Origin of the sequence: Pseudomonas sp. Xaverov 259, assembly GCF_019352915.1 — a bacterium.
Taxonomy (GTDB): domain Bacteria; phylum Pseudomonadota; class Gammaproteobacteria; order Pseudomonadales; family Pseudomonadaceae; genus Aquipseudomonas.
In genome coordinates this window covers 294-41,977 of the sequence record NZ_JAAAFV010000051.1, presented here as the reverse complement: position 1 = coordinate 41,977, position 41,684 = coordinate 294, and the positions used below count along the sequence as shown (strand labels likewise).

At 59.9% G+C, this 41,684-nt stretch carries 39 protein-coding genes; 22 read left to right on the top strand and 17 right to left on the bottom strand.

The features are described from left to right. Nucleotides 1-189: 189 nt before the first annotated feature. Both cysQ and nudE read right to left on the bottom strand, forming a co-directional pair. Entirely contained in the window at nt 190-1,026 is an 837-nt protein-coding gene (gene cysQ / locus K0H48_RS21780) for a 3'(2'),5'-bisphosphate nucleotidase CysQ (protein ID WP_219269102.1), read from the bottom strand. Further along, nucleotides 1,023-1,589 carry an ADP compounds hydrolase NudE gene (nudE, locus tag K0H48_RS21775; RefSeq protein WP_017135384.1) on the bottom strand — a complete coding sequence of 189 codons (567 nt, stop codon included), beginning with the start codon at nt 1,587-1,589 and terminating at the stop codon, nt 1,023-1,025. The genes cysQ and nudE overlap by 4 nt, the downstream gene beginning before the upstream one ends. A gap of 87 nt (nt 1,590-1,676) precedes the next feature. Here nudE and yrfG point away from each other — a divergent pair, with 87 nt between their 5' ends. Beyond that, the gene (gene yrfG, locus K0H48_RS21770) at nt 1,677-2,339 is read left to right on the top strand and encodes a GMP/IMP nucleotidase (protein WP_219269101.1); all 663 of its coding nucleotides are present in this window, start codon (nt 1,677-1,679) and stop codon (nt 2,337-2,339) included. 30 nt (nt 2,340-2,369) lie between these two features. On the opposite strand, the gene lysM is transcribed toward yrfG, so the two are convergent. Then, nucleotides 2,370-2,813, bottom strand: coding sequence for a peptidoglycan-binding protein LysM (lysM, locus tag K0H48_RS21765; RefSeq protein WP_058422617.1), 444 nt, complete (start codon nt 2,811-2,813; stop codon nt 2,370-2,372). Between the two features lie 234 nt (nt 2,814-3,047). Between lysM and fdhD the strand changes: the two genes are divergently transcribed. The 3 genes from fdhD (at nt 3,048) to K0H48_RS21750 (ending at nt 6,969) form a co-directional block, all read left to right on the top strand. Further along, complete coding sequence (gene fdhD / locus K0H48_RS21760; RefSeq protein ID WP_219269100.1) at nt 3,048-3,887, top strand: formate dehydrogenase accessory sulfurtransferase FdhD; 840 nt, start codon at nt 3,048-3,050, stop codon at nt 3,885-3,887. Further along, the gene (locus K0H48_RS21755) at nt 3,884-6,232 is read left to right on the top strand and encodes an FdhF/YdeP family oxidoreductase (RefSeq protein WP_219269099.1); all 2,349 of its coding nucleotides are present in this window, start codon (nt 3,884-3,886) and stop codon (nt 6,230-6,232) included. The genes fdhD and K0H48_RS21755 overlap by 4 nt, the downstream gene beginning before the upstream one ends. 257 nt (nt 6,233-6,489) lie before the next feature. Then, the gene (locus tag K0H48_RS21750; protein ID WP_138817298.1) at nt 6,490-6,969 is read left to right on the top strand and encodes a glycine zipper domain-containing protein; all 480 of its coding nucleotides are present in this window, start codon (nt 6,490-6,492) and stop codon (nt 6,967-6,969) included. 144 nt (nt 6,970-7,113) lie between these two features. On the opposite strand, the gene K0H48_RS21745 is transcribed toward K0H48_RS21750, so the two are convergent. Together K0H48_RS21745 and K0H48_RS21740 are read right to left on the bottom strand one after the other, a co-directional pair. Continuing rightward, nucleotides 7,114-7,545, bottom strand: coding sequence for a thioesterase family protein (locus tag K0H48_RS21745; protein WP_219269098.1), 432 nt, complete (start codon nt 7,543-7,545; stop codon nt 7,114-7,116). Between the two features lie 23 nt (nt 7,546-7,568). Then, entirely contained in the window at nt 7,569-9,506 is a 1,938-nt protein-coding gene (locus tag K0H48_RS21740) for an ATP-dependent DNA helicase RecQ (protein ID WP_219269097.1), read from the bottom strand. Nucleotides 9,507-9,669: 163 nt separating this feature from the next. Here K0H48_RS21740 and K0H48_RS21735 point away from each other — a divergent pair, with 163 nt between their 5' ends. From K0H48_RS21735 to K0H48_RS21720, 4 genes are all read left to right on the top strand, one after another. Further along, nucleotides 9,670-10,707 (top strand): S8 family peptidase, encoded by a 1,038-nt coding sequence (locus tag K0H48_RS21735; RefSeq protein ID WP_219269096.1) that lies wholly within the window; start codon nt 9,670-9,672, stop codon nt 10,705-10,707. A 583-nt stretch (nt 10,708-11,290) separates the two neighbouring features. After that, complete coding sequence (locus K0H48_RS21730; protein WP_219269095.1) at nt 11,291-11,611, top strand: hypothetical protein; 321 nt, start codon at nt 11,291-11,293, stop codon at nt 11,609-11,611. 578 nt (nt 11,612-12,189) lie between these two features. After that, complete coding sequence (locus K0H48_RS21725) at nt 12,190-12,546, top strand: DUF1493 family protein (RefSeq protein ID WP_065930839.1); 357 nt, start codon at nt 12,190-12,192, stop codon at nt 12,544-12,546. Between the two features lie 160 nt (nt 12,547-12,706). Further along, a complete protein-coding gene (locus K0H48_RS21720) occupies nt 12,707-13,570 on the top strand; it encodes a DMT family transporter (protein ID WP_257627085.1) in 864 nt (287 codons plus the stop codon). A gap of 56 nt (nt 13,571-13,626) precedes the next feature. On the opposite strand, the gene K0H48_RS21715 is transcribed toward K0H48_RS21720, so the two are convergent. Both K0H48_RS21715 and hslO read right to left on the bottom strand, forming a co-directional pair. Then, nucleotides 13,627-15,168, bottom strand: a complete 1,542-nt coding sequence (locus K0H48_RS21715; protein ID WP_065930841.1) for a phosphoenolpyruvate carboxykinase — start codon at nt 15,166-15,168, stop codon at nt 13,627-13,629. A 179-nt stretch (nt 15,169-15,347) separates the two neighbouring features. Further along, complete coding sequence (gene hslO / locus K0H48_RS21710) at nt 15,348-16,250, bottom strand: Hsp33 family molecular chaperone HslO (RefSeq protein ID WP_017135371.1); 903 nt, start codon at nt 16,248-16,250, stop codon at nt 15,348-15,350. A gap of 104 nt (nt 16,251-16,354) precedes the next feature. On the opposite strand from hslO, the gene K0H48_RS21705 reads away from it, so the two are divergent. Then, a complete protein-coding gene (locus tag K0H48_RS21705) occupies nt 16,355-17,158 on the top strand; it encodes a phosphatase PAP2 family protein (protein ID WP_219269094.1) in 804 nt (267 codons plus the stop codon). Nucleotides 17,159-17,295: 137 nt separating this feature from the next. On the opposite strand, the gene K0H48_RS21700 is transcribed toward K0H48_RS21705, so the two are convergent. Further along, complete coding sequence (locus K0H48_RS21700) at nt 17,296-17,703, bottom strand: RNA-binding S4 domain-containing protein (RefSeq protein WP_017135369.1); 408 nt, start codon at nt 17,701-17,703, stop codon at nt 17,296-17,298. A 115-nt stretch (nt 17,704-17,818) separates the two neighbouring features. Here K0H48_RS21700 and K0H48_RS21695 point away from each other — a divergent pair, with 115 nt between their 5' ends. Genes K0H48_RS21695 through rimK form a run of 3 tightly spaced genes read left to right on the top strand, consistent with a single transcriptional unit; the run spans nt 17,819 to nt 19,996 of the window. Next, on the top strand, nt 17,819-18,598 hold the full coding sequence (locus tag K0H48_RS21695) for an EAL domain-containing protein (RefSeq protein WP_219269093.1): 780 nt from the start codon (nt 17,819-17,821) through the stop codon (nt 18,596-18,598). 31 nt (nt 18,599-18,629) lie between these two features. Next, nucleotides 18,630-19,094, top strand: coding sequence for an ATP-dependent zinc protease (locus K0H48_RS21690; protein ID WP_177413543.1), 465 nt, complete (start codon nt 18,630-18,632; stop codon nt 19,092-19,094). Further along, on the top strand, nt 19,091-19,996 hold the full coding sequence (gene rimK, locus K0H48_RS21685) for a 30S ribosomal protein S6--L-glutamate ligase (RefSeq protein WP_003171022.1): 906 nt from the start codon (nt 19,091-19,093) through the stop codon (nt 19,994-19,996). Before K0H48_RS21690 ends, rimK begins: the two co-directional genes overlap by 4 nt. 299 nt (nt 19,997-20,295) lie before the next feature. Here the strand turns inward: rimK and K0H48_RS21680 are convergent, their stop codons facing one another. Both K0H48_RS21680 and K0H48_RS21675 read right to left on the bottom strand, forming a co-directional pair. Next, the gene (locus K0H48_RS21680; RefSeq protein ID WP_219269092.1) at nt 20,296-21,450 is read right to left on the bottom strand and encodes a PQQ-dependent sugar dehydrogenase; all 1,155 of its coding nucleotides are present in this window, start codon (nt 21,448-21,450) and stop codon (nt 20,296-20,298) included. Nucleotides 21,451-21,462: 12 nt separating this feature from the next. Continuing rightward, the gene (locus K0H48_RS21675; protein WP_219269091.1) at nt 21,463-21,780 is read right to left on the bottom strand and encodes a hypothetical protein; all 318 of its coding nucleotides are present in this window, start codon (nt 21,778-21,780) and stop codon (nt 21,463-21,465) included. A gap of 184 nt (nt 21,781-21,964) precedes the next feature. Between K0H48_RS21675 and K0H48_RS21670 the strand changes: the two genes are divergently transcribed. Together K0H48_RS21670 and ligD are read left to right on the top strand one after the other, a co-directional pair. After that, complete coding sequence (locus K0H48_RS21670) at nt 21,965-22,819, top strand: Ku protein (protein ID WP_219269089.1); 855 nt, start codon at nt 21,965-21,967, stop codon at nt 22,817-22,819. Nucleotides 22,820-22,843: 24 nt separating this feature from the next. Continuing rightward, nucleotides 22,844-25,336, top strand: a complete 2,493-nt coding sequence (gene ligD, locus K0H48_RS21665; protein WP_219269088.1) for a DNA ligase D — start codon at nt 22,844-22,846, stop codon at nt 25,334-25,336. A 125-nt stretch (nt 25,337-25,461) separates the two neighbouring features. Here the strand turns inward: ligD and lpxO are convergent, their stop codons facing one another. Then, entirely contained in the window at nt 25,462-26,361 is a 900-nt protein-coding gene (lpxO, locus tag K0H48_RS21660) for a lipid A hydroxylase LpxO (RefSeq protein ID WP_219269087.1), read from the bottom strand. Between the two features lie 363 nt (nt 26,362-26,724). On the opposite strand from lpxO, the gene K0H48_RS21655 reads away from it, so the two are divergent. Continuing rightward, complete coding sequence (locus tag K0H48_RS21655) at nt 26,725-27,111, top strand: TIGR03067 domain-containing protein (RefSeq protein ID WP_219269086.1); 387 nt, start codon at nt 26,725-26,727, stop codon at nt 27,109-27,111. 140 nt (nt 27,112-27,251) lie between these two features. Here K0H48_RS21655 and K0H48_RS21650 read toward each other — a convergent pair whose 3' ends face one another. After that, a complete protein-coding gene (locus K0H48_RS21650; RefSeq protein WP_219269085.1) occupies nt 27,252-28,064 on the bottom strand; it encodes a bifunctional 2-polyprenyl-6-hydroxyphenol methylase/3-demethylubiquinol 3-O-methyltransferase UbiG in 813 nt (270 codons plus the stop codon). Between the two features lie 153 nt (nt 28,065-28,217). Between K0H48_RS21650 and K0H48_RS21645 the strand changes: the two genes are divergently transcribed. From K0H48_RS21645 to K0H48_RS21635, 3 genes are all read left to right on the top strand, one after another. Further along, nucleotides 28,218-29,456, top strand: a complete 1,239-nt coding sequence (locus tag K0H48_RS21645) for an MFS transporter (RefSeq protein ID WP_219269285.1) — start codon at nt 28,218-28,220, stop codon at nt 29,454-29,456. A gap of 142 nt (nt 29,457-29,598) precedes the next feature. Beyond that, nucleotides 29,599-31,185, top strand: a complete 1,587-nt coding sequence (locus tag K0H48_RS21640) for an ABC-F family ATPase (RefSeq protein WP_074854431.1) — start codon at nt 29,599-29,601, stop codon at nt 31,183-31,185. Nucleotides 31,186-31,472: 287 nt separating this feature from the next. Then, a complete protein-coding gene (locus K0H48_RS21635) occupies nt 31,473-32,648 on the top strand; it encodes an MFS transporter (protein ID WP_219269084.1) in 1,176 nt (391 codons plus the stop codon). Here K0H48_RS21635 and K0H48_RS21630 read toward each other — a convergent pair. The 3 genes from K0H48_RS21630 to K0H48_RS21620 form a co-directional block, all read right to left on the bottom strand. After that, nucleotides 32,642-33,679 carry a dienelactone hydrolase gene (locus tag K0H48_RS21630; RefSeq protein ID WP_219269083.1) on the bottom strand — a complete coding sequence of 346 codons (1,038 nt, stop codon included), beginning with the start codon at nt 33,677-33,679 and terminating at the stop codon, nt 32,642-32,644. The genes K0H48_RS21635 and K0H48_RS21630 overlap by 7 nt on opposite strands. 241 nt (nt 33,680-33,920) lie before the next feature. Beyond that, nucleotides 33,921-34,532 (bottom strand): FMN-dependent NADH-azoreductase, encoded by a 612-nt coding sequence (locus tag K0H48_RS21625; RefSeq protein WP_219269082.1) that lies wholly within the window; start codon nt 34,530-34,532, stop codon nt 33,921-33,923. A 130-nt stretch (nt 34,533-34,662) separates the two neighbouring features. Beyond that, a complete protein-coding gene (locus tag K0H48_RS21620) occupies nt 34,663-35,589 on the bottom strand; it encodes an AraC family transcriptional regulator (RefSeq protein ID WP_219269081.1) in 927 nt (308 codons plus the stop codon). 157 nt (nt 35,590-35,746) lie between these two features. On the opposite strand from K0H48_RS21620, the gene K0H48_RS21615 reads away from it, so the two are divergent. From K0H48_RS21615 to K0H48_RS21605, 3 genes are all read left to right on the top strand, one after another. Next, complete coding sequence (locus tag K0H48_RS21615; protein ID WP_219269080.1) at nt 35,747-37,126, top strand: NAD-dependent succinate-semialdehyde dehydrogenase; 1,380 nt, start codon at nt 35,747-35,749, stop codon at nt 37,124-37,126. A gap of 112 nt (nt 37,127-37,238) precedes the next feature. Beyond that, nucleotides 37,239-38,147: a LysR substrate-binding domain-containing protein gene (locus K0H48_RS21610; protein ID WP_219269284.1), complete on the top strand. Its 909-nt coding sequence runs from the start codon at nt 37,239-37,241 to the stop codon at nt 38,145-38,147. Then, nucleotides 38,144-38,500, top strand: a complete 357-nt coding sequence (locus tag K0H48_RS21605; RefSeq protein WP_219269079.1) for an MmcQ/YjbR family DNA-binding protein — start codon at nt 38,144-38,146, stop codon at nt 38,498-38,500. The genes K0H48_RS21610 and K0H48_RS21605 overlap by 4 nt, the downstream gene beginning before the upstream one ends. On the opposite strand, the gene K0H48_RS21600 is transcribed toward K0H48_RS21605, so the two are convergent. Beyond that, entirely contained in the window at nt 38,489-38,872 is a 384-nt protein-coding gene (locus K0H48_RS21600) for a DUF1294 domain-containing protein (RefSeq protein ID WP_219269078.1), read from the bottom strand. The two genes, K0H48_RS21605 and K0H48_RS21600, sit on opposite strands and share 12 nt — an antisense overlap. Further along, complete coding sequence (locus K0H48_RS21595) at nt 38,869-39,699, bottom strand: undecaprenyl-diphosphate phosphatase (RefSeq protein ID WP_219269077.1); 831 nt, start codon at nt 39,697-39,699, stop codon at nt 38,869-38,871. The genes K0H48_RS21600 and K0H48_RS21595 overlap by 4 nt, the downstream gene beginning before the upstream one ends. A gap of 225 nt (nt 39,700-39,924) precedes the next feature. Between K0H48_RS21595 and K0H48_RS21590 the strand changes: the two genes are divergently transcribed. Continuing rightward, entirely contained in the window at nt 39,925-41,559 is a 1,635-nt protein-coding gene (locus K0H48_RS21590; RefSeq protein ID WP_219269076.1) for a methyl-accepting chemotaxis protein, read from the top strand. The last annotated feature ends 125 nt before the right edge of the window (nt 41,560-41,684 follow it).

Here is a 41,684-nt window from a genome sequence, read left to right as displayed (position 1 = left end):
TACTGGGGCCGCTTCGCAGCCCAACGCAGGACAAGCCTGCTCGCCACAACAGCCCACCTGCCACAGACTTCGCGTTAACCGGTTGTGTAGATACTTATGCTGCGATGAGGCCGTTTCAGTCGAATCAACTATCGACTGATACACCGCTATCGCAGGCAAGCCAGCTCCCACATTTGACCTGTTGTGGCCTTAAGAGCGGGCCAGGGTCAGCAGACGCTCACGCCACGCTGCCTTAGCCGGCAGCGCCAGAAAGAACGGGTTCAGCAAAGAAGCCCGCGCCGGATAGCTGAACGGCGCACCACTCAACTCCAGCACCTCCCCGCCCGCGCCTTCCAGCACGCCCTGGGCTGCGGCCGTGTCCCACTGCGACGTCGGCGCCAGGCGCGGGTAGCAATCGGCGCTGCCTTCGGCCAGCAGGCAGAATTTCAGCGAGCTGCCGATATTGGCCAGCTTCAGCTCACCCAAGCCTTCGCTCAAGCCACTGAGCAGGCGCTCTTGCTCCGGGCTGCTATGGCGGCGGCTGGCAACCACGGTAAAGGCCTCACCGGCCGCCGGGGTCTGGCGCACCTGGATCTGCTTGGGCGCCTCGCTCACGTCCGAGCGCCATGCGCCAAGGCCCGCGCCACCGAAGTAGCAACGGCCACTGGTGGGCATCGACACCACGCCAAACACCACGCGGCCTTGCTCGATCAACGCAATGTTGACGGTAAATTCTTCGCTGCCGGAAATAAATTCCTTGGTGCCATCCAGCGGGTCCACCAACCACCAGCGCTGCCAGCTGGCGCGCACGTTCTGGTCGATATCGGCGTCTTCTTCGGACAACACCGGGATGCTCGGGTCCAGGGCGGTAAGGCCCGCCAGGATCAGATGGTGAGCCGCCAAATCGGCCGCCGTCACCGGCGAATCATCCGCCTTGGAGGTGACCGCCACATCCGCACGCCAATACGGCAGGATGACTTCACCCGCCTGGCGCGCCAGCTCGATCACAGGGGCAATAAACGGATGCCCTAAAAACAGTTCGCTCATGCGACAAAAGCTCCACGCTGGGTCAACAGGTCTCGTACCAAATACAGGGCCGCCAATGCACGGCCTTCACTGAACTGCTCGTTTTGCGCCAGCATCGACAGCTCGCGCAGGTTGACGCGTTCCACGCGCATCGGCTCTGGTTCATCGCCTTCCAGGCGTTCTTCATACAGCTCGGTGGCCAGTACCACCTGGATTTTCTGGCTCATGTAACCAGGCGACAAGGACAGTTCGGTAATGTGCTCCAACTGACGCGCGCCATAACCGGCCTCCTCCTTGAGTTCGCGGTTGGCCGCCGCCAGTACGTCCTCGCCAGGTTCGATGAGGCCCTTGGGCAAGGACAATTCATATTCGTCGGTGCCGCCGCAGTACTCTTCCACCAGCAACGCGTGGTCGGCATCGATCATCGCCACGATCATCACCGCGCCGTAACCGGCACCGCGGCCTACCAGGCGCTCGTAGGTCCGTTCAACGCCATTGGAAAAGCGCAATTGCACTTCCTCCACGCGGAACAAACGGCTACTGGCGACTATTTCGCGGGCGAGGACGGTGGGTTTCTGGCGCATAAGCGGCTCCTTGGCGTGATCGGGTTACTATACCGTGGCTTTTCCGATTGTCTGTGTCGGATATCTTTACTTACATGAGAACGCCCCATGCCCTCTTTGCCCTGGCACGCCATCGACACCGTCCTGCTGGACATGGACGGCACCTTGCTCGACCTGCACTTCGACAACCACTTCTGGATGGAGCACCTGCCCCAGCGCTATGCCGAGCTGCACGGCGTAAGCCGGGCCATGGCCGACATGGAGCTGCAGCCGCTGTTCGAGCGTAACGCCGGACAGTTGCAATGGTATTGCCTGGATTTCTGGAGTGCCGAGTTGAACATCCCGGTGCGCGAACTCAAACTGGAAACCGCGCACCTGATCGCCCTGCGCCCGGACGCGGACACTTTTCTGGCGGCGATCAAACAGGCCGGCAAGCGTGTGATTTTGATCACCAACGCCCATCGTGATTCGCTGTCATTGAAGTTGGAACGCATTGAACTGGCGCCGTATTTCGAGCGGTTGATCAGTTCCCACGACTACGGTTTCGCCAAAGAACACCGGCAATTCTGGGATGCCTTGCAAGCCGACATCCAGTTCGACCCGGCCCGCAGCCTGTTTATCGATGACACCTTGCCGATCCTGCGCAGTGCGCGCGACTTTGGCGTGGGGCATTTGCTGGCGGTCAAAGAGCCGGACAGCAAGAAGGGGCCAAAGGACACAGGGGAGTTTGCGGCGGTTGGGGATTACCGGGAATTGATTGTTGGGCTGTAGGAGCGAGCACGCTCGCTCCACAGGTCCCGCTTACTTGGCTGGAATACGCAGGGTCTGGCCTGGGTAGATTTTGTCCGGATGGGACAACAGCGGCTTGTTCGCCTCGAAAATCTTGTTGTACAGATTGGCATCGCCATAAACGGTTTTGGAAATGGCGCTCAAGGTGTCGCCCTTCTTCACCACGACAAAGGTGGCTGCAGCGACGACAGGACCGGAAACGGTAATCTGGTCATCAACACTGGCAACGCCTGCAATATTGCCCAGCGCCAGCAGTATTTTCTCTTTCTCTTCCTGGCTGGCAACTTCACCTGTCACGGTCACCTTGTCACCGTCGACGGTGGTTTGCACATTGGGGTTACCCAACCCGACCTTGGCCACGTGATCTTTTAACTGCTCGCTCGCGTTGGCATTACCCGGCGTCAACAGATCAATCAACTTCTCGCCTGCTTCCTTAACAAAGCTAAAAATACTCATGGTGCGCTCTCCTTGGGGTTTAAGTTCCAGATGCCCAAGACTAGACCAGTCCTGCAGACTTGGGTTCCAGGCCGGCCAAAGACCCAAACACGCTAGCCTGCGTTCTGCCTGGAATAAGGCCGCAACAGACGCCGTGATCGACGCCATCTATCAATAGATCAGTACAGCCGATTAGACGCGACCCTTTGTCGCGCCTAGTCTAAAGATTGATCATTCCCTCGGTGGTACTGCCCCATGAACGCCAAGCGCCCAGTCTGCGCGGCGCCTGCCCTCGAAACGCCCGCGCCAGCCGCCAGCCAGAGCTACCAGTTTTGCAATCTGGAACACACGGAAGTAGCCAGCACTGCGTTGGCCGAAGAAGTGGCGTTGGCGATTGCCTATAACGACATCAGCCAGGCGGTGATGCTGGTGACGCCCACCGACCTGGAAGACTTTATCGTTGGTTTCAGCATCGGCAGCGGCATTATCGCCGACGTTAGCGACATTTATGATCTGAAACTCAGCGGCACAGGCTCTGCCCAGTACGCTCACGTGCAGATCTCCAGCCGCGCCTTCTGGAACCTCAAACAGCAGCGCCGCCAGTTGGCCGGCACCAGCGGCTGCGGCCTGTGCGGGGTAGAAGCCGTAGAACAAGCGCTGCCGGACCTGCAAGTTTTGCCCGGGGCGCCTTTGCCGCCCGCCGAATGGCTCGACGGCCTGCGTCAACGTATCAGCGCGTTTCAGCCTTTGGGCCAGCACAGCGGCGCGGTACATGCGGCGATCTTTATGAACAACCAGGGCGAGTTGTTGATGGGTCGCGAAGACATCGGCCGGCATAACGCCCTGGATAAATTGATCGGCGCGCTGATCCGGCAAAAAATTCCGACCGACGGCGGCCTGGCGATTGTCACCAGCCGCTGCAGCCTCGAACTGATTCAAAAAGTGTTGCGCGCAGGCATTCAGACCCTGGTCAGCCTGTCGTCGCCCACTGGCCTGGCCCTGCAATGGGCGCGCCGGCACAACCTCAATCTCATCCACCTGCCGCAGAAAAGTGCGCCGCGGGTTTACAGCCCTGCGATGGAGAACCAGCCATGAGCATGCATCACCAAGCCGACCAAACCCCGACCCCGCGCTATAAGCCTTACAAAGGCCCGGCCGGCGGCTGGGGTGCACTGATCAGCGTGGCGCAGGCCTGGCTGACCAGCGACAACGCCATGAAAAACCTGCGCATGATGCTCAAGACCAACCAGAACGGCGGTTTCGACTGCCCTGGCTGCGCCTGGGGCGACTCGCCGGAAAGCGGCATGGTCAAGTTCTGCGAGAACGGCGCCAAAGCGGTCAACTGGGAAGCCACCAAACGCCGCGTGGACGCCGCCTTCTTCGCCAAGCACAGCGTGACCGCGCTGCTGGAGCAGAGTGACTACTGGCTGGAATACCAAGGCCGCCTGACCGAGCCGATGCGCTATGACGCCGAGACCGATCGCTATAAAGCCATCAGCTGGGAAGCCGCCTTTGACCTGATCGGCAAGCACCTCAACGCCCTGCCAAGCCCGGACATGGCCGAGTTCTACACCTCGGGCCGGGCCAGCAACGAAGCGGCGTACCTGTACCAGCTGTTTGTGCGCGCCTATGGCACCAACAATTTCCCGGACTGCTCGAACATGTGCCACGAAGCCAGCGGCGTCGCCCTGGCGCAAAGTGTTGGCGTGGGCAAAGGCACCGTGACCTTTGATGACTTCGAACATGCCGATGCGATTTTCGTCTGGGGCCAGAACCCCGGCACCAACCACCCGCGCATGCTCGAACCGCTGCGCGAAGCGGTAAAACGTGGCGCACAGGTGGTGTGCATCAACCCGCTCAAAGAGCGTGGCCTGGAACGCTTCCAGCACCCGCAACACCCGCTGGAAATGCTCACCAATGGCGACAAGCCGACCAACACCGCGTACTTCCGGCCGGCGCTGGGTGGCGACATGGCCATCCTACGCGGCATGGCCAAGTTCCTGCTGCTGTGGGAGCGCCAGGCCCAGGCCGAAGGCAAGGAGGCGGTGTTCGACCACGACTTCCTCAATGAACACAGCGTCAATGTGCTGGAGTACCTGGGCCAGATCGACGACACCTCGTGGGATGAAATCGTCGCGCAGTCCGGCCTCAGCTTGGTCGAGATTGAGCAGGCGGCGCGCATGTATGCCAAAGGCAAAAACGTGATCATGTGCTGGGCGATGGGCATCACTCAGCATCGCCATTCGGTGCCGACCATCCAGGAAATCGCCAACCTGATGCTGCTGCGCGGCAACATCGGCCGCCCAGGCGCCGGCCTGTGCCCGGTGCGCGGCCACAGTAACGTGCAGGGCGACCGCACCATGGGCATCAACGAACGCCCGCCGGTGGCGTTTCTGGATTCGCTGGAGCGTCGCTTCCAGTTCCAGGTGCCGCGTACCAACGGCCACAACGTGGTCGAAGCGATTCACGCCATGCTCGAAGGCCGCTCCAAGGTGTTTATCGGCCTGGGCGGCAACTTCGCCCAAGCCACGCCAGACAGCCCGCGCACCTTTGAAGCCCTGCGCAGCTGCGACCTGACCGTGCAGATCAGCACCAAACTCAACCGCAGCCACCTGATGCACGGCAAAGACGCGCTGATCCTGCCGTGCCTGGGCCGTACCGACATCGACATCCAGGCCGACGGCCCGCAAGCCGTGACAGTAGAAGACTCGTTCAGCATGGTGCACGGCTCCAATGGCCAACTGCAGCCGCTGTCGAAGCTGATGAAGTCCGAGCCGGCGATTCTGGCCGGGATTGCCGCCGCCACGCTGGGCAGCAAGCCGGTGGACTGGAACTGGCTGGTGGCCGACTACGGGCGCATCCGCGACCTGATCGCCGACACCATCCCAGGCTTCAAAGACTTCAATGAACGCATCAAGCACCCAGGCGGTTTCTACCTGGGCAACTCCGCCGGCGCACGCCGCTGGAACACGCCGTCGGGCCGCGCCAATTTCCGCCCGAACGTGCTGCCCAAGGACCTGATCCACGAACGCACCCACGCCACAGGCCGGGTGCCGGACCTGATCATGCAGTCGATGCGCTCCCACGATCAGTACAACACCACCATTTATGGCCTGGACGACCGCTACCGTGGGGTCAAAGGTCAGCGTGATGTGCTGTTCGTCAACGAAGCCGACATCATCCGCCTGGGCTTCAAGCCGGGGCAGAAGGCTGACATCGTGTCGCTGTGGGAAGATGGCCGCGAGCGCCGCGTGAAAGGCTTTACCTTGCTGGCGTTTGATATTCCGGCGGGCCAGGCGGCCGCGTACTACCCGGAAGTGAACCCGCTGGTGCCGCTGGAAAGCACCGGGGATGGCAGCCATACGCCGACGTCGAAGTTCGTGGCGATTTGCCTGGAAGCGGCGAGCGACAGCGGCTTGATCATGGCCCGCTCAGCCTAAGCCGATCGTTCCCACGCTCTGCGTGGGAACGCCGCCCTGGACGCTCTGCGCCCCCTTTCAACAGGCACAAAAAAAGGCCGCTTTTGCATAAAAGCGGCCCTTCCGAAGTAGCTAAAGACTCACAAAATAGACTTAAGTTCCCTATACAAAACAGCAACTTAGAGAATTGTATACAACTTGTACCGCCGGTCGGTTTTCGATTGTCAGCGCCTCGATACAACCTCAGGATCGCGCCGTCATCCTCTTGAGGTCTCTCTATGAAGTTCTCCTCGATTCTCTTGTTGTCCCTTGGCCTGGTCAGTGGCGCAGCCATGGCCGGTGGCACCACCGAAGCCGGTGTGGGCGGCGCATTGGGCGGGGTTCTAGGTTCGGTTGTCGGCCAGCAGTTGGGTGGCAACACCGGTTCCACCATCGGCGCCGCCTTGGGTGGCGCGGGCGGTAGTGCGGTGGGTGCCGACAAACGCAGCCGTGGCGAAGCCGCTATTGGCGGCGCACTGGGCGCAGCCGGCGGCAACGTCGTGGGCCGCAGCGTTGGCGGCAGCACCGGCGCACTGGTCGGCTCAGCAGCCGGCGGTGGTGCGGGTGGCGCGCTGGGTAACTACATGGGCAACAAGAGCGATGACGACGACCGCCGCTACCGCGGGCGTGATAACCGCCGCTATGACCGTGATGACCACCGTGGACGCGGGCATGCCTATGGGCATCGCAAGAACAAGCACCACTACCGTCATCGGTAAGGCCTAAAGAACACTTCTGGCCCCATGTGGGAGCGGGCTTGCTCGCGAATGCGGTATATCAGTCACCGGATTTATTGACTGAACCACCGCTTTCGCGAGCAAGCCCGCTCCCACACTAGGGTCAGGGTGCTTGCCAGGGCCAGGTCAAACCACCAACCGCTCCAACGCCTCGCGCAATTTCCCCGCAATCGCCACCGGCTGGTTCGACGCCCGATCCACAAACACATGCACAAAGCGCCCCGCCGCACAGGCTTCAACCTCGCCGGCCTTGAACACCGCCAACTCATATTGCACCGAGCTGTTACCGAGCTTGCCCACCCGCAGGCCGATATCCAGCCGATCCGGAAACGCGATCGAGGCGAAATAATCGCACGCCGAACTCACTACAAACCCCACCACTTCACCGTCATGAATATCCAGCCCACCTTCTTCAATCAGGTAGGTATTCACCGCCGTGTCGAAAAAGCTGTAGTAGGTGACGTTGTTCACATGGCCATACACATCGTTGTCGTGCCAACGCGTGATGATCGGCTGGAAGTGGCGGTAATCGGCACGTTGCGGCATTGAGTCGGGCATGGGCGGTTCTCTGGAAAGTGGGTTTACAGGTCATTCAGATGGGCTTGCGCCCACTCACGCACCTCGGCGTACGGGTAATCCTCCAGCGCAGCAAACCCAGGTATGGCCCGCGCCTTCAGCTTGGTAAACAGCGGCACGCTGATACCGCCGAGAAACCGCGTCAACCGTTCCGCTTCTGGCAGGTTCATGGTGTGCTCATGATGCCTGTGGATAAAATCACCGCACAGCCACATGAAATTTTTATCCACAAGTGGCGGCAAACTCGGCGGCGGCGGCAAATGTGCGACGTGGCCGTGGCATACCGAACAGTGCCCGCAGCGTTGAGGGGCATTTTCATCGCCAAAGTACTTGGCCAGACGCTGCCCCAGGCAATGCTCGGTGGCAAAAAGATCGAGCATGGCGTGGATCCGCGCCACTTCCGTCACTTCATGTTGCTTGAAGCCTGTGTATAACTCCTCACTGAGTGCTTGAGGATCAAAGTCGGTATCGAGCAGGCTGTAGACCTCGGTCATCTGCTTGCTTTCCAGCTCAATCAGGCCCTGTTCCTGGAAGTAATCCAGCGCCTTCACCACCCGGCTGCGCTCGGCATTGTGCTGTTGGTACAGCGCATCGAAATCCACCGTCGCCCAGGTTTTGGCGCGTTTACACACCTGGATGATCGCCGCGACAAACTGCTGCCGCTCGCCGGAAAACCGCGCCAGCAACGCCTCGGGCTCGATCAGGTACTTGAAGCGGTATTCGGCGTAAAACGCGTAGCGCGGTGCGATCACACCTCTGAGCTCCAACTGCACCAGCAGCGTCTTGAGCGGCAGCTCGCGGATATTGCTGTGGTCCGACAGTGACCTCAACAGGAACTCCCACTGGCCCTCGCTTCGCGCTGCTTGCAACTCCTCGAGTACATGGCGAATGCCCTGCTGCTCCGGCGTGTCGCCATATACAAAGTTTTCCAGCACATTGAGGCTGTCACGGTTGGCCAGCACCAGGCAATCGGACGGCTGCCCGTCACGCCCGGCGCGGCCGATTTCCTGGCTGTAATTCTCGATGGACTTGGGCAGGTCGAAGTGCACCACGTTGCGGATGTCACTCTTGTCTATACCCATACCGAACGCGATGGTGGCAACGATGCAATTGGAGCGCCCGCCCATGAAGCGCTGTTGGATACCCTCGCGTTTATCGTGGGGCAACCCGGCGTGGTACGCCTCGGCCTGGATGCCATTGCGGTTCAGGTGTTCGGCAATCTGCTCGGCGGTTTTTTGCAGGGTGACGTAGACGATGCTTGGCTGATTGGCCCTTTCGCTCATCCACTCGACCAAGCGCCGACGCTTGTCGTGGCCACTCACCGGCTCTACCAGCAAGTTGAGATTGGGCCGGTAGAAGCCCGTGGTGATCACGTCAGCCGGCGCAATGGCGAACTTGGCCTGCATGTCGGCAATCACCTTGGGCGTGGCTGTAGCGGTCAGCAGCAGCGCTTGTGGGATATTGAACTGACGCTGGTAGTCCGGCAGCTTCAAATAGTCCGGACGAAAGTTGTGACCCCACTCGGAAATACAGTGCGCCTCATCCACCACCAGCAGCGAAATCTGCACGCTTTGCAGGAAGTTACGAAAGCGCTCGTTCTTCAAGCGCTCCACGGAAATCATCAGGATTTTCAGCTCACCCGAACGCGCACGGGCCATCACCTCATTGGCGTCTTCGCGGCTCTGCGCCGAATCGATACTGCCGGCGCAAATGCCATGGCGCTGCAGGAAACCCAGCTGGTCCTGCATCAGCGCCAACAGCGGCGACACCACCAGCGTCAGGTGCGGCAACAGCACTGCCGACAGCTGATAACACAAAGACTTGCCGGAACCGGTGGGGAAAATAGCCGCAGCCGAACGACCGGCCAGCACTGCGCTGATCGCGGCCTCCTGGCCCAAACGAAACTGTGGATAACCAAAGACCTGTTGGAGGGTGTTGTGCATAAGCTGTCACTCCGTTGACCGCTGAACGAGTCAAAAACATAGACCAGCGATCGGTAAACGGTCGGGGATAAACGCTACAAACTGATACAGAGAAAACCAGCAACCGCGTGCAAAAACGCAGACAGTAGCACGCTTGATTACAAGCCCCGACAAGGAGTCGTGAATGTCTCGCGTGCCACCGTTTTTTCTGCTTCTCGCATTGCCCTTACTGCTGATGGGCTGTGCAGCGCCGCCAAAACCCACCTCCGAGCAATTGGCCATACGTGCCTTTGAAACGCCCGAATACTTCGCCGCAAATGCACTGCCTATCGTCAAGGCCTCCACCCTCTATGCGCGTGGCGGCACTGGCCAAGGCGTGAAAGTGGCGCTGATCGACTCGGGCCTTAACAGCGAGTTACCTGCGTTCCAGGGGCGCTTGGCCGACATCGGTTACGATTTCGTGCGCCAACAGCCAGGCACCGTCGACATCAAAGGCCACGGCACACAAATGGCCGGTATTCTCGCCGCCAACAAGAACGCTCAAGGCATGCACGGGATCGCCTTTAACGCCCAGTTGATCCCCATGCGCTTCGGCGACGATAAGGAGCCGTTCTACTTCGACAGCGAAATTGCCCAGGCCTGGCGTTTGGCACATGCCCAGGGCGCGCGCTTTTTCAACAATTCATGGGCCAACCCCATTGAAGCCAACACCAATGAAGTGCCTGTCTATGAACGCCTGATGGGCGACTCACTGGAGGCGGCCAAGCAACTGGTGACTGAAGGTGCGGTCTTTGTGTTTTCCACCGGCAACGAGGTCAAACGCGAGTCTCTTGCCGAACCCGGCCTGCCCGCATTGGTGCCAGAGCTGGAAAAAGGCTGGATCGCCGTCATGGCCCTCAAGAACGACGGCAGCGCGATCAACCTCAAGTCCAACTACTGCGGGCTCGCCGCGCGCTGGTGTATTGCCGTACCGGGTGGCGATGGTGGTGCGGGCCTGCTGACGACACAAAAAGATGGCAGCTATGGGCCGACCGCAGGCACTTCCCCGGCCGCCGCACTGGTCAGCGGCGCCCTGGCGGCATTGCAAAGCCGCTTTCCCGAAATGACCCCGCAGCAGGTTCGCGATCGCTTGCTCAGCACCGCCAATCGGACGGGTATTTATGCCAACAGCGAAGCCTACGGGCGCGGGCTGATGGACCTGGATGCGGCTTCGCGTCTGTAGGCTTGGCGATGGCCGTCCCACCTGATCGTTCCTCACGCTCTGCGTGGGAACGATTTAACAGCGAAGCCTACGGGCGCGGCTGAAGGACCTGGATGCGGCTTCGCGTCTGTAGGCTTGGCGATTACCGGCCCACGAAGACGTTCTGACTGATCGTTCCTCACGCTCTGCGTGGGAATGCCGCCTGGGACGCTCCGCGTCCCGCCATTCGCGCCCGGCTTTACCCTTCGGCAGTGGTGACGCAGAGCGTCACGGGAGGCATTCCCACGCAGGAGCGTGGGAACGATCTGAGCACCACTACTTAAACCATCTGTTTATTGCTCGAAATAACGCCCACTTCTAAGGTTTGGCCCATCGCTGCCAAGTCAGCGATCGGGTTTGGTCACTCGAAAACAGCGCACATAAGTGCCACTACATGCTTTGCGAGCGTCTATCGTCTCGTAAAGCACTGTTATGGCGGCTGTGTGTGGGACGTCTTCGGACGTGCCGGATTGCTGTTTCCGGCTGGCCAACCTGCGCACAGTCCGCCACCCACCGTTTGGCCACGGTGATGTCGGTTACCTAACAGCAAACCGAGTACCTTCAAATGCAAATACCTGAAACGATGGATCGCTATCGTCAGCTACGCACCAACTTCACCGACACCCACCCTCTCGTCATCGACACCGAAGCCGCCGCCGAAGATATCCAGTGCGCCGCACACCAGCGCATCCGCGCTGCCACCGATTTACTGGAAACCTTCACCTGCCTGACCTACGAACACGCCGACCTAAAAGACATTTCCCACATCATCAATGCCCTGTATCTGCTGGTGCAGGATGGCTGTGATCTGCTGGAAGCAGCGCAGCACGTTCAACTGCAACCGGCAGTCGACACCCAGCTACAACCAAGCCAACCACTGAGCTAAACCTGTGGGAGCGGGCTTGCCCGCGATAGCGGAATGTCAGGCAATATTTTCATACCTGACACACCGCCATCGCGGGCAAGCCCGGCTCCCACATTGGCTGGGTGTTGCCAAAAAAATCACTGTCAAACCGCAAATGCCGGAAAGCTTTGTGGGACGTAGGCAAACCCGATGTAGTCCTCTTCCCAAACTGATCAAAACACCTGCCCAGCCCTCTACATAACCTCCCTTCACATGACCGAAACTAGTGACCTCTCAACTGTCCCGGCAAAAACCGTGAACATCGAAAGGACTCAACGATGGTCGACTACAGCTCTTGGGGCTCGCTCCTCATTTTTATTGCCCTTACTGTCCTGCTCGATAGTAAGTTGAAGCATCCCGAGTTCAGAAAATGGTTCGGACTGGCCCTCATCGTCACCGGATCAACGCTTCTAATCGTCGCCACTTCCTGGCTAAGCGAATTACAATTCGACAGTCTTCCGACATTCGCCTTTATCATCGGCATCCGACTGTTGTTCACCCGCAACAAATACCGCCGCCAACGCAACCATCCCCTCCACCCACTCCTGCGTGCCCCGACCATGAACCTGGCCCCCAACTTCCCCGAAGACCCCGTGATGCAGCAGCTTCTGCAACTGCTGCACGAAGAAATCGGCCTGCCGAAGCACAAGACCCTGCGCCTGGAAACCTCGATCAACCTTGAGCTGGGCTGCGACGGCGCAGAAGCCAAGCAATTGATGGACGCAATGGAGCAAGAGTTTGCCCTCGACCTGGGCGACTACGATGCTTATCGTTACTTCAAACCGCCGGTGTTCGATGTGTTCCTCAAGCGCCGCGCCAAAGGGCGGGGCGACAAGGTGCCGCTGACCATCGGCATGCTCTACCTGGCGATCAAGACCCATAGCTGGGATACGCAAACCCTGGAAAACCTGAGCTGATCCCAAGACCATCAAAGATCAAATGTGGGAGCGGGCTTGCTCGCGAAAGCGGTGTGTCAGGTAGAGTATTTCTCACTGATTTACCGCTTTCGCGAGCAAGCCCGCTCCCACAGGGGTTATGCGTTAATCTGGCGATTTGAGCCAACAACAAGGACCTTACATGGACGTAATAATGGGCCTGCTGGCCGCCCTGCTCTGGGGCGGTACGGACTTTCTCGTAGGCCTCAACGCCCGGGCCGTGGGCGTTAAACGCGCGGTGTATTTCGGCCAGGCCCTTGGCTTTTTGATCATGACCCTGTTGCTGGTGGTCTTCCCGGCCTTCCTGTTAAAATCCCTGAATGCCCCGTTGAGCGTCTGGCTCCTGGGCATCACCGCCGCACTGCTCACCGTCTCTGGCGCGCTGGCGCTGTCCAAAGCCTTCGCCCTGGGCAAAGCCGCTATCGTTGCGCCATTGGTGACCTCTTACGGCGTAGTCACCACCCTGCTGTCCTGGGCCAGTGGCGAACACATTAACCTGATCCAACTCAGCTGCATCGGCCTGTGCGTAATCGGTGTGATCCTGTCCAGCATCCACAAGGACAACGGCACGCCCCACAACAACCCGCGCCAGTCCATCGCCTACGCCATGCTCGCCGCCTTGCTGTATGGCACCAGCTTCTGGCTGCAGGGCCGCTACACACTGCCGGCGTTGGGGCCGATCACCATGCTGTGGCTGGGTTACCTGGTGGGCCTGTGCGTGCTGGTGGTGATGGTGCTGAAGATCAAGGACGGCCTGAAAATTCCGCCACTGAAAAACTGCGCGACACTGACGGGTGCGAGCTTGATGAACCTGGGCGGGTTCTCGGCGTTTTCGTGGGGTGCGATGGCGGGCTCGGTTTCGGTGGTAACGGTGATCAGTACTTTGTCCGGTGGGATTGCGGCGATTTTGGGGTATGTGTTTTTCAAGGAGCGGTTGACGGCGGTGCAAGTCGCGGGTGTCGCACTGGTGCTGGTCGGCGCCGTGGTTTTGCATATCGCCGTCTAACCTTTCGCCTACAAAAAAGCCGCCCCAGAGGGCGGCTTTTTCACAACAACCGAACCTTACAACTTAGGCCCGGCCGCCTTGATCGCATCGCTCACTTCAAACTTCTTGAAGTTCTCGATGAACAGACCGGCCAGCGCTTTCGCCGCTTCGTCGTAGGCGGCCTTGTCAGCCCAGGTGTTACGTGGGTTCAACAGGCCGGTATCAACGCCCGGAACGGCCAATGGCACGTCGAGGTTGATGGTGTCGAGGTGTTCGGTTTCTGCACCGATCAACGCGCCGCTCTGGATCGCTGCGATCACGCCGCGAGTGGTCGGGATGTTGAAGCGTTTGCCGACGCCGTAGCCGCCGCCGGTCCAGCCGGTGTTGACCAGGTAGACCTTGGAGCCGAAGCCGCGCACACGCTTGATCAGCAGTTCGGCGTATTCACCGGCTGGGCGTGGGAAGAACGGCGCGCCGAAGCAGGTGGAGAAGGTCGACTTGATGCCGCTGCCCGAACCCATTTCGGTCGAGCCCACCAGAGCGGTGTAGCCGGACAGGAAGTGGTAGGCCGCTTGTTCTTCGCTGAGGATCGAGACAGGCGGCAGTACGCCGGTCAGGTCGCAGGTCAGGAAGATCACAGCGTTTGGCTCGCCGCCCAGGTTCTTCTCGGAACGCTTGGCAACGTGCTCCAGCGGGTAGGCGGCGCGGCTGTTCTGGGTCAGGCTGACGTTGGTGTAGTCGGCGTGCTTGGCATCGTCGATCACCACGTTTTCGAGCACGGTGCCGTGCTTGATGGCTTTCCAGATAACCGGCTCGTTCTTCTCGGAGAGGTCGATGCACTTGGCATAGCAACCGCCTTCGATGTTGAACACCACGCCTTCGCCCCAGCCGTGTTCGTCGTCACCGATCAGGTAACGGCTTTCATCGGCCGACAGGGTGGTTTTACCGGTGCCCGACAGGCCAAAGAACAGGGTCACGTCGCCTGCTTCGCCGATGTTGGCGGCGCAGTGCATTGGCAGCACGTCAGCAGCCGGCAGCAGGAAGTTCTGCACCGAGAACATGGCTTTTTTCATTTCACCGGCGTAACGCATGCCGGCGATCAGCACTTTTTTCTGTGCGAAGTTGAGGATCACGCAACCGTCGGAGTTAGTGCCGTCACGCTCTGGCACGCATTCGAAGTTGGCGACGTTAAGCACTTGCCACTCATCACGGCCGGCCGGGTTGTACTGGGCCGGGTTGATGAACAGGCAACGACCGAACAGGTTCTGCCAGGCAGTCTGGGTGGTCATTTTCACGGCCAGGTAGTGGTCCTCTGCAGCCCCTACGTGAACATGGGAAACGAAATGCTCTTGCGCGTTGTTGAATGCCTCGACGCGAGCCCACAGGGCATCGAACTTGTCGGCCGGGAACTTGCGGTTGATCGGGCCCCAGGCGATTGCGTCCTGGGTGGAAGGCTCTTCAACGATGAAACGGTCAACCGGCGAACGACCGGTGCGGTGACCGGTTTCTACGACCAGCGCGCCAGTATCGGCAAGCACGCCTTCACCGCGCTGCAGGGCTTCTTTGACCAGATCGTCAACACTCAGATCGGTGTATACGGCGTTATTGGCTTGCGTCATGAGGTTCCCCGTCGGCCTATGGCCGAGTGCTCCAAACGTTTTGTAGTAGAAAGTTGCGCACTACTACCGCGAAAAAAGTGGGCCGGATTATGCCAGAAAAGCCCAAAAAGAGTAGGGCCCTCCCGTCAGAACTGCGCTAATCCGGCGTTTGTCAGGTGATTTACCTGTGCTTAAACGTTTTAGTGGCGGGTGTCGGAGGGGGTGTCGATGCCTGCGCCGGCGAATAATTGGGCGACATCGGCGGCATCGAACAGGTAACGCTGGTTACAGAACTGGCAGTCGATCTCGATATTGCCGCCATGCTCCACCACCAATTGCTGCGCATCTTCCAGGCCCAGGCTGACCAGCGCGTTGGCTGAGCGCTCACGCGAGCAGCTGCAACGGAAGCGCAGGCCCTGGGCGTCGAACAGGCGCACGGCCTCTTCGTGGTAGAGGCGATGCAGGATGGTTTCGTTGTCCAGGCCCAGCAGTTCTTCAGCCGTCAGGGTGCCGGCCAGGGCGGTCAGTTTGCGCCAGCTGTCGGTGCGCTCATCGTCGTCCTTGATACGGTCGGCCGGCAGTTGCTGCAGCAGCAGGCCACGGGCGCGTTTGCCGTCAGCGTTGAGCCAGAACTTGGTGCCGACTTGCTGGGACATCACGAAATAGTTGGTGAAACAGTCCGAGAGGGTTTCGCCGTCGAGGTCGACGATGCCCTGGTAACGTTGGCCTTCGGTCGGGTCGACGGTGATCGCCAGCACGCCATTGGCCATCAGGTCTGACAAGGTCGCGTCCGGCGCGATCTGGTCGGCTTCGTAACGGGCCAGGCCGCGGATTTCGCGCTCGCTGGAACACTCGATCATCAACATCGGCACCGGGCCTTCGGAACGCGCCTGCAGGATCAGCAAACCGTCGAATTTCATCGTGCCTACCAGCAGCGAGGCCGCCGCCATCAGCTCACCGAGCAGTTGCGCGACCGGCTCCGGATAGGGGTGCTTGGCGAGGACTTCGGCATAGCTGCGCTCCAGCGAGACCAGTTCGCCGCGGGCGTCGTTCTCATCGAAGATGAAGCGTTGGGTGAAGTCGGTATCCGGTAGATCAGTCATAGGTCTGGGTATCTGAATTGATGACAAATTGGTTACAAGGTTTATAGAATTAAACGCTTTGGCACCTTTTTGGTGCGTTATTACAGAGCGAAGAGGGACAGTTTATGAACAATCCGGGTTTGTTCCAAGCCAGGTGGAACCTCGGGGGTTGGGCCTTTTGCAATCTAGTCGCTATCGGGCTGCTGTGTTTTTGGCTGTGGCCCACGGGACAGATGCTGTGTGTGCTTTTCGACGAATGGCTGTTTCATCTGCTCAATGACCCACTGGCGAGCAATTCGACGTGGTTGCATGTGTGGGCGGTGGCCAGTTTGCGACCGTTTGATGCGGTGGTCGGGATGATTTTGCTGACGCTGCTGATTCGCGGCGACTGGGTGTTCAAGGCCATTCATGTGCGCCAGGCATTTTTCGGCTTTCTGAGCATTCTGCTGCTGTTGCTGTTTATCCGCATGCTGTTTTCCAAGCTTACGGCTCAGATGGGCTGGCAGCACAACAGCCCGTCGATGGTGATCAGCGGCGCGATTCATATGAGTGATTATTTCCCGGGGCTGGAGAAAACCTGGGAGCTGAAGGACCGTTCCAGCCAGAGCTTCCCGGGCGATCATGCGTCGGTGCTGCTGATCTGGGGCATGTTCATGACGGTGTTTGCCCAGCGTTTCAGCCAAGTAGTGGTGATCTGGGGCCTGGCGCTGTTGTTCATGATGCCACGGCTGGTGGCGGGGGCGCATTGGGGTCAGGACGACTACATCGGCGGGGTATTGCTGGCCTTGTTGGCGTTGGGCTGGGGATATTACACGCCGTTTGCGGCGAAGGTGTCGGGTTTGCTGATGCGGGTGACGGCGCCGGTTTTCGGGTTGCTCGGGAAGCTGCCAGTCATCGGGCGCTTAAGTGTCATGCGCATAGCCGCGTAACACCGCAGGTTCAATGTGGGAGCGGGCTTGCTCGCGAATGCGATGGGTCAGTTAATGAATTCGTCAACTGACACTCCGCTTTCGCGAGCAAGCCCGCTCCCACATTTTGATCTCCTTTTGAGCGAAGATTTTCATCGTTAATCATCATTGCCACTGCCGCGAAACTTGAACAAATCACGACGTTGCTTCTTGCTCGGTTTGCCATCGGTGGTCATACCCGTAGCCCCGGCCTTACGCATGGCCGCAGCATTTTCGCGCTTGGCGATGCTGGCTTCGGTTTCGGCATACAACGCCTGCGCTTCTGGGGCGCCACGGCGCACGACGGAAAGCGCCTGAACGACAACCGTCTTTTCGTCAAAACCTGTACGAATCTGCAATTCGTCGCCGACGCGCGGTTCCTTGCCAGGCTTGCAGCGCTCGCCGCGATGGTGCACCTTGCCGCTCTCGATGGCCGCCTTGGCCAGCGCGCGGGTTTTGTAAAAACGCGCGGCCCACAGCCACTTGTCCAAACGGACCTTTTCTTCCTCTTCCTGCTTTTGAGCCACTTGAATTCCTCGCGCTGAAAAATGTCGCAACTTTACCGTTGAATCCCTTCAACGCATAAATCCCAAGCCTCACCTAAGATACGCCAGGCACCCCCTGTTTTTGCGAGGATATGCTGTGACCGACTTTCCCATTTCACTCACCTCGCCCAACCAGCGTTGCGTAGGTTGCCAGCAAAGCGAAGCCTTGGGTTTCGATTTTTCCTTCGCCTATCAGCCTATCGTAGACCTTCGCGACCGGTCGATTTTTGCCCACGAAGCATTGGTGCGCGGTACTCACGGTGAAGGGGCGTTATCGGTGCTGGACCAGGTCAACGACAACAACCGTTATCGCTTTGACCAACGTTGCCGCACTCAGGCGATTGAGGGGGCCGCCGCCTTGGGAATGCAAAGCTATCTTTCGATCAACTTCATGCCCAATGCCGTGTACCGGCCGGAGTTGTGCATTCGCAGTACTCTGGAGGCGGCCCGCGCGCATAATTTCCCGCTGAATCGGTTGATTTTCGAAACGCTGGAAAACGAGCATGTAGATAACTATCGCCATTTGACCAATATTCTGCGTGAATACCGCGAATTCGGCTTCAAGACCGCCATCGACGATTTCGGGGCGGGCTATTCGGGGCTGAATCTGCTGGCTGATTTCCAACCTGACCTGATCAAACTCGACATGGCGCTGATTCGCGATGTCGACCAGGATCGTGTCCGTCAGGTAATCGTCCAGGGGATTGTCACAATCTGTGAGCAGTTGGGCGTTACTGTCATTGCCGAAGGTATCGAAAGTGCCGGCGAGCGCGACTTTCTGTCCGACTGCGGAATATTTCTGATGCAAGGTTACTGGTTCGCCAGGCCTGCATTCAAAGCCCTGGCAGAGGTTTCCCCTCAGGCCTGGGCGAACTGACCGGTTACCCATATTGAAGACATTTGACCATTTGACCGTTGTGGGTCTGCGCGAGTGGGTGGCTCTTCCCGACCTGGGAGTGGCTGGCCTGCGCGCGAAGATCGACACCGGCGCCAGCACCTCGAGCCTGCACGCCACCGATATCGAGCCCTTTGAGCGCGACGGTGAGAAGTGGGTGCGCTTCACTGCGCACCTGGGCAGCGTGGTGCAACTGCGTCATCGTCGCTGCGAAGCGCCCCTGGTGACGATGAAAACTATCAAGAGCTCCAACGGCCATGCGCAGGTGCGGTATGTAATCAGCACCACCCTGGCACTGGGTGACCGAGTATGGCGGGTGGAATTCACCCTGGCCTGTCGCAAAGCCATGCGTTATCGCCTGTTGCTGGGTTCCAAGGCGCTGATTGACGGCCAGTTGGTGGTCAGTCCCGGCGTCAAGTACGTTCAAGACAAGCCGGTGTTCCCGGTCTCTACTATTTCTGCCCCAGGTGCTGCATGAAGATTGCTGTGCTGTCGCGAAACCCGCGTCTGTATTCCACCCGCCGCCTGGTCGAGGCCGGCACCGAACGTGGCCACGAAATGGTGGTGATCGACACGTTGCGTGCCTATATGAACATTGCCAGCCACAAGCCGCAGATCCACTACCGGGGCAAGCCGCTGGAAGGCTTTGATGCGGTGATCCCGCGCATCGGCGCTTCGGTGACGTTCTACGGCTGTGCGGTGTTGCGCCAGTTTGAAATGATGGGTGTGTTCCCGCTCAACGAATCGGTGGCCATCGCCCGTTCGCGGGACAAGCTGCGCTCCCTGCAACTGCTGTCACGTCGGGGTATCGGCCTGCCGGTGACCGGCTTTGCCCACTCCCCCGATGACATCCCCGACCTGATCGAGATGGTCAACGGAGCGCCGCTGGTGATCAAGGTGCTCGAAGGCACCCAAGGTATCGGCGTGGTGCTGTGTGAGACGGCGACAGCAGCAGAGTCAGTGATCGAGGCGTTCATGGGCCTCAAGCAGAACATCATGGTGCAGGAATACATCAAGGAAGCTGGCGGTGCGGATATCCGCTGCTTCGTGGTCGGCGACAAAGTGATTGCCGCTATGAAACGCCAGGCCAAACCTGGGGAATTCCGCTCTAACCTGCACCGTGGCGGCAGTGCCAGCCTGATCAAGATCACCCCGGAAGAACGCATGACCGCACTGCGGGCCGCCAAAGTGATGGGCCTGGCAGTGGCGGGTGTGGATATTTTGCGTTCCAACCATGGGCCGTTGGTGATGGAGGTAAACTCATCACCGGGCCTGGAAGGGATCGAGACCACCACCGGCAAGGATGTGGCGGGGATCATCATTCAGCATCTGGAGAAGAATGGTGGGCCGAATATGACGCGGACCAAGGGTAAGGGCTGAATAAGCTCAACCTAACAAACACCGCAAAACAGTGTGGGAGCTGGCTTGCCTGCGATAGCCATAGGTATCTACACAATTTCTGTTGAACACAACGTTTGTGGCAAGTGGGCTGTTGTGGCGAGCAGGCTTGTCCTGCGTTGGGCTGCGGAGCGGCCCCAGTAAAGGCACTACACTTTTCCTGAAAGAACTCAGCGTCTGGGTTAGGGGCTGCTTCGCAGCCCAACGCAGGACAAGCCTGCTCGCCACAGGAGAAATTGGCGGCCTTCAAACCAGCGCCCACATTGGCTCATCGACCTCTGTCAGTCTTGATTCAAGCCGACGCGATACAGCACGCCCTTGTCCTCGTCGGTCAGCACATACAGGAAGCCGTCCGGCCCTTGGCGCACATCGCGAATCCGCGCCTTCAACCCGCCCAGCAGGCGCTCCTCGTGGATCACCTTATCGCCATCAAACTGCAGGCGAATCAACTCCTGGCTGGCCAACGCGCCGATAAACAAGTTGTGATCCCAAGCTTTGAAACGGTCAGCATCATAGAACGCCATGCCACTGATGCCGGGTGACTTTTCCCAGACGTGATGGGGTTGCACAGTGCCCTCCACAGCCTTGCCCTGGGCTTCGGGAATGGGCGTCAGCGAATAATTGATGCCGTGGGTTGCCAGCGGCCAACCGTAGTTCTTGCCGCGCTCGATGATGTTGATTTCATCACCGCCGCGCGGGCCATGTTCGTTTTCCCAGATCGTGCCGCTCCAAGGGTTCAACGCCAGCCCCTGCGGGTTGCGCTGGCCGTAGGACCAGATCTCCGGGCGCACGCCCTGCTGGCCGACAAAGGGGTTGTCATCCGGCACACGACCATCCGGGTAAATGCGCACAACCTTGCCTTGCAACTTGTCCAGGTCCTGGGCCGTCGGGCGGTCATTGTTCTCGCCCAGGGTCACAAACAGATAGCCATCGCGGTCGAACGCCAGCCGCGAGCCGAAGTGATTACCGGTCGACAGCTTGGGCTCCTGGCGCAATATCACCTTGAAGTCTTTGAGACCGCTCAAGTCATCGGCCAAACGCCCACGCCCCACAGCAGTGCCGGCCTTGCCACCTTCGCCACCGCCTTCGGCATACGACAGGTAGACCAGGCGGTCCTGCTTGAAGTCGGGCGACAGCACCACATCGAGCAAACCGCCCTGCCCTTTGGCCCACACCTGCGGCACGCCGGTCAGCGGTGCAGACAGCTTGCCGTCCGGGCTGACAAAGCGCAGGTGGCCGGGGCGCTCGGTCACCAAAAAGCCCTGTTTGTCCGGCAGAAACGCCACGGCCCAGGGGTGGTCGAGGCCCTTGGCTATTGGAGTGGCGGTGATGCTGCCTTGCTCACTGGGGAACTGCTGGGCATCCGCCGCCATGACGGCCGTCACGGGTAGCAGGGTTGCGCAAATAGCGGCTATCAGGGTTTTGCGTAGAAACATAAGAAAGAGTCCTTACCGGCGATTGCCGTTGGCATCGTAAGTGGGCGCTTTGGGTTCAGTGGCAGGACGGCTCGGGGGCGCGTTACGCGTTGGGTAACGATTGCCGATACCGCCGTTTTCCACGGTGGGTGCAGGGCCGGTCGGCGCGGGTTGAACCCCGTGGGTGGTGGCCGGCGCATTGGGCTGGGTGCCCTGCATGCTGTTGGGGTTAGCCCGATGGATTGGGCTGTTATTGGTGTTGTAGCTGCCGGGCAAGTTTTGCGCCTGGGCCAATGGCGCGAGGGCCAGGCCCAGCGCGACTACGGCGAGGTAACGCACACAGCTGTTCATGACAAAGCCTCTTTGCGGCGAGTAGTACGTACTTTCGATAACACGCTACGCCTTGGGTTCGGCTTTCGACATTAAATAGTTTCTCATCAGATGTAACACGATCTGTCCACGCATCTGCCAGCCGAAACTTTTGCGCCCGCCTGCGAGTCACCAGAACACCAACTCTTCTCAAGGAACCGCAACCATGCCAAGGGCAATCTGGAAAGGCGCCATCAGCTTCGGCTTGGTCCATATCCCGGTCTCGCTGGTCTCGGCCACGTCCTCCCAGGGCGTTGATTTTGACTGGCTGGACAAACGCAGCATGGACCCGGTGGGCTACAAGCGCATCAACAAAACCACGGGCAAGGAAGTCACCAAGGACAATATCGTCAAGGGCGTGGCCTTTGAGAAAGGCCGCTACGTGGTGCTCAGCGAAGACGAGATTCGCTCGGCCCACCCCAAGTCGACCCAGACCATCGAAATCATTGCCTTTGTCGCCGCCGACCAGATCCCGCTGCAAAACATCGACACGCCCTACTTCCTGGCCCCGGACAAACGCGGCGGCAAGGTCTACGCGCTGCTGCGTGAAACCCTGAAGAAAACCGCAAAAGTCGCTCTGGCCAATGTGGTGCTGCACACCAAGCAGCACCTGGCGGCATTGATGCCGCTGGAATCAGCGCTGGTATTGGTGATGCTGCGCTGGCCCGCCGAAGTGCGCAGCCTCGACGAGCTGGAACTGGGCAGTGACGTGACCAAGCCGAGCCTGGCCAAGGGCGAATTGGACATGGCCAAGCGCCTGGTCGAAGACATGAGCGCCGACTGGCAGCCGGACGACTACCGCGACAGCTTCCAGGAAAAAATCATGGCGCTGGTGGCGAAGAAGGCCAAGGCCGGCAAGATTGAAGACGTTGAAAGCCAGGCCGGCAGCGAAGAACGCAAATCGGCTGATGTGATCGACCTGACCGAATTGCTCAAACGCAGCCTGGCCGGCAAGCCCGCCGCGAAAAAGCCAGCAGCCAAAAAACCGGCTGCGAAAAAAACCAGCGAAAAGGCCTCTTGAGCCCGCCATCAGTTGGAGAACGTCATGGCCAAGCCCCTGAGCGAATACACGCGCAAACGCAACTTCGAGATCACCGCAGAGCCCGCAGGCGATGCGCCCACCGGCAAATCCAAGGCCTCGGCGCTGTCTTTCGTGATTCAAAAACACGACGCGCGCAACCTGCACTATGACTTTCGCCTGGAACTCGATGGCGTGCTCAAAAGCTGGGCCGTGCCCAAAGGCCCGAGCCTGGACCCCAGCCAGAAACGCCTGGCGGTCCACGTTGAAGACCACCCACTGAGTTATGGCAACTTCGAAGGCAATATCGCCGCTGGCCAGTACGGCGCCGGTGATGTGATCGTGTGGGATCGTGGGGTCTGGCAGCCACACGACGATCCGCATAAGGCGTATGCAGCCGGCAAACTCAAATTCACCCTGGTCGGTGAAAAACTCTCCGGCGATTGGGCGCTGGTACGCACCCGCCTCAAGGGCAGCGGCGACAAGGAACAGTGGCTGCTGATCAAGGAAAAAGATCAGCAAGCCCGCCCGGCCGAAGACTACGACATCGTAAAGGCCCAGCCCAAAAGCGTGCTCAGCGACGCCACGGTGGGCAAGCCAGCGCCAGCGCCTGAACCGCGAGCCAAGCGCCAGAAAGCCAAGACCGCCCTGCCCGACCAATTCGCCCCTCAACTGGCCACCCTGGTCGACCGCGCCCCGGCCGGCGACTGGCAATACGAGATCAAATTCGACGGCTACCGCATGCTGGCCCGAATTCGCGACGGCGACGTGCGGCTGTTCACCCGTAATGGCCACGACTGGACCGACCGATTGCCGCGCCAGGTCAAGGCCCTGCAAGCTCTTAAGCTCAAAGACAGCTGGCTGGATGGCGAAATGGTCAGCCTCAACGCCGACGGTTTGCCGGACTTCCAGGCGTTGCAAAATGCCTTCGATATCGGCCGTAGCCTGGACATCGTTTACTACCTGTTCGATGCACCTTTTTTACACGGAAAAGATCTGCGTGAAGAACCCGTGGAACAACGCCGTGCTGCGCTTAAATCCGCCCTGTCGGGCAGCCGCAGCAAATTGCTGCGATTTTCCGAAGCCTTCGCCGCCAACCAGCGCGACATCTTCGAAAGCGCCTGCGACCTGGCGCTCGAAGGTGTGATCGGCAAACGCATCGGCAGCCCCTATGTATCCAGCCGCAGCGCCGACTGGATCAAACTCAAATGCCGATTGCGTCAGGAGTTCGTGATTGTCGGCTACACCCGCCCACAAGGCTCGCGCACCGGCTTCGGCGCCTTGCTGCTGGCGGTCAATGACGCCAACGGCTTGGTGTATGCCGGGCGTGTCGGCACCGGGTTTGATCAGCACGCGCTCAAAGCCATCTATGCCCAGCTCACACCCTTGGCGCGCAAGACTTCACCGCTGCAAAGCCTGCTGACCAACAGCCAGGCACGCGGCGTGCACTGGGTGAAGCCAGAGCTGGTTGGCGAAGTCAATTTCGCCGAATGGACCCGCGAAGGCGTGGTACGCCAAGCCTCATTCGTAGGGTTGCGTAGCGACAAGCCTGTGGCGCAGATCATCCATGAGCAACCGCGCGCGGCCAAATCCCTCAAGCAGGCACCTGCGGCGAAAAAAACCGGTAGCGGCGTGAACATCACCCACCCAGATCGCGTGATTGACCCACAAAGCGGCACGCAAAAGCAGCAGTTGGCAGACTTCTACGCCAGCATCAGTGATTGGATACTGCCGTTTCTGCGCCATCGGCCCGTGTCGCTTCTACGCGCACCGGAAGGCATCGAAGGCGAACAGTTCTTCCAAAAACATGCCGAGCGCCTGGCCATTCCACATATCAAGCAGTTGGATCAAAGCCTCGATCCCGGCCATGCACGGCTGATGGAAATCGACAGCGCCAAAGCCCTGCTCGGCGCCGTACAGATGGGCACGATCGAGCTGCACACCTGGGGCGCGACTGCCGACAAAATCGAAACCCCGGACCTGTTTGTGCTCGACCTCGACCCGGACCCCGCACTGCCCTGGAAAAGCATGCTGGAGGCCGCGCAGTTAACCTTGTCGGTGCTGGATGAATTGGGCCTTGAGGCGTTCGTCAAGACCAGCGGGGGCAAAGGCCTGCACTTGGTTATACCGCTGGCGCGCCGGGATGGCTGGGAGACGGTAAAGGCTTTTGCCAAAGCCATCGCGCAGTTTATGGCGCTGCAACTGCCTGAACGCTTTACCGCCACCAGCGGCCCGAAAAACCGTATTGGCAAGATCTTTATCGACTACCTGCGTAATGCCCGGGGCGCGAGCACGGTGGCCGCCTATTCAGTACGGGCACGCCCGGGCCTGCCGGTCTCGGTGCCGGTGAGTCGCGCGGAATTGAAGGGGGTACGCGGTGCGCAGCAGTGGACGGTGGCTAATCTGCATGAGCGTTTGGACGCGCTCAAGGACGACCCGTGGGCCGGTTATGCCAACCGGCAGAAGATCAGCAAGAAGATGTGGGACAAACTGGGGGCGCAACCACCGCAGAGCGATTAAATGTGGGAGCGGGCTTGCTCGCGAATGGGGAGTGTCAGTTATAGATGCACTGAATGACTCAACGCATTCGCGAGCAAGCCCGCCACACTTGGATCTCCATATATCAGGGAGACCGCAACCGCAGGTCAGATCAGGATAAAAATCAACGCCAACCCAGCAAAAATCGCCCACTTCTCCAGGTAGTAACGCGCACGGTTGCGCTTTTTAAGCTCTTTGCCACGCAAACGGATCTTATACAGCCGTGTAAACGCACGGTTTAACCCGCCCGTCTTGTCACCATCATCATTAGGCGAACCCGCAGCCGCCATCACATTACGACTGAACCAACGATTAAACGCCGCCGCCCAGCGGTACTTCATCGGGCGCTCAATGTCACAGAACAAAATGATGCGGTTCTGCTGCGTCGTGTTTTCAGCGTAGTGGATGTAAGTCTCGTCAAACATCACCGGCTCACCGTCACGCCAGTAGTAACTTTCGCCATCCACATTGATATAGCAACCCGGATCGTTCGGTGTATCCAGCCCCAAGTGGTAACGATAGGAGCCTGCATAAGGATCACGGTGGCGCACCAGCTTGGAGCCCGGTGGCAACTCGGCAAACATCGCCGCCTTGATCGAACCAATGCCCTGCACCAGCTCAGTGGTGCGTGGGCACAGCTTCATCGCCGACGGGTGACTGTCGCCGTACCACTTGAGGTAAAAGCGCTTCCAGCCCGACTTGAAGAACGAGTTGAAACCTACGTCGTTGTATTGGTCCGAGCGCTTGATCTCGCCCGCGCGCATCAGGTTCTGGCCTTCCTGGCGGATTTCCTCCCAGTGTTCCTGCAGCGGGCTCAGGTCCGGAAAGTCGCTGGGCGACAGAAACGGGCGGCTCGGCTGCTTGGAGAACACGTAGAGGAAGCAGTTGATCGGCGCCAGGAACGTCGAGTGATCGCTAAGCTGGCGGCCCAGCTTGTGTCGCACTCTGCCACGCAGGTGAACATACGCAATGGAGGCAACGTAGAGAACAACAATGATGAGTTTCAAGGGATTCGTCACAAGTTAGAAGAGAACAGGCTGCTCCTGCGTGCACACAACGGCCGAGGATTTATAAGCAGCACCTGAAATCACGATTACATAGTGGCGGCTGGCCGGACGAGTCACTTCCGGAACCACGCCATTGGCCGTTATTTAGCCACAGTTTGTAAACAAAGGTTAACTAAGAATTGTGAAAAGCTGTCTACGCAGCGCGTAGGACTCACATGGGCCTGCCTGGACGCAAGCCCGCAGTGGTGCTACTTACAGCGCAGGCGGTTGCGCTGGCAAGCCACAAAAACTCGCCATCCAAACAGGTTCCAATCCCCTTTGAGTTATAATCGCGCCGATTAACCTTCAGCAAAAGGAACTTGCATGACCCCTCTACCAGACCCGGACTTCACTGCGCTGCAGGGCGCCTGGGAGCAGGTCTCCCTGGAAGACAGCGGCGTACTCAACCCTGCCGACGCACACAGCGCGCCCGGCGCCATTACCACGATTAACGGTGATCAGTTCGACGTACGAACCGTCACTGGCGACGTATTGCTGGCTGGCCGGTTTTCCCTTGATAGCACCACAACGCCCAAAAGTATTACCTGGGTAGATTCCATGGGCGATGACGCCGGCAAAGCGTTACCCGCCAGCTATCGCCTCGAAGGCGATAGTTTTGTGTTCATCGCAGCGGATGAAGACATGCCCCGCCCGACAGTCTTCAGCACCGGGCCAGGGCAAACCATGCGCACTTTTGTGCGCCGCGCCTGAAAACCGCAGGCCATCCGAAACGCCAACATGGTTTTCACACAGCCTTCACGTTCCGGACTTTAGCGTAAGGCCACCTACTCCAGTGAATCACTTGGCCCGCCTCTTCTCTCGCGGGCCTTTTTTTGTGCGCGAAAACCCGCTCAAACAGCGCGTTTGATGGCCGTCAGGGTGAAACACAACGGCAATTGAGCCGGCTGGTGCTCGTACTGGTCATACAGTTCCTCACGGTTGGAGTGCGGATACTCGCGCAGATGCTCGATCTGCAGGTGCGCCGCAATCGCCGCGCTGACCACGCTGCCCAGGGTATGCACGTACCAGTAGGATGTCGGCCCGGGAACCTCCGTCAGCCCTTCGTACACGATCGACGTCTGCAGCACGAACGGATCGCGTTGAAAATACGAGCTGGCGGGCAACAGCGGGTTGGCGGCCTGTGGGTCGAAGACTTCCAGGAAAGGGTGAGTCTCGTAGATCACCAGGGTGCCGCCGGGCGTGAGGGTACTGGCCACGTGCTGCATGAACAGCGCTACATCCGGCATCCAGCCGAGTACGCCAATCGTCACCAAGGCAATATCGAACCGGCCAAGCAAACGCTCAGGCAGGTGATGGATATCGGCTTCGATAAACTGCGGGTTATGCGGGGAAACATCAGCCACCTCCCGAGCTTGCGCCAGAAAGGCTGCCGATTGATCGACGCCCACCACCTCTCGCGCCCCCAGGCCATACAGCGACAGGCTTTCACGCCCGTTGTTACAGCCGATTTGCACCACCGTCTTGCCGGCAACGCCGACGCTTTGCAACAGGTCTGTGATAGTGGGGTCGAGGCACGAAAAGCCCGGCTCAGCGACTGATTGCAGCAGCGCTTTCCAGGTCGCGGTGTCTTTGTGCAGCGCGGCAGAGGCGTCCCAGGCGGCCTTATTGCGGGCGACAGCCTGTTGGGCTGAGGGCATGTCCATTGCGTCTCCAGAGAGTCATTTCAGCGAGCTACGAAAAATAAGCCATATGCGCGCCAGATTAAACCCCCAGCGTCAGCGAACTTCTGTTCAGGCCCACGGGTCACTAGCCCAATGAGTGTCCAGCCCCTGAACACCCTTCGCGAAGACAATGCCGTGGCCAATCACGCTGACCTGCGTAATACCTTGTCCCTGGACAGCCTCAACTTTTTCCTGGCGGATGTGCGCGACGGCCTCGGGCCTTACCTGGCGATTTACCTGCTGGCCGTGCATAAATGGGACCCGGCCAGTATCGGCGTGGTCATGACCCTGGCGGGCATCGCCGCACTGGCCACCCAAGGCCCCGCCGGCGCGCTGATCGACCGCACACGCAGCAAGCGCGCGGTGATCGCGGTGGCTGCCATCCTGGTCACCGTCAGTTGCCTGTTGCTGCCGTTTGTCAGTGCCTTCAACTGGGTGGCCTTGACCCAGGCCGCCAGCGCCGTGGCCGCCTCGGTGTTTGCGCCGGCCATATCCGCCATTTCCCTGGGGATTACCGGGCCGCGCGCCTTCACCCGCCGCACCGGGCGCAACGAAACCTTCAACCACGCCGGCAATGCCGTGGCCGCGTTGCTGGCCGGTGGCCTGGCGTACCTGTATGGCCCGGTGGTGGTGTTTTACCTGATGGCCTTTATGGCGCTGGCCAGTATCGTCGCCGTCAGCTGTGTGTCGGCCAAGGCGATTGACCATGAAGTCGCCAGGGGCTTTGACCCGGCCCACCACAGCGATCACGAACAACCGTCCGGCTTAAAGGTACTGCTGGCCAACCGGCCGCTGCTGATATTCGCCATCTGCTGCGCCCTCTTCCACCTGGCCAATGCGGCGATGCTACCGCTGGTCAGCCAGAAGCTTGCGCAGATCAACCTGCAAATGGCCACGCCGCTGACCTCGGCGTGCATCGTCGCCGCGCAGTTGGTGATGGTGCCGATGGCCTGGCTGGTGGGGCTCAAGGCCGATGTGTGGGGTCGCAAACCCTTGTTGCTCGCAGGTTTCCTGATCCTGCCGCTGCGCGGCGTGCTCTATACCTTGTCCAGTGATCCGTACTGGCTGGTGGCGGTACAGATGCTCGACGGCATCGGCGCGGGGATCTTCGGCGCGCTGTTCCCGGTGATCGTCAAAGACCTGACCCAAGGCACCGGGCGTTTTAATGTGAGCCTGGGCGCGCTGTCGACGGTGTTTGGCCTGGGTGCGGCGCTAAGTAGCAGCCTGGCCGGTTTCGTGGTGCAACAGGCCGGCTACAACGCAGCATTCCTGACCCTGGCAGGCGTGGCCGCCGTGGCCTTGGCGCTATTATGGCTGGCGATGCCGGAGACCTTGGAGAAACCATCGTTCGCCTGCCATACAACTGTCGCCTGACATATGCGACAATGCGCGCCAAATTCCAACACACAGCCAAAATATTCTGCTCAGCGACCGGGTTTCGCGCCTTGATGTCGCTGTTGACGCATGCCTGAAGGCTCCTGCCGCCACGCTCGCAACTCATTGATAGGTAAAGTAATTGATCTCCACAGCTAACATCACCATGCAGTTCGGCGCCAAGCCGCTCTTCGAGAACGTCTCGGTCAAATTCGGCGCCGGCAACCGTTATGGTTTGATCGGTGCCAACGGTTGCGGCAAGTCGACCTTCATGAAAATCCTCGGCGGCGACCTCGAACCGTCCGGCGGCCAGGTCATGCTGGAGCCGAACGTGCGCCTGGGTAAACTGCGCCAGGACCAGTTCGCCTACGAAGAATTCACCGTACTCGACACCGTGATCATGGGCCACGAAGAGCTGTGGCGGGTCAAGGCTGAGCGTGACCGTATCTACTCGCTGCCGGAAATGAGCGAAGAAGACGGCATGGCTGTTGCCGAGCTGGAAACCGAATTCGCCGAAATGGACGGCTACACCGCCGAATCCCGCGCCGGTGAACTGCTGCTGGGCCTGGGTATTCCGCTGGAGCAGCATTTCGGCCCGATGAGCGAAGTTTCACCAGGCTGGAAACTGCGCGTATTGCTGGCCCAGGCACTGTTCTCCGACCCTGAAGTGCTGTTGCTCGACGAACCGACCAACCACCTGGACATCAACACCATCCGCTGGCTGGAAAACATCCTGACCCAGCGCTCCAGCCTGATGATCATCATCTCTCACGACCGTCACTTCCTGAACAGCGTGTGCACCCACATGGCTGACCTGGACTACGGCGAGCTGCGCCTGTTCCCGGGCAACTACGACGAATACATGACCGTGGCGACCCAGTCCCGCGAGCAACTGCTGTCGGACAACGCCAAGAAGAAAGCGCAGATCTCCGAACTGCAATCCTTCGTCAGCCGCTTCTCGGCCAACGCCTCGAAAGCCAAGCAAGCCACCTCCCGTGCCAAGGCGATCGACAAGATCCAGCTGGCCGAGGTCAAGCCGTCGAGCCGTGTGAGCCCGTTCATCCGTTTTGAGCAGAACAAGAAACTGCACCGCCAGGCTGTGATGGTCGAAAAAATGGCCAAGGGCTTCGACGGCAAGCCACTGTTCAAAGACTTCAGCTTCCAGGTTGAAGCCGGCGAGCGCGTGGCGATCATCGGCCCTAACGGTATCGGCAAGACCACCCTGCTGCGCACCCTGGTCAACGAACTGACCCCGGACGCCGGCAGCATCAAGTGGACCGACGCCGCAGAGCTGGGCTACTACGCCCAGGACCACGCCCATGACTTCGAAGACGACGTGACCCTGTTCGACTGGATGGGCCAGTGGACCCAAGGCGAGCAAATGATCCGTGGCACCCTGGGCCGCATGCTGTTCTCCAACGACGAGATCCAGAAGTCGGTCAAGGTGATTTCCGGTGGTGAGCAAGGCCGCATGCTGTTCGGCAAGCTGATCCTGCAAAAGCCGAACGTGCTGATCATGGACGAACCGACCAACCACTTGGACATGGAATCCATCGAAGCGCTGAACCTGGCGCTGGAAAACTACCCGGGCACGCTGATCTTCGTCAGCCACGACCGTGAGTTCGTATCGTCCCTGGCCACGCGCATCATCGAGTTGAGCGCCACCGGCGTGATCGACTTCAGCGGCACTTATGACGACTACCTGCGCAGCCAAGGCGTGGTGTTCTAAGCACCCGCTGTGGCAAACCGGCTTACTGTGGCTAGCTGGCTTGTTGTGGCGAGCAGGCTTGCCCTGCGCTGGGCTGCGAAGCGGCCCTAAAACCAAACACCGCGTTTTGCCTGGCAGAACGCGGTGTTTTTTATTGGGGCTGCTGCGCAGCCCAACGCAGGGCAAGCCTGCTCGCCACAACGAAGCCCTCGCCTCAAGCGGCCCATTCAGCAAACCAGTTAGCCAGCTTCCTTTTCCTCCCCGCCCTTGCCATCATGCCCTCACCGCCCGCCCGCGAACGAGTGACCATGCCTGCCGCCGCCCCCAGCTCCCTGTCGATCACCCTGCAGATCGTCTCCATTGTTTTCTACACTTTCATCGCCTTTATCTGCATCGGCCTGCCAATCGCTGTAATCCCAGGCTATGTGCATGAACAATTGGGCTTCAGCGCCGTAGTCGCCGGGGTCACCATCGGCTCGCAGTACCTGGCCACCCTGCTCAGCCGCCCGATGGCCGGGCGCATGTCGGATAACGTCGGCACTAAACGCGCGATTGTGCTGGGTTTGGCGGGCATTCTGGTCAGCGGCGTGCTGACGTTTTTCGCGACACTGGTTGAAAGCATGCCCGCCCTGAGCCTGGGCATTTTGATCGTCGGCCGCCTATTGCTCGGCGTGGCCCAAGGCCTGATCGGCGTTGGCACCATCAGTTGGTGCATGGGCGCGGTGGGTGCCGAACACACGGCGCGCTCGATCTCCTGGAACGGTATCGCGTCCTACGGCGCCATCGCGATTGGCGCGCCGCTGGGCGTGGTGATGGTGGCCGATTACGGCTACACCAGCCTGGGTATTGCGTTGTCGGTGCTGGCCGCCTTGGGCCTGGTGTTGATCCGCAATAAACCCTCGGTGCCGGTGGTGCGTGGCGAGCGGCTGCCCTTCTGGGCGGTGTTCGGGCGCATCGCGCCGTTTGGCGCCAGCCTGTGCCTGGCGTCTATCGGCTACGGCACGCTGACCACCTTTATCACCTTGTATTACCTCAACCGTGGCTGGGCCGGTGCGGCGTACTGCCTGACGGTATTTGGCGTGTGTTTTATCTTGTCGCGCCTGGTGTTTATCTCGGCCATCAGCCGCTTCGGCGGGTTCAGCGCGGCGATTGCCTGCATGACCATCGAAACCCTCGGCCTGAGCCTGTTGTGGCTGGCGCCGTCCACCGGTGTGGCGCTGATCGGCGCCGGGCTCACCGGCTTCGGCTTGTCGCTGGTGTACCCGGCGCTCGGCGTGGAAGCCATCAAGCAAGTGCCCAACAGCAGCCGTGGCGCGGGGCTAAGTGCGTATGCGGTGTTTTTTGATCTGGCCCTGGCGATTGCCGGGCCATTGATGGGCGCCGTGGCGCTGAACCTCGGCTATGGCTGGATTTTCTTCTGCGCCGCGCTGCTATCGGTCACGGCCCTGTGCCTGACCGTGTTGCTCAAGCGCCGCGCTTACTGATCAGCGGTCTGCAAACCGGCGCGAGTCGACTGACCCAGGGTGTGCACAAAAAAGCGCCCCGCCTCTGAAATCAGGTCACGGTGGATGCCTTCGCGGTCGACACCATCGGCATCCGTGCAAATCGCCGGCATGGCCAGCAGTTGGTCGCTGTCACATGGCGCCATGAACACAAAGTGCCCGGCCCCAGCCAATAGTTTGAAATCCGGCGGCTGCGGCAGTTTGCGCGCCAGGGCGGCGGCGTTCTTGTCCACGGCCACCAGCTTATCGCCGTCGCCGCTGTAGAGCAGCACCGGCACATGCACATCGGCCAGGGTGTGGCGGCCGAACATCAGGCTCAGCGGCGCCATCAGCATCAAGGCGTGAATACGCGGGTCGGCTTGCGGCTGCAGGTCTTCACGGTCGACCACCAGTTCGCCTTTGGTGGTACAGGCGTCGCGGTCTTCAGGGCGTTCCTGGCAATAACGGCGCAGGCGGTCGAAATCCGGCTTGGCACCGGCCAGGATCAGCGCGGTTTCACCGCCAGCGGAATAACCGATAACCCCCACCTGGTCGATATTGACGAACGGCGACAGCATCGTGTCGCTCAGGGTGGCGGTAATGGCTGCGGAAATCTGGATCGGCCGCCCGTACAGGTTGCTCACCGTGCCGAGGCGGCTGTGATCCTTATAGTTGTCGCCGGGATGCAAGACCGCCACCACCACAAAACCCTTGCGCGCCAGCGAAGTGGCCAGGTCGTGCAGCGCCAGCGGTGTACCGGTGTTGCCGTGGGACAGCATCAGCATTGGGAAACGCCCGATGGCTACTTTGGAATCCTGGGTGGCGGCCACGTGGTAAGGGCCCAACTGCGTGGAATGTTCATCGTCGGTGGACGGGTAGAACGCGATGGCATTCATCGGCTGCTGATCCAGCGGGTCGAGAAAACTCATGCGATGAAAGCCCACACTCCAATGCGGGTGCGGCGCCGGGGCGGCGTGCACTGAAATCAGGCCGCCGAACAGGGAAAGAACCAAAACAGCACAAAGACGCATCATGGGGATGTCCACCTTTGCTGCGCGACCACGTTCAACACCCGCGGCATGTCGGTTTGAAAAGTCCATGGGCCAAGGCACTCGCTCCGGGTGATAAACCCATGCGTGCATAACCTGGGCCAAAGTAATGACAGCGGGTAAACGAAAAAACTCCGTACTCCGGTCGCGTTCAGGCGATCAGAATACAGAGTTTAGGCGCCCCGGTTCAGATTGGAACCGAACAGAGGCGAAATTTACACAAGCCTTACGCGGCGGCGAACAATTGTGCGTTGATCACTGCATTGGCGTCGCTCAAGGCCTTGCTGCGAACTTCTTCACCGTAGGCCAGGCCTTGGGCGCGGACAAATTCGATATCAGTGATGCCAAGGAAGCCAAACACCAGTTTCAAGTAATCCTCGTGCCCCACATTGCTTGCCTGGCCCGCGTGCAGACCGCCAGCGGTGGAAACAATGATCAGCTTCTTGCCGCCGCACAGACCTTCAGGGCCGGCTTCGGTGTAACGGAAGGTTTGGCCGGCCACGGCAATACGGTCGATCCATGCCTTGAGCTGGGACGGCACCGAAAAGTTGTACATCGGCGCACCGATGACTACAGCGTCAGCGGCGATGAATTCAGCCAGGGACGTAGCGCTGAGGTCAGCCTCGTGTTTTTGTACGGCGTCACGCAATTCGGCAGCGGTGCCCAAGGCGCCCAAGGTCAGGCCGGAAAAGTGGCTGATACCTTCGGCAGCCAAGTCACGATAAGTCACTTCCACACCCGGCTCAGCCGCTTGCCAGGCCTTGACCACACCAGCGCTGAGCTGACGCGAAGCCGAGTTATCGCCGAGGATGCTGGAATCGATATGCAACAGTTTCATGCGGGTTCTCCAAGTGAGGATCGCGGCTGGGCGATCGAATGAGGTTAATCCTACACATGAACCCAATGATCGATTAGACGGTACAAATGTGATTGTTCGTCCTGCCAGCAGGACAATCAGCGCAACACAGTCAATGCGACGACACATAAATAGACGCCGACGCGGGCGCCGGCAGCGCGTAAGTGCGCTTCATCCACTGAATCTCTTGTTGGGGCGTGCGCCCGAACAAGCGCTTGAACTCTCGGCTGAACTGCGAAGTGCTTTCATAGCCCACCTGAACGCTCGCCGTGGCGGCGCTGATGTCGTTGCGCAGCATCAACAAGCGCGCCTGGTGCAGGCGCGTGGACTTGAGGTATTGCATCGGCGAGGTGTCGGTGACCGTGCGAAAGTGCGCATGAAAACTCGGCACGCTCATCTTTGCCTCCTTGGCGAGTTCCTCCACGTCCAAATGCTGGTGATAGCATTCATGGATCTTGCGAACCGCCCGTGCCACCTTGCCGAACTGGCCCTGGCGATTAAGCGCGGCACGCATGGAACCGCCCTGCTCGCCCGTGATGATCCGGTAGTAGATCTCGCGCATCAGCGTCGGGCCGAGGATCTGCGCATCCATTGGTGTGCTCATGGCCTCAAGAAAACGCAGCAGTGATTCGCTGAGTTGCTCATCCATTGGCGATGAATACATGCCCCGGGGTTTGGCCTCGACCAACCCCGGAAAGTCATTCAATGCCAGCATCAGTTCGGCGGCCAGAGTGAAATCCAGCCGCAGGTACACCGCCAGCATCGGTTCCGCTGCGCTGGCCTCGGTCTCCATGGTGAACGGCACCGGCACCGACACCACCAGGTAATGCTGGGCGTCATACAGGTAAACCTCTTCGCCCAGATAACCGCGCTTGCGCCCCTGGCAGACAATCACGATGCCTGGGTCATAGAGCACCGGAACGCGGTGCAAGGGCTGATTCGAACGCAGGAAGCGCACGTCATCCAAAACGCTCAGGTTATAGCCTTCGACAGGCGCCAAGCGGCTCATCAGCTCGATGATTCTTTGGGTACGGCCCATGGTGCGTGGCTCCTGACGAAAACAGCACGGTACTGCGCAAAAACCGCCGTGGCTATGCATTCATAGGAATAGGCAATCAGCACATTGGAATGGATATTCGCCCGCACGCCCCATTTACGTAGCCTGAAACAGCACTTTCAGCCTTCGGAGTTCCGCCATGCTTATCGTCTACAACCCCGCCACAGGTGAAGAAATCGGCCGCGTTGCCAAGCACACCTCAACCGAGGTCAAAGCCGCCATCGACCGCACTTGCGCCGCCTTTGCTGAATGGTCCGGCAAACTTGCCAAGGAACGCAGCGACATCCTGCGCCGCTGGCACGACGCCGTGAAGGCCGACAAGGAAGCCTTCGCCGAACTGCTGTGCCGCGAAAACGGCAAATGCCTGAGTGAAGCCCGAGGTGAAATCGACTACGGCCTGGGCTTTATCGAGTGGTACGCCGAAGAGGCCAAACGCGTTTATGGCGACACCATCCCCACCCACGACCGCAATGCCAATGTCATGGTGACCAAAGAAGCCATAGGCCCGGTTGCAGCCATCACGCCGTGGAACTTCCCGTTCATGATGATCACCCGCAAAGTCGCCACGGCCCTGGCCGCCGGCTGCACCATGGTGATCAAACCCGCCGAAGACACGCCGCTCACCGCCCTCAAGCTGCTGGACTACGCACGCAGGGCCGGGATCGAAGCCGGCGTGCTCGAAGTGGTGGTCGGTGACCCCAAGGAAATCGGCCTGATCCTCACCGGCGACCCACGCATCCGCAAGATCTCGTTTACCGGCTCCACCGGCGTGGGCAAATTGCTCGCGGCGCAGTGCGCGGCAACCATCAAGAAGATGACTCTGGAGTTGGGCGGCAATGCGCCATTTATTGTATTTGAGGACGCCAACCTCGATGAGGCGGTAAAAGGACTGGTCGGCGCCAAACTGCGCAACTCGGGCCAGGTGTGCATCTCGCCGAACCGGATCTTTGTGCAGCACAGCATTCTCGAAGCGTTTATCGAGCGCGTGAAGGCTGCCGTCGCCAACATCGAAGTGGACCAGGGCCTGCGCGAAGGCTTTGTGGTCGGGCCGCTGGTCAACCAACTGGGTTTTGACAAAGTCGTGCGTCTGGTCGAGAACGCCAAGGCTGCCGGCGCCGGCGTGCTGATGGGCGGCAAGCCCCACGCCAAGGGTGGGCTGTTCTATGAACCGACCCTATTGACCGGCTTGCAGGACGATTCACCACTGGCCACCGAAGAGATCTTCGGCCCTGTGTTCGCGCTCTACTCGTTCAAGGATGAAGAAGAAGTCATCGCCCGCGCCAACCAGACCGAGTTCGGCCTGGTGGCGTACGCCTACACCAGCGCATTGGGCCGGTCGTTGCGCCTGTCACGTCAGCTGGAAGCTGGCATGGTCATCCTCAACTCGGGTTCAGTAGGCACCGCATCGGTTCCGTTTGGTGGCATCAAGCAGTCCGGCTACGGGCGTGAAGGCAGCTATTACGGGATCGAGGAGTACGTGCATGTGAAGTATGTGTTGATGGCGGGGGCGCAGTTTTAAGCCCTCTCACCACCCAAAAGCCAGTGCCTGCAAGGTGCTGGCTTTTTTTAGGCTGGATTTGCGCACGCCACACGCGGATAGTTCGTCCCACTGACAGGACAATAGGTTGACCATGCAAGACCTCAACGACCTCTACTATTTCGCCAAAGTCGTCGAAGCCGGCGGCTTTGCGGCAGCCGGCCGGCTGCTGGGGATTCCCAAGTCACGGCTGTCGCGGCGCATTGCCGAGCTGGAAGAGCGCCTTGGCGCCCGCCTGTTGCAGCGCACTACGCGCCAATTGACCCTCACCGCCGTCGGCGAGCGTTACCTGCGCCATTGCCAGGCGATGCTGCTGGAAGCGGAAATGGCCGACGAGGCCGTGGCCAGCATGTCCAGCGAACCGCGCGGGCGCCTGCGCGTGAGTTGCCCGGTGGGCATGGCCCAGCACATGTTGCCCGGCATAGTTGCCGGCTTTCTCGCCGCTCACCCACTGGTGCAGCTGGAGATGACGCTGGTCAACCGACGTGTCGACCTGGTGGCTGAAGGCATCGACGTGGCCCTGCGTGTGCGCGAGCTGGGCGATGAAGACCCGTTGCTGGTGACCAAGCGCCTGCGTCAGGCCCAGACAGTCCTGGTGGCCAGCCCGCAATTCCTGCAAGGCCGGCACATCAACACCCCCGACGATCTCAAGCAATTGCCGGTACTCGCCGCGCTTGAGGCCGATCGCCTGGTGCACTTGCGGTTGATCGACCCGCAGGGCAATACCGAAAACGTCTCCATGGAAGCGCGCCTGGGCATCGACGACTTTATCGTGCGCAAAGCCTGCGCCTTGCAGGGCCTGGGCTTTACCCTGCTGCCGATGATGTATTGCGAAGAGGAGCTGGCCAGCGGCCAATTGGTGCAGTTGCTGCCGCAATGGTCCTCGCCGGGCGGCTGGCTGCAGGCGGTCTACCCGCACCGCCGTGGGGTATTACCGGCAATTCGAGCCTGGATCGACTATCTGGAAGAAGCCTTCAAGGGTTGCGGAGACCGTTTGTTATGAAGATGAGCGAAGCACAAGTCGCGGCGTTCTGCCTGAGCCTGCCCGGCGCACGTGAAGACTACAAATGGGGCGGCGTGCGCGTGTTCTCGATTGCCGGCAACAAGATGTTCGCTCTGCAGAACCTGCGCGGTGACTCGCTGGCGTTCAAGGTCGACAAGGAACTGTTCCTCGGCCACGTAGACCGCCCCGGCATCCACCCGGCGCCCTACCTGGCGCGGGCGCAGTGGGTGATCATGAACACGCCCTACCCGCTGGGCGCCGAGGAACTGCGTGGCCTGTTGCAGCGCTCGCACCAGTTGGTGGTAAGCAAATTGCCCAAGCGCACACAGATTGGCTTGTTGCTAGAGGACTGACAGCAGCGTGCCGCCGAGGAACAACTGGTCCAGCCAGAACACTTGGTGCAGCAACACAATCACCCAGAACAGCACCTGATACGACACCTTGCGCGTCTTGTGGCGAAACACCTGCTGGGCAATCAACGCCCCCGGCCAACCACCGGCCAGCTCCACGGCATGCAGGATATTTTCGCGCACGCGCGGGCCTTCGGCTTGGGCCTTGCGCTTGTCGCCCCAGTACAGGAAAAACGCCACCACGCTGACCACGCCATAGGCCGCCAGCGGGATCAGCGTCTCGCCGCGATACCACAAGAGTGCCGCGCCAGTCAGCGGCGCGGCGCACAACACGACAAAGATGAATGCTTTCAAACGCGGGTGCTGAATGCTCATGGCTTGACCGCCGTCCAGTCGATCCAGCCAAACTGCCAGGTGGCCAGGATCACCAACCCGAACGCAATCCGATACCAGGCAAACGCTGCATAGCTGTGGCTGGCAATGAACTTGAGCAACGCCTTGACCGCAATCATCGCAAAGATAAACGAGGTGACAAAGCCGATGGCAAACACCGGCAAATCATCGGGCTGGAACAGGTGACGGTATTTGTAGCCCGAATACACGGCCGCACCGACCATGGTCGGCATGGCCAGGAAGAACGAGAACTCGGTGGCGGTCTTGCGCGACAGGCCAAACAGCAAGCCGCCGATAATGGTCGCGCCGGAGCGCGAAGTGCCCGGAATCATGGCCAGGCACTGCGCCACGCCGACCTTGAGCGCGTCCTTCCAGGTGATTTCATCGACTGTTTGCGCGTGCACCGCATGTTGTCGACGCTCGGCCCACAGCATGATCACGCCGCCCACCACCAGCGCGGTGGCCACCGTGATCGGGTTAAACAGGTAATGCTTGATCAGGTCGGCAAAAATCACCCCCAGCACCACTGCCGGCAGCACTGCGATGATCAGGTTGACGGTAAAGCGCTGGGCGTTGCGCTGGGTCGGCAAGCCCATCACCACGTCGAGGATCTTGCGCCGAAACTCCCAGACCACCGCGAGGATCGCGCCCAGTTGAATAATGATGTTGAACGCTTCAAAGCGTTCGCCGCCGAAACCGATCAAGTCGGCGACGATAATCTGGTGCCCGGTGCTGGAGATCGGCAGGAACTCGGTCAGCCCCTCCACCACGCCAAGAATCAATGCCTGTATGGCGGTCCAAAAATCCATGTATCCCCCAAAGGTCATGCGCTGTGGCATGCCTTGTCTGTCTTTTTAATGTTCACTGACACACGAGCAATCGTGATGCGCTGCTGATTTTCAACAGGCGTGCGCAAAAATTTCGTGAAAAATCAGGGAGTACTCAGGTTTTTCGCTTACAGGCCGAAAGCCTATCAGACAAGATGGAATTGTCGATGCAGCACACAATTATAAAAAGCACGGAGTGACAGGACGATGAACAGTTTGCGCAGCATGTCGATCAGCCGCCGTCTTTGGCTGATCCTGATAGTCGCCGTGTTGATGCTGCTGACCCTCGGGTTGCTGATGCTCAAGCAGATCCATGGTGACCTCTACCAGGCCAAACGCCAACAGACCCAGCACGTGGTGCAGACCGCCAGCGGCGTGCTGGCTTACTACCAGAACCTTGAAAAAACCGGCGTACTCACCCGCGAGGCCGCGCAACAGCAGGCCCTCAGCGCAGTGCGTGGCCTGCGCTACGACCACGATGATTACTTCTGGATCAACGACCTCACGCCCGTGATGATCATGCACGCGGCCAACCCCAAGCTCGACGGCCAGAACCTCTCGGCGATTCGCGACCCGGACGGTTTTGCGGTGTTCAATGAATTTGTGCTCCTGGCCAAGGCCAAGGGCGCCGGCATCGTCAACTATCGCTGGCCCAAGCCGGGCGCCGACGCGCCGGTGGAGAAAACCTCGTATATCAAACTGTTCGAGCCGTGGGGCTGGATTATCGGCTCCGGCGTCTACGTGGATGATGTGCAGGCCGAATTCAACGGCCAAGTGTGGAAGGCCTCGCTGATCGGCCTGGGCATTGCACTGCTGATGGGGCTGCTGGTGATTCTGATCGCGCGCAGCATCGTGCAGCCGTTGCAGGCGGCGGTAAATGCCATGGGCAATATTGCCAGCGGCGAAAGCGACCTGACCCGCACCCTCGACACCCACGGGCGCGACGAGATCACCCAACTGTCGCAGCACTTCAATAGCTTTACCGCCAAGCTGCGCCAGGTGGTCGGCCAATTGCAGGTGTGCGCCAACGCGCTGGGCCAATCGTCCACGGAACTGGGCACCAATGCCAGCCAGGCCCACGACCGTAGCCAGCAACAGTCTCAGCAGATGGAGCTGGTGGCCACGGCAATCAATCAAGTCACCTATGGCGTGCAGGACGTGGCAAAAAATGCCGAGCACGCCGCCAGCGAAATGCGCGACGCCCAGGCCCAGGCGCAGCAAGGCCAGGTGAATATCGACGGCAGCCTGCAACAGATCGACCAACTCTCCAGCACCATCAGCCAGGCCGTGGAGGTGATCCGCACCCTGTCCAGCGAAAGCACACAGATTGGTGGCGTGCTGGAAGTGATTCGTTCGATTGCCGACCAGACCAACTTGCTCGCCCTCAACGCCGCCATCGAAGCGGCGCGTGCCGGTGAACAGGGTCGTGGGTTTGCCGTGGTCGCCGATGAAGTGCGGCTGCTGGCCCAGCGCACGCAGAAGTCCACCGCCGAAATCCAGGTGATGATTGAGCGCCTGCAAGGGCACTCGGAAGCGGCGGTCAAAGTGATCAGCGACAGCCACAGTGCTTCGCAGTTGACCATTGAACAAGCCGGCCAGGCGGGTGCGAGCCTTACCGCCATTGGTCAGGCGTTACGCAACCTCAACGGGCTGAATGCCTCGATCGCCAGCGCGACCTTGCAACAGGCGCATGTGGTGGAGGACATCAACCAGAACGTCACCCAGGCGGCGGGCTTGTCCCATAGCACGGCGCTGGCGGCGGAGCAGTCGAGTGTGGCGAGTGCGCATTTGCGCGGGTTGAGTGAACAGCTTGAAGGGTTGTTGCGCCAGTTCAAGATCTGACCCCGGAGCTGGGCTTGTGTGGGAGCTGGCTTGCCTGCGATGCAGGCGACTCGGTCAATCAGGCATACCGAGGTGACGCTATCGCATAACGTCGAGGCAGTCTTGGGGCTGGGCGGTCGGGGTGC

What these genes read in the sequence shown, in the direction of transcription:
- cysQ (WP_219269102.1), bottom strand. Translation starts at nt 1,026, where the DNA reads ATGAGCGAACTGTTTTTAGGGCATCCGTTTATTGCCCCTGTGATCGAG.
- nudE (WP_017135384.1), bottom strand. Translation starts at nt 1,589, where the DNA reads ATGCGCCAGAAACCCACCGTCCTCGCCCGCGAAATAGTCGCCAGTAGC.
- yrfG (WP_219269101.1), top strand. Translation starts at nt 1,677, where the DNA reads ATGCCCTCTTTGCCCTGGCACGCCATCGACACCGTCCTGCTGGACATG.
- lysM (WP_058422617.1), bottom strand. Translation starts at nt 2,813, where the DNA reads ATGAGTATTTTTAGCTTTGTTAAGGAAGCAGGCGAGAAGTTGATTGAT.
- fdhD (WP_219269100.1), top strand. Translation starts at nt 3,048, where the DNA reads ATGAACGCCAAGCGCCCAGTCTGCGCGGCGCCTGCCCTCGAAACGCCC.
- K0H48_RS21755 (WP_219269099.1), top strand. Translation starts at nt 3,884, where the DNA reads ATGAGCATGCATCACCAAGCCGACCAAACCCCGACCCCGCGCTATAAG.
- K0H48_RS21750 (WP_138817298.1), top strand. Translation starts at nt 6,490, where the DNA reads ATGAAGTTCTCCTCGATTCTCTTGTTGTCCCTTGGCCTGGTCAGTGGC.
- K0H48_RS21745 (WP_219269098.1), bottom strand. Translation starts at nt 7,545, where the DNA reads ATGCCCGACTCAATGCCGCAACGTGCCGATTACCGCCACTTCCAGCCG.
- K0H48_RS21740 (WP_219269097.1), bottom strand. Translation starts at nt 9,506, where the DNA reads ATGCACAACACCCTCCAACAGGTCTTTGGTTATCCACAGTTTCGTTTG.
- K0H48_RS21735 (WP_219269096.1), top strand. Translation starts at nt 9,670, where the DNA reads ATGTCTCGCGTGCCACCGTTTTTTCTGCTTCTCGCATTGCCCTTACTG.
- K0H48_RS21730 (WP_219269095.1), top strand. Translation starts at nt 11,291, where the DNA reads ATGCAAATACCTGAAACGATGGATCGCTATCGTCAGCTACGCACCAAC.
- K0H48_RS21725 (WP_065930839.1), top strand. Translation starts at nt 12,190, where the DNA reads ATGAACCTGGCCCCCAACTTCCCCGAAGACCCCGTGATGCAGCAGCTT.
- K0H48_RS21720 (WP_257627085.1), top strand. Translation starts at nt 12,707, where the DNA reads ATGGACGTAATAATGGGCCTGCTGGCCGCCCTGCTCTGGGGCGGTACG.
- K0H48_RS21715 (WP_065930841.1), bottom strand. Translation starts at nt 15,168, where the DNA reads ATGACGCAAGCCAATAACGCCGTATACACCGATCTGAGTGTTGACGAT.
- hslO (WP_017135371.1), bottom strand. Translation starts at nt 16,250, where the DNA reads ATGACTGATCTACCGGATACCGACTTCACCCAACGCTTCATCTTCGAT.
- K0H48_RS21705 (WP_219269094.1), top strand. Translation starts at nt 16,355, where the DNA reads ATGAACAATCCGGGTTTGTTCCAAGCCAGGTGGAACCTCGGGGGTTGG.
- rimK (WP_003171022.1), top strand. Translation starts at nt 19,091, where the DNA reads ATGAAGATTGCTGTGCTGTCGCGAAACCCGCGTCTGTATTCCACCCGC.
- K0H48_RS21680 (WP_219269092.1), bottom strand. Translation starts at nt 21,450, where the DNA reads ATGTTTCTACGCAAAACCCTGATAGCCGCTATTTGCGCAACCCTGCTA.
- K0H48_RS21675 (WP_219269091.1), bottom strand. Translation starts at nt 21,780, where the DNA reads ATGAACAGCTGTGTGCGTTACCTCGCCGTAGTCGCGCTGGGCCTGGCC.
- K0H48_RS21670 (WP_219269089.1), top strand. Translation starts at nt 21,965, where the DNA reads ATGCCAAGGGCAATCTGGAAAGGCGCCATCAGCTTCGGCTTGGTCCAT.
- ligD (WP_219269088.1), top strand. Translation starts at nt 22,844, where the DNA reads ATGGCCAAGCCCCTGAGCGAATACACGCGCAAACGCAACTTCGAGATC.
- K0H48_RS21655 (WP_219269086.1), top strand. Translation starts at nt 26,725, where the DNA reads ATGACCCCTCTACCAGACCCGGACTTCACTGCGCTGCAGGGCGCCTGG.
- K0H48_RS21650 (WP_219269085.1), bottom strand. Translation starts at nt 28,064, where the DNA reads ATGGACATGCCCTCAGCCCAACAGGCTGTCGCCCGCAATAAGGCCGCC.
- K0H48_RS21635 (WP_219269084.1), top strand. Translation starts at nt 31,473, where the DNA reads ATGCCTGCCGCCGCCCCCAGCTCCCTGTCGATCACCCTGCAGATCGTC.
- K0H48_RS21630 (WP_219269083.1), bottom strand. Translation starts at nt 33,679, where the DNA reads ATGATGCGTCTTTGTGCTGTTTTGGTTCTTTCCCTGTTCGGCGGCCTG.
- K0H48_RS21625 (WP_219269082.1), bottom strand. Translation starts at nt 34,532, where the DNA reads ATGAAACTGTTGCATATCGATTCCAGCATCCTCGGCGATAACTCGGCT.
- K0H48_RS21620 (WP_219269081.1), bottom strand. Translation starts at nt 35,589, where the DNA reads ATGGGCCGTACCCAAAGAATCATCGAGCTGATGAGCCGCTTGGCGCCT.
- K0H48_RS21615 (WP_219269080.1), top strand. Translation starts at nt 35,747, where the DNA reads ATGCTTATCGTCTACAACCCCGCCACAGGTGAAGAAATCGGCCGCGTT.
- K0H48_RS21610 (WP_219269284.1), top strand. Translation starts at nt 37,239, where the DNA reads ATGCAAGACCTCAACGACCTCTACTATTTCGCCAAAGTCGTCGAAGCC.
- K0H48_RS21605 (WP_219269079.1), top strand. Translation starts at nt 38,144, where the DNA reads ATGAAGATGAGCGAAGCACAAGTCGCGGCGTTCTGCCTGAGCCTGCCC.
- K0H48_RS21600 (WP_219269078.1), bottom strand. Translation starts at nt 38,872, where the DNA reads ATGAGCATTCAGCACCCGCGTTTGAAAGCATTCATCTTTGTCGTGTTG.
- K0H48_RS21595 (WP_219269077.1), bottom strand. Translation starts at nt 39,699, where the DNA reads ATGGATTTTTGGACCGCCATACAGGCATTGATTCTTGGCGTGGTGGAG.
- K0H48_RS21590 (WP_219269076.1), top strand. Translation starts at nt 39,925, where the DNA reads ATGAACAGTTTGCGCAGCATGTCGATCAGCCGCCGTCTTTGGCTGATC.